Below are 44,510 nucleotides of genomic sequence, written 5' to 3'. Positions count from 1 at the left end.
ACATAATAATATTGGGTACCAACCACCGTAGTCACTGGTGTATAGCTAGCTGAAGTTGCTCCAGAAATAGCCGTGCCACCGGTTGTGCTGTTTGTTGTATTGCTATACCACTGGTAGGTCAATGTACCTGTGCCATCTGCCACAACCGCTAAAGCTGTAGCTGGAACATCTTTACAGTAGATTGCGCCAACAGGTGAAGTCGTAATCGTTGTTAGTTTGTTTACCATGATCGCTGCAACAGCTGAAGTGGCCGCTGTACCACAGCTTCCTGTTACCACAACATAATAATATTGGGTACCAACCACCGTAGTAACTGGTGTATAGCTAGCTGAAGTTGCTCCAGAAATAGCCGTGCCACCGGTTGTGCTGTTTGTTGTATTGCTATACCACTGGTAGGTCAATGTACCCGTGCCATCTGCCACAACCGCTAAAGCTGTAGCTGGAACATCTTTACAGTAGATTGCGCCAACAGGTGAAGTCGTAATCGTTGTTAGTTTGTTTACCATGATCGCTGCAACAGCTGAAGTGGCCGCTGTACCACAGCTTCCTGTTACCACAACATAATAATATTGGGTACCAACCACCGTAGTCACTGGTGTATAGCTAGCTGAAGTTGCTCCAGAAATAGCCGTGCCACCTGTTGTGCTATTGCTTGTATTGCTATACCACTGGTAGGTCAATGTACCCGTGCCATCTGCCACAACAGCTAAAGCTGTAGCTGGAACATCTTTACAGTAGATTGCGCCAACAGGTGAAGTTGTAATCGTTGTTAGTTTGTTTACCGTGATCGTTGCAACAGCTGAAGTAACGGAACATTTCCCGTTGGATATGATAACACGAACTTTGGCTCCGTTTAATGTTAATGGAGCATTTGTAATGTTTAGCGTAGCACCATTAGCTGTAAAAGCAGCATTATTCAGGGCTATCCAATTACCCCCACTTTCAATTTGCCATACATAAGTGGCCGTAGGAATAGCTGTTACCAACGAAACACTCAGTGTGCCATTCGTTTGTGCACATAAAGTCAGGTTTTGCAGATTAGTCGAAATAACAGGGTATGGCAATACCTGAACCGTTATTGCGGAAGGTGCACTCTGACATAAAGCGGTACCCTGTGTTACATAATAAGTGATGGTTCCAGCTGTACTTGTATTCGGGGAAATGGTAGTAGATGCATTACCTACTGGTTTTCCTTGTCCATCAATTGCTGTATAGTAAAAAAGAGAATAACTTGGATCTGTAGCAACAGCAGTCAATGGAACAGCCTCTTCATTAACACAATAAACAACAGGCTGCGCCGCCACTGTAGGCTTGTTCTGAATACTCGTTATTTTAATTTTAAACTCATAGAAACAGCCTGTTGCACCAGGAGGCAATGCGTAAAATACTTTATCTGGAGTATTTGTTGGAAACGGTCGTCCTTCATAATACTCCGTATTTTGTCCTGTTCCAGTATTATTATCATAAAAACGCGTTCCTGCAGGAAATTTATCTCTTACTTGAGCAAGTATTGTTGCATTATTTACTGCGTCACAAAATACAATATCCAATACCTTATACGTATAATCTTGACAATGACCAGCAGTATTAATGACCAAACTAATAGGAGCTCGTAAAGGTTGCCCCACACAATTGCCGGCACCTGTGAATCCTGAAATAAATTCACCACTAGTACCCACAGTAGCTTTTGTTGTTTGGCCAATCCCAGTAACTAATCCGTTTACAGCAACAACCGGCGTACAATTAGGATTTGTTAAAAGAAAACAATCATCCGTTACTTTAAGTCTATATGTTAACGTTGCTAATACAGTCTCTGGATTCGCAGGCAAAGGCAAAGTGCCTATATCCCAAACAATTGAACCTAAAGCCCCATTTAAAGGGTCATACCGAGGCGTTGTATTTCCCGTAACTCCAGGTCCTACTACACCAGTCAAACCAGCGCTTACAAAAGATGCTGTATATGGAATTGGAATAACGAGCTTTGTGTTATCAATTGCTTCAGTACCTTTATTCTTTACTTGAACTTTATACTCTAAAATATCTCCAGGTTTCACTACCGGTGTTCCTGTAACTGGAGTTCCATTCACACTAACCAGCCCATTTACAGGCTCTACCTCTGGAACATAAGCATCAACACCAAATACCAAACTAAAAATTATATACGTATCCTGTGTACTTCCATATTGTAGAATCGTGCTCGTTGCTTTGTTTGCAATAATACTCTTATCGGTATTCGGAATATCGAACATAGCGATATCCATACCTGTATTATTTTTTAATGATGGATTCCTCGTATTTCCTCCCGTTACGATAGAAGAATTAAAGAAATTGGTGGTCGTATTTCCGGAATGACTCAAATCAAACCAGCTGGTTGTATTTCCTACCTTTCTTTGAATTTTCAAATAATCACCCGTAATCCCCACATCACCTTCACCAGCCATAACGCCAAGCTTCACTTTCACATCACCTTCTTGCGTAGCCTGAAAACCAGAAATTGGAAGCTCATTTGAACCAATACCACCTACAACATAAGCATAACCGTCAAACACGGCTATGTCACGCCATTTCATCTTGTCATTTTTATATACAACGACAATTCCCCAACCGCCATAGTAGCCTGTTGTGCTACCATCACCTTCTAACGACGCCACATTTCCAACAAAATAAGTACCCGTTTTTCCAGCTTTAACATAGTTGGTCACGTCCGCATAGGCGGCGTACATATCATTGTCTCCTGGGAAGTTTATATCACCCGCTTTAGCAACAATATCTACATAGTTTGCCATTCCTGGCGCCTTAAACTTAACTTTAGTCTTATCTAATGACGTCGTAGAGGCAATTGTTTGAGGATATTCTCCCGTTAATTCAACATTTGCATAATTCAATGCTACTGTTGTATAATCACTATTCGTTCCTGAGGTAGATGTATTTCTTCTTAAACTAACAACCTTAATTGTACTGTTACCAATCACGTAGGATTCTGGGCTTGCTAATACAAACTCGCCTGTTCCTGTGTTATAATTACCCGCTAGCGGCTGATAACCTATTCCATTAACATCAATTTCAGCGCGACTAGTCGTACTATTTGTTAGCCTTATTTTTAAGTTCCATGCCCCTACCGTGAACGTGTAAACTGGACTTCTATTAAAACTACCACCTTCTCTAACAATCGATAGATTTGCATTTGTATAAGGCACAGCAGCATTAGTCCATCTTTCAGCTTTATTATTTAAATTATTGACAATTAGTTGACTAGTATTAACATTAAACGGACTATCTCCCTTCCCGTCAACCCTACCCGTCCAATACAAACCAGCATAAACAATCTCTGTACAACTAGCATCTGCCCCATTTTCTGTCGAAAAGACTAAATCTGCGGAAGAAGAGTTTGCCGTTGAACCATCTCGATCCACATCGACATATATCATGCTGTTACTGCTGTTGTCCCTATTATCCAGATAGTCTTTTAAAGTCAAGTTGGTGTTACCAAGCATGGTAAAATCGCCCTTAATATTATAAAGCGTCTTATTACCAGCATCTACTGAAAGCCGTGGCGTAAAACTCTTCCGCACTTGTCCATACAAACTATTGGAAAAAGCAAAAAGAAGTAACATGAAAAAGGGAAATAACTTACTAAAGTCAAATCTTCCCCTCGGGTTGAATATATTTATTTCCATAATAATCAGGTGCTATAAGGTTTGGCTTACTTATCCTTATCAATTGGTTTCAACAGTATTATCTTATCCTCAAGATCTTCCCCACTGAATTTACGTTGAACTTGTTCTTTCGTAATAGGCGTCGTGCCAGTCCTAAATTCTACAACTAAGTAGTTTAAGGAAGGCAGCGTTTCAAAAAGATTGGAAGGCAATTGGTTTATATCTCTGGCTCCTTTAACGATTACTAAAGCAACGGCACTTAATTTCAAAGCGTGATTTTGAATAAGCCCCTGTTGATTCCCGTTTACATAAAGCACCTTGGAAACATAATTTGGTAAATCATCCTTAAAGCCCCCATTACCATCTATCCTTGCTAAGGCTTTAGTTTGTTGAAACAGGCCTAATAAATTTTTAACCTTATCGTCTTGACTGTTTTTAACAAACTCATCATAGTTTCCTATAACTTGAGCTTTCACCTGCCCGTGTATTAAAAGCAGTAGAAACAATAAACCAAGAATTGCTTTTGATAGCCTTAAGTGAACTTTTGATTTCTGGTGATGACCAGCAGCGGCAAGAATATTCATATTTCCCCCTTTCATTAATTAGCATAAATAATAACTACCTAAATGGTTCTATTTAGCTATATACTTGTCAAAGAAGTATTCGCTAAACAGTTAAACTACTGGCAGTATGTTGGTTAATAGACGTCCAAACATCACGTTTGAATGTACATGTCAAAGTTTGGAAATCATTTTTCGTGAAAGTGCAGGGTAGTAGGAGACAAAATAATGGACAAGTTGGGTGGACACATACACCCTATAAAGTTGTAACGAAATAGATATTAAATAAAAGACTGAAAATCAACTATTTAAATTAGTTAAAAAAATAAACTATATAGAAATAACATTAAACTAAAGAATTAAAACCCATTAAGGAGTGAATTTGAAGTTTAATAAAAGTTGTTTTGGGGGAACAGTCCCTACCCAAAAGGGGACAGAATAAAGACGGAAATAATAACGATAAACTGTAAACTACGTAAATATCTTTATTAAACTTATTATTAAATAATAGCGCAATAGTATATTCTTAAAAGCATAGAATAAAACGCTATACGTGGAGCAAGTAATTTATAGATAATCACTTGTCATGATAGTTATTCAGAAAAGCAATTTATAATCAAAAATTACAATTATGAATACTACAGATATATTATGATAAAAACAATGACAGCAATCTTAATTACTGTCATTGTTTTTATTATTTATTAATTAACAATAATTATTAAATAATTATTCAACTTCAAATATTGTCATAAGCTCGACCGGAGAATTACCAGGTATTGAAGATGCGCCTAACGTAGATCGTGCATGCTTCCCTTTATCGCCGAACAATTCAACCACTAGATCAGATGCAGCATTCATTAAAAGAGCATGGTTCGTATATTTATCAGGCGCATTAAATACACCCATCATATTAACACAACGCTTAACACGGTTTAAATCGCCATCGAGTGCATCACTTAAAACAGCAAGAACATTCAGCATCGTCACGCGTGTTGCTTCCTTTACCTCCTCTTCCGTCACATCAACTAATACTTTCCCAGGATGCACTATACCGGACTTGCCCATTGCATACTGATTGATATAAATTAAGTTACCCGTACGCACATAAGGCCTATAATTACCTGCTGGTTTAGGTATCGTTGGAAGTGTTATATTCTTATCCTGCATCACTTTGTAGATATCCCACTCCATTTTCCTTTCTGCAGCAACAACTTTTCGCTTAGGTACACTTTGCAATGCTAGTGCTATTTGCGCAAAATTCTGCCCTTGTAGCCTTGCTAAATTACGTTCCCCTTCCGATGGTCGTGGCACATTTTTTAAAGAGGCTAAACTTGTTGTTCCCAGCACCGTATTTCCTTGCGGTATGGTTTTATCCAAATCCTCATAGCCACGGATACCGTTAGCAACGAGCACCATCCCATGTACGGCTAAACTATTCCAAAAAGACTGCATCGCCAGCTCTCGTCCTGCTCCACTTCCTGAAGACATAAAGACGGTAGCAGGCATACCTTCCAAACCATGCTGTGACCATATACCCGTTGTTTTCGCCAAGAATTCACTCATAGCAGTGCTGATATTTCCAAAATAAACTGGCGATCCAAATGCAATACCGGCGTAGGAGCTCAACTCATCGACCGTAGCGAGGGGTACATCTTTAAACTTAGGATTATTTGTTTCCTTAACTTTCTTAATTACAGCTGTGGCTACGCCCTCGCTTTCAATGCCTTTTGCAACCTCTTTCGCCATCTCATAGGTCCCTCCTTCATCCGAATGGAAAAGAACAAGCACCTGTACTTTATGACTTTGCGCAAGAACTAAATTACTGGAAAGAAGAAGTGAGAATAAAGCGATAAGGTGATACTTTTTTATATTTTTCATACCTACATGTTTTGTCTAATGCAAAGTTATCTTATCATTTTTTATTAATTTAGCCAAAAAGTATATGCAAAACGCCATGGTGAAATGCGGACTAACAGAAAGCAACAAAGGTAATTATACGGATGACAGCCCTATTGATGCATTCGTTTGGTATGAGCAAAACTGGAAACACGATGATTACAATCATGTACACGCGCGTGCACAACTGAGTTTTGTAGCCGAAGGTTATCAATATTTTCACATTGATAATCGGATTTATTTAGTTCCCCAAAACCATGTAATATGGATACCATCCAATCTCCTGCACAAAACAAGCACTGAAGCTCCTGTTGTAGATTTAATGATCATACTTTTTAAAGAAGTGCCTACGGCTGATTTTTTTGAAAAGGTACATATTTTCGCGGCCCCAACGGTACTTAAAGAGATGCTCTGGCATGCTTCGAAATGGAGTCAAAATACCATGGAGAATGAAGAGCAGTCCAATTTTCTACGCGCTATCTTAACGAGCCTCCCCTCCTTCTGTTCTGATAATACAAGTTTACAAATACCCGTTCCAGCAGATGAACGACTTTTACCCTTATGTGCCTACATCAATACGAACTATAAATACACACTCGATATAGAAGTAATGGCCGATAAGGTAAATATGTCAAAGCGCCACCTCCAACGTACCTTTAAGCAGGAAACAGGCATCACTCTTCAGAAATATATACAACTGATTCGTATTTTGAAAAGTATGGAATTTATAGGTATGGGAAGATATACGTTAACAGAAATAGCTTTTATGGTGGGTTACAATAGTTTGTCAGCCTTTACCAATTCGTATAAAGCCATTACGAAGACAAAAGCAAATGTGGCAAGACGCCATATATTAGGTTAAAGAATCATTTAAAACCGCAATAGCTAGAAGACACTCCTTGAAGTTCCTATAAAAAAGAGTGCTTTGCAGCACCGACTGGCATCAGTTTCTGCAAAGCACCTAAAAATTAATTGTCGAACTATTGCTGGTAGATACTTTCATAATACAATAGATCAATGGGGGTAGATCTTATGAAGGGTAAGTCATGCCTTCTGTATTTCCAAAATATTCAATAGCCACATACAAATATTCTACAAATGCTTCAGCTAAAAGACCAAAAAAAGACAAAATAAACTAAAATTAAGACCAAATGACTCCGAGAGGAGTTATTTCACAATAAATGGGACATAAAAAAAGTCCAACCTTTCGGATGGACTTTCTTTATCTTGATAAGAATTATACAGTTTCCTGATTTAATCCTTGTTTGTAAATCGCCTTTTTAACTTGGGTACGACGAGTAATTGATTTCTTCTCGTATGCTTGACGTGAACGTAGTTCGCGCAACACACCAGTTTTTTCAAATTTCTTTTTGAAACGTTTTAACGCTCTGTCTAAGGATTCTCCTTCTTTGATATTTACGATAATCATGCTATTATATACCTCCTTTCGTGCCCTTTTAGTTTTGTGAATGCAAATATATGAAAATAACCCATTAAAAGATTATTTTATTTGATTTATTTACTGCTTAAATAAGATTATTTTGTTTCTCATGCACCTTAGCAAGTACAAATGCTAATTGTTCCTCTTGACAAAGCTCAGAGTTATCAAGTACAATAGCATCTTCAGCCTGACGTAGTGGGCTTTCTTCACGTGTACTATCGATATGATCGCGATGTGCAAGGTTTGCTTTAACGTCTTCTATAGATACGCGGTCTCCGTTGGCGGTAAGCTCAGCGTAACGGCGTGTAGCACGAACTTCTGGACTAGCCGTCATAAAAATCTTCAAATCAGCATCCGGAAAAACTGTCGTACCAATATCACGACCATCCATCACGATATTTTTCACCTTACCTAACTGCTGCTGCTGAGCAACCATCGCTGTACGAACAGCTTTAATGGCGCTGACCTCACTTACATTATCAGAGATATACATCTGACGGATTTCATCCGATACATCTTCTCCGTTAAGCAAAATTTGTGTCTTCTCTGTATTAGGGACAAAGTCGATATGAATATTCGCTAAGGCTGTTTCAACCTGCTCATTATTCGTTAGATCTATTTCATGGCGTAAAAAATAAACAGTCACGGCACGATACATCGCACCGCTATCCACGAAAACAAAGTTTAAATTCTTAGCTAATGCTTTAGCTACGGTACTCTTACCACAAGAAGAAAAACCATCAATGGCAATTATAAAATTCTGATGCGCCATTACTTACTACCTCCTATCACGATTCCTGGTTTATCGACCATGGGTACTTTAATCAAATTTTCGTCTACAATACTTTCCGGTAGAAAGATATATTTCTTATCGTAAATTGTTTTATCGATATAATAGCTCAACCAATATTCATTGGTTAGGCCAAATACCTGCTGGTCTATTGCTTCGACCTTCACACTGCTGCGTGGTGCTACATCACCCAAAAAATGACGCAAAGTAGTAGTCTTTACTTCTTTGCCATCCTTCTTGCCATAACCTTTAGAAGTTACGAACACATTTGTTAAAGGCAGTTTCTTTTCATTTACGAGATAGACATTCCAAACCATCTCAGAGGGCGTTTCGCTCTCCAATACCACAGCAATGGAAATATCCTCTACTATATTTTCTGGTAAATCCTTCTTCATTTATTTCTTTTTCGCTGCTGCTTTCTTAGCAGGCGCTTTTTTTGCTGTTGTTTTCTTCGCAGCAGGAGCTTTCTTCGCTGCTGTAGTTTTGCTTTTTGCTTTTGGATCTGCCTCAGCCCATTTTAAGACGTCCTCATAGGTAATGCTCTCCACCTCTATTCCTTTAGGAATCTTCAGGTTTTGCTTACCAAAACGTACAAACGGTCCCCAGCGTCCATTTTCAATCTGCGCCTCAGCATTCTCCTCGAATACACGAATCACTTTCTCAATATCCTTCTGTCTCTTCTCCTTAATGATTTGAACAGCTTCTTCTTCTGTCACATCCATCGGATCCAACCCTTTAGGCAACGAATAGAAAGCACTAGCGTGACGAATGTATGGTCCAAAACGGCCGATAGCAACAGTCATTTCTTTTTCTTCAAACTCTCCTACTTTTTTCGGCAATTTGAATAAATCCATCGCCTCCTCAAAGGTTATGGTTTCAATCATCTGCCCTTTACGTAAGGACGCAAAGCGTGGCTTCTCCTCATCATCAGCAGCACCAATCTGCACTAAGGGTCCGAAACGGCCCACACGTACACTAACAGGCTTTCCAGTTTCTGGATCGACACCAAGCTCACGCTCATGTGTTGCACGTTCAGCATTTTCCAAGGTATCTTGAATGCCTTCATGGAAAGGTCCATAGAAGCTTTTCAACATATCGGTCCACTCCTTCTCTCCTTGGGCAATCTCGTCAAACTCCTTCTCTACTTTCGCTGTAAAGTGGTAATCAACGATACCGTTAAAATGCTCTACTAAAAAGTCATTTACCAATACACCAATATCTGTAGGGAACATTTTTGAACGTTCCGCACCTGTTATCTCACTCTTTAATACTTCAGCGACAGCATCACCATCGATACTTAATGTTGTATAATGACGCTCTCTACCATCGCGATCTTCTTTAACGACATAACCACGGTTTTGAATAGTAGATATCGTCGGTGCATACGTAGATGGACGACCGATACCCAACTCTTCTAATTTCTTAACTAAGGAAGCCTCTGTATAACGTGCTGGTGGACGAGAGAAACGCTCTGTAGCCTGCATAGACTTTAAGCCTAAGTCTTGACCTTTTTCTAAAGGAGGTAATAAGCTGTTGTCGCCTTCATCATCGATGTTAGCTTCTGCTTCCTCATCCGTAGACTCCATATATACCTTCAAGAATCCATCAAAGCGCATTACCTCACCTGTAGCAACAAACTCCTCAGCGCGTGTTGACACGGTAATCTTAGCGGTTGTTTTCTCGAACTCTGCTTCACTCATCTGCGAAGCAATAGCGCGTTTCCAGATTAACTCGTATAAACGACGTTCTGCATTGTCGCCATCAATGGTATGCGTAGAAAAATACGTCGGACGGATAGCCTCGTGCGCCTCTTGTGCTCCTGATGACTTCGTCTTATAGCGTCTTTCTTTATGATATTTTTCGCCGTAAGCGCCTACAATCTCTTCTTGTGCAGCTTGAATTGCCGTATCACTTAAGTTCACGGAGTCGGTACGCATATAAGTGATGCGTCCAGCTTCATATAAACGTTGTGCCACTTGCATGGTACGTGCCACCGAGAATCCCAACTTTCTACTAGCTTCCTGTTGTAAGGTAGACGTCGTGAAAGGTGCTGCAGGGCTACGTTTAGCAGGCTTCTTCTCTAGGCTGTTTACTTGATAAGCGGCCTGAATACAAGCTTGCAAAAACTCTTGTGCTTCTTCTTTCTTTTCGAAACGCTTCGGCAACTCTGCTTTTAGTTGCTCCTTACCTTTACCAGTAGTAAAAATAGCAACAACTTTAAAAGAAGCCTCCGCAGTATGGCGGTTTACTTCACGCTCTCTTTCTACAATCAAACGAACAGCCACAGACTGTACACGTCCAGCAGAAAGGGATGGTTTTACTTTCTTCCATAATACTGGAGAAAGTTCAAAACCCACCAAACGGTCCAAAACACGGCGTGCTTGCTGCGCATAAACCAAGTTAGTATCAATTTTACGAGGCTGATCTATAGCTTTCAAAATCGCCGGTTTGGTGATTTCATGAAAGACGATACGCTTCGTTTTATCTTCTTTAAGATCTAATGTTTCAAATAAATGCCAAGAAATAGCCTCTCCCTCCCGGTCCTCATCGGACGCTAGCCAGACCATTTCCGCGGACTTGGCTAACTTCTTCAACTCACTGACTACCGCCTTTTTATCAGAAGGCACCTCATACTTTTGTTTAAAATCATTCTCCGTATCGATAGCGTCGTCGGTTTTCACTAAATAACGAATATGTCCGTAACTCGACTTCACCATGAAGTCCTTCCCTAAATACCCCTCTATCGTTTTTGCTTTCGCCGGAGACTCTACAATCAGTAAATTTTTTGCCATTTATTTTTGAATGATTTCTGCAAATAAAAGTATTTATAAATGGAATGGCAATACTTTTATCACATACTTTAAAAAAAACTCAATTTATTAACGTTGCCTTTAGACCAAAAAAAGGATGTCTAAAAGATAAAATGCAGCAAAGATAACGGATGCTATTCCGTTGGTTGTCATAAAAGCACGATCCACTTTGCTGAGGTCTGTAGGGCTCACAATGCGATGCTGATACACCAACAAAGAGCCATAAAATAAAAGACCTAAATAATAAAACCAACTAACGGGCATATAAAACATCGGTAAGCACACGAATATAAAAGAACATACGTGCAACAACTCCGAAATATGCAAAGCCCCTTTCGTCCCAAAAAGAACAGGAATAGAATTTAAACCGTGCTTACGATCGAACTCTTCATCCTGAAGGGCATATATAATATCAAAACCTCCAGCCCAACACATTACTGCCAATCCGTAAAAAATAGGAATGATATTAAAAGCATTCGTCACCACAAGATAAGCACCAATAGGCGCTAAACCTAATCCTACACCAAGTACAAGATGGCACAACGCCGTAATACGCTTCGTATAGCTATAAAATAGAACGACAAATAGCGCTATAGGTGATAAATAAAAACATAGGCTATTTATAAAATACGTGGAAAGCATAAACAACGCACAATTTACCAAGGTAAATACCAAAGCTTTCTTCGCTGAAATCCTTCCTGCAGGAATATCGCGAACCACCGTACGTGGATTTAACGCATCAATATCACGGTCTAAATACCTATTGAAAGCCATAGCCGCGTTGCGTGCTGTAACCATACACACCAGCATTAGACCCAATTTTTGCCATTCAAAAGGAGCACCTGTTGTCTGTAAGGCTAAGAAAAAACCAATAAGCGCAAAAGGTAAGGCAAACACACTGTGTGCGAAAAGCACCAATGACATGTATTTCTTCATTTTTTATTCTTCGACAGCAGGTAGTTCAAAACGTGTATTAATTTCAGCGATAGCTTTAAGAATCTCGTCTGTCCCAGTTTTAGTTTCTGCTGATGTCAAAAAACTTGGTGGAACTTCCTCAAACCATTTTAACAAGGCGCGACGAAACAAGGCCATATTCTGATCAGACTTCACATTAGACTGCTTGTCGGCTTTTGTAAAAACCAACATAAAAGGCAAGCCGTTCTCACCCAACCAACAACAAAAGTCAAGATCTATTTTTTGTGGTTCATGTCTACTATCAATTAATACAAATACACACTGTAAACTATCACGTTTCGTTAAATAACGACGTATAAATTTTTCCCAATCGGCACGATTTTTCTTCGAAGTCTGCGCAAAACCATAACCTGGCAAATCGACAAGATACCAATCTTTATTAATAATAAAATGATTTATCAGCTGCGTTTTACCGGGCCTTTGCGATGTTTTGGCCAAGCCTTTCTTAAGCGTCATCGCATTGATTAAGGATGATTTACCGACGTTCGAACGACCGATAAATGCGTACTCCGGCAATGTAGGAGCAGGAAGTTGATCCACTCTTGTATTGCTACAAACAAATTCTGCAGTTTTTATAAGCATGCTGCAAAGTTAAATAATTCTTGCCGCTTATTGCTAGGAACAATTTATTTATAGTATTTCATTCCATTTTTTCCGTTTTTTTTTGTTATTTTAAATCAAACTAATCAAATCCATGTTAACAGTAAAAAATATTGTAAAACAGTACAGTCATCATCGTGCCCTTGATGACGTATCTTTAGTCGTTCCGAAAGGAAGCATCTTTGGCCTACTAGGTCCCAATGGGGCCGGAAAAACCTCTCTTATACGTATTATCAATCAAATTACAGCGCCTGATAGTGGCGAAATATACTTCGATGGAGAACCGCTACAACCCAAGCATATCGCGCGCATAGGATACCTGCCTGAAGAAAGAGGTCTCTATAAAAAGATGAAAATTGGCGAACAGTTACTATATCTATCCCAACTTAAGGGACTTAGTAAACAAGAAGCTATCACCCGCATTCGTTATTGGTTTGAAAAACTAAGCATGGAATCGTGGTGGGACAAAAAGGTAGAAGACTTAAGTAAAGGTATGCAGCAGAAGGTACAGTTTGTGGCTACCGTTGTTCATGAGCCTGAACTAATCATCTTGGATGAGCCTTTCTCTGGTTTCGACCCTGTCAATGCACAAATTATTCAGGATGAAATTTTAGCCCTAAATAAAAAAGGTGCTACCATCATCTACTCTACCCACCGTATGGAATCGGTAGAAGAGCTATGTGACAATATAGCCTTAATTAATAAGTCTAAAAAGATATTGGACGGTTCTGTAGCAGCCATCAAGCGCTCTTACCAAAATCAAACGTACATCGTTGAGTATCAAAAAAAGGATAGCATTGAAAGCTTGTTATTGCCTAGTGATTTCAAAATTATTGACGAAAAAACGGAAAAGGAAAATAACGAAATTACGATACAGATAACAGAAGGAAATAGTTTAAACGGGCTTTTAACCAACCTTATTGGGCAGGTAGAAATCAAGCAAGTTCATGAAGTTATTCCTTCGATGAATGATATCTTTATCGCACAAGTTACGAATCCAATAGTTCCTCAATCGCTTTAATCATGAACAAAACCTTACTCATTATACAACGCGAATATACAAGCCGCGTAAAGAAAAAATCTTTCTTACTAACGACCTTCCTCGTGCCTTTATTTTTTATCGGCATGTATGTGCTCATGTTCTATTTAACAAAAAAGAGCTTCGAAGAGTCAAATACAACCGTTTATGTCATAGACCAAGAAGGAAGTATTGCCAAAGAGCTAAAAGACAACAAAAACATAACCTACAAGATAGCGACAGAATCATTGGAGGCATCTATCAAAGGCCTTAAAAAGGATGATGAGAATCGCAGCTTATTAATAATCCCGAAAGACTTTTACCAAAGTCAAAGTATTGAATTATTATCTGCGGGTAAATCAAATATTGGCACCCAGAGTGAAATAAAAAATAAGCTAAGTGAGATTGTCCGCAACCATCAGTATGCTAAGTTGGGCATTAACATTTCAACAATTGAAAGCATCAACGACAAGATAACGGTATCTGCCAAAGAGATAACAGACACAGGCGATGCTAAAGAAAGTCACACGGAAATAGCGATGGGTATTAGTATGGCGCTTTCAGTCTTGATCTACCTTTCATTGTTTCTGTATGGCGCACAAGTTATGCGTGGTGTTATTGAAGAAAAAACAAGCCGTATTGTAGAGGTTATCATCTCTTCTGTAAAACCATTTCAGCTGATGATGGGTAAGATTTTTGGTATCGGCCTTGTTGGTATCACGCAATTTGCCTTATGGATAACTTTGACGGCAGCTTTAACAGGTGTAGCAACCGCCGTTATTTTTGATGATACGGCCGCCAATATTAGCGGTATTGCAAACGATGTAAACCAAGAGGTTATGGCACAGGCAAAAAGTGGCTTCGACATCAGTAGTGCTTTAGCATCGATAGACTTCCCTCTTTTGATATCGTGTTTCTTTATCTTCTTCCTTGGTGGTTATTTTCTATACAGCGCCCTATTTGCGGCTGTAGGATCTGCCGTTGACAGCGAAACGGAGGCGACACAGTTTACAATGCCTATCACGATGCCGCTCCTACTTACCTACATCCTATCCTTTGGCGTCCTCGTCAATGATCCGCATGGCACAGTAGCAACCTGGTTAAGCTTTATCCCTTTCACATCACCTATTGCAATGCTTGTCCGTATTCCTTTTGGTGTACCGATTTGGCAAATTGCAGTATCCGTAGCCATCCTTATTGTAAGCTTCGTGGCTACGACCATGTTTGCAGCACGAATCTACCGTGTAGGTATTTTGATGTACGGAAAAAAAGCGAGCTTCAAGGAGCTTTTGAAGTGGTTCCGCTACAAAAACTAAATAAATCTTTCCCTGCGTATTTCTCAGGGAAAGATTTACTTGATAAATTTCATTCTTTACCAAAAAGGTAATATCTTTAAGACAAGAACCTTAGGCAATGGAAACAGGAAACAACACAACAGGTAATTTCAAGAAAGGATTTCGTAAATTTTTAGGTTGGGCTTTAGTCTTGCTTCTTCTCTTCGGTGGTGGTTTTTTCTATTACAAATACTATTTTGTACTTGGAGAAGGCGTAAAATCTGGCTATCTAAACTATGCAGTTAAGAAAGGCTATCTTTTCAAAACCTATGAAGGCAAGCTTATACAAGAAGGCTTCGGCAGCGCTAGAGTGGGCCCCGGAATATCCAGTAATGAGTTTGGTTTTTCGGTAGAAAACGATAGTATTTTCAAAATATTGGAACTTAACTCGGGTAAATTTTTCGACTTACACTACAAAGAGTATAACGGCTCCCTTCCTTGGCGCGGAAACACAAGATATATTGTTGATCAAGTAATCAATATCAAATAACCTACAAAAAACAGCTTCCTTACCACAAATAAGGAAGCTGTTTTTTGTATAATTAACCTTCCACCCTCCTTTTTCCGGAAATCGAACCATCTATTTCATCAAAAAAAATAGAAAAAAACTCCTGTCCCTAAAATTTTACAAAAGCTAAATCATTTTATTTATGTGCTTTTATCTATTTTAGCTTGATAAACTATTAACTTAATACATGCGCAAGTTACTTTCTTTTTTATTTTTAGGCTTAAGCCTAGGTAGCGCTATGGCCCAAACGCCAGAAGCAACCAAGGTAAAAGCGAATTACAGTTTGGCGGCTAAGTTTTCGCCAAATCGTTTACGTACGATGATTTTTACTACGGAAGTAAAACCTAATTGGATTAATTACACGGATCGTTTTTGGTATGAATACCAAACATCAACTGGCAAAAAATGGTATGTGGTAGACCCTTTAGCGAAGAGCAAGCAACAGCTATTCGACCAAGCTGATATGGCGGCACAAATCACGCGAATCGTCAAAAACCCATTCGACGCACAGCACCTTGCTATCGAGAACTTAAAATTTACGGACGATGAAAAAAATATCCGTTTTGAAGTGCGTAGCACCAAAGACACCGTAAAAAGTAAAGATGAGTTGGCGAAACTAAAGAACAAAGCCGATAGCATCAAAAAGAAAACCTATTTCTTAGAGTACAACCTAGCAACCAAACAACTAAAAGAAATATCCGACAACCTAAAGGAAAAAGACAAACCATTTTGGGCATCCTTCGCTCCTGATACAAGCCGTGTTTTCTTCGCGAAAAACTACAACTTATATTGGATGGATCGCGAAAACTTAGAAAAAGCGATTAAAGACGATAAGGATAGCACCATTGTTGAGCACCAATTCACCAAAGATGGTATTCAATACTATGCTTGGGGAGGTGATCAATACAGCACAACAACAGGGAGCGACAAAGAAGATGATGACCTTAAAAAGAGACAACCTGTACGCCTTAGCTGGTCGCCAGATGGCAAAAACTTTGTCCTTACACGTAAAGATAACCGTCATTTAAATCCTTTGTGGGTCATCAACAATGTAGGACAGAAAAGACCAACGCTAGAAACGTATAAATACCTGGTTCCTGGTGAGACGGACTCTACGGAAGTTGAGCTTTACTTATTTAATGCAGCAACGTTGACACCAAAACAAATCACGGTAGCATCGTTTAAAAACCAAACAATCGGCGTCTATGGTAAAGACAGAGATAAATCGAGCTATAAAGGGAAATACTTTATAAGCTACTGGCTTGGGGATAACGAAACGTTCTACATCAACCGTTCTAGCCGTGATTTAAAGCGTATAGACCTGGTTGCTGTAAACATTAATGGTTCAACAAACACGTTAATTGAAGAACGTTCCAATGTATATCAAGATATTAAAAGCCCTTATTTCGTAAATAAGAATAGTCAATTCATTCACTGGTCACAGCGTGATGGCTGGGGTCACTTCTACCTCTATAATAAAGATGGTAAATTGGTTCGTCAGTTGACCAGCGGTGAGTACAATACAGAAAGTATCACAGGCTATGATGCGGCAACCCAACAGTTCACGTTTACAGCAAATGGCAAAGAGGCGAATGAAGACCCTTACTACTTACACCACTATGCTTTATCTACGCAAGGAGGACAGCCAAAATTATTGAACAAAGGCGACTTTGACCATCAAGTAGAAGTTAGCGAAAGTGGTAAATTTTTCATCAATAACTACTCACGCGTAAACACAACGCCTAAATCTGATTTGTATAACGCATCGGGGCAATTAATCATGAAGCTTGAAGAAGCTGATCTTTCTCAATTGTTTGCCGCAGGCTATAAATTCCCGCAACCTTTTAAGGTAAAAGCTGGAGATGGCATCACCGACTTATACGGTGTGATGTACAAGCCTTTTGATTTTGACTCGACGCGTACCTACCCTATTGTAGAATATGTATACCCAGGGCCACAAACGGAAGCTGTAAACAAATCCTTTGGCCGTAGCATGGACCGTATTGACCGCTTGGCACAGATGGGCCTTGTTGTCATTACTGTTGGTAACCGCGGTGGTCACCCTGCTCGCTCGAAATGGTACCACACCTATGGTTATGGTAACTTAAGAGATTACGGATTGGAAGATAAAAAAGTAGCAGCAGAGCAGTTGGCAAATAAATACCCATATCTAGACATCAACCGTGTGGGGATTACGGGTCACTCTGGTGGTGGCTTTATGTCTACTGCAGCTATGTTGGTTTACCCTGACTTCTTCAAAGTAGCTGTATCTGGTGCTGGTAACCATGAAAACAATATCTACAACCGTTGGTGGAGTGAGCGTCACCATGGTGTGGCAGAGAAAGTAAGTGCTAAAGGTGATACTACTTTTGCCTACCAAATAGACAAAAATTCAGAGTTGGCGAAAAACTTAAAAGGCAAACTTTTAATTGCTACAGGTGATATCGATAACAATGTACACCCAGCAAACTCTATCCGTATGGTAGATGCTTTAATCAAAGCTAATAAACGTTTTGATTTCTTATTACTTCCAGGACAACGCCATGCTTTTGGTAACATGACAGAATACTTCTTCTGGAAAATGGCAGACTACTTCTCGGAACACTTAATCGGTGATTCTAAGATGCAAGAGGTAGACATGACGGAAATCAACCGTGATATACCTCAAAAACGTTAATAAAGAAAAGGATGTCTTTGGACATCCTTTTTTTACAGCTTGTTAGCCTAATTCTACTAAAATAAAAAAGGATCGATTGTAAATCGATCCTTTTTTATTACTTATTACGACTCCTCGGTATTATAATCCCAGGTTTGCAATTTATCTTGTAAGATGCGGGATATACGCTTGAAATAACGTTTTTGCTTATAGCCCATCACCCACTGTACACCTTGTACAGCATTGGTACAGAAAATCTCGTCTGCTTCCTTCATGATGTCAGGATGTATTTGCGCCTCCACAACAGGAATCCCTTCGTCTTTGGCCATATCCATCACGACACGACGCATTACCCCTTCAACGCAACCTTCGGTCAACGCTGGTGTATACAAGGTCTTCTCATAGTATACAAAGATGTTTGCGTATAATGCTTCGCACAAGAAGCCTTCCTGATTCAGTAAGAACACTTCATCGTAAGCAAACTTCTTCTTATAAATACCGGCCATCACATAGACCAGTGCATTATTCGATTTCAAGTGAGAAAGCTCACTGTAGGGCTTCTTGAAGGTCGAATAAACATCGACAATCAGTCCCAATTTTTTATCGCGCAAAGAGGTCGGAATACGCGTTACCTGCAACGTATAGATTGGACGATTGGATTCTGGCGCATACACACCACCTCCACTACGGTAAACAATCATACGAACACGCACCTGCTGTCCAACCATATTATTTTTACGCACCAATTCTTCTACTTTAGAGCGTAGAAAAAAAGTATCAAATTTGGTAAACTCTTCAAACTGTAGAAGCTGTAAGCTTTTCTGCAAGCGCTCAAGATGGAAATCTATAAAACGGATATCGCCATCTTTCCACAGCATGGTTTCAAACACACCGTCGCCATAACGCAAGGCACGATTCTCAATATTTGCTATATTTTCATGTTCGGCAACAAGCTGCCCATTAAAGTTTAAATATACAACTGACATAAAAATATAACATTAGGAATCCGTACGCATAATCGTAGCATAAGAGCGCCATTTTTCTAAAGCTAGCTGAAAATCAGCAGGCAATTGGGCCTCAAAATAAACTTCTTCTTTTGTTTTAGGGTGTAAGAAACCAAGTGACTTTGCGTGTAGTGCCTGTCTAGGTAAAAGCTCAAAACAGTTATTTACAAACTGCTTATACTTTGTAAAAACAGTACCTTTCAAGATTTTATCTCCTCCGTAAGCAGCATCCGCAAATAATGGGTGGCCTATAGATTTCAAGTGTGTACGAATCTGATGCGTACGTCCTGTTTCTAATTCACACTCAATCAATGTCACGTAGCCTAAGCGTTCTAAAACCTTATAGTGGGTCACCGACCAACGTCCTTGTTCTTCGTTATCATACATCTCCATCACACGACGATCTTTCATATTACGGCCAATATAACCTGTAATAGTACCATCTTCTGCGATATCACCCCATACCAAAGCGATATATTTACGCTTGATGCTATGCTCAAAAAATTGCTTAGCAAGGTAAGTCATAGCCCACTCATTTTTAGCAATAACCAAAAGGCCTGACGTATCTTTATCAATACGGTGCACTAAGCCTGGTCGACCCGTGTTGCCCGGCATCGTTGGTAATTGGTTTAAGTGGAAAGTCAAGGCATTTACCAATGTCCCTGTATAATTATTAAAGCCCGGATGCACAACCATGCCCGGTTTTTTATTTACGATAAGTACATCGTCATCTTCGTAAGGAATGTTCAACGGAATATCTTCTGGATACACCTCGGTGTCACGTGGTGGATCTGGAAGAACCATAGTAACCACATCCAAAGGCTTCACCTTATAGCTAGCCTTTACCAATTTGCCATTGACAAATACACTCTCTGCATCTATTGCATTCTGAATACGATTTCTAGAGGTGTTTTCCACCCTGTTCATCAAGAACTTATCTAGGCGCAGCAATGCCTGCCCTTTATCTGCCTCAATTCGTAAATGTTCGAATAACTCTTGTTCGTCTTGTTCTTGGAAATCTAAATCTTCTGCCATCGTTACAAAAGTATTGAAATCCTTTAAAATCTACTAACTTTGGGACAAGTATATGTTAGCATTTTCATTTTATAGCCCTGAAGAAGAAATTAAGTCTTCTTTATTTAGAGAAAAAAAAGTACGTGTCTTTGTAAAAAGAGATGACCTCATACACCCCTATATTTCAGGAAACAAGTGGCGCAAGCTTAAATATCCACTTAAAGAGGCTAGAAAGCAAGGAAAAAATAAACTGGTTACTTTTGGTGGCGCATGGTCCAACCATCTGCTAGCCACTGCTGCTGCTGCCGCCAAATTTGGGTTCCAGAGTTATGCTTTTGTACGTGGTGAAGAAATCAGCAATCCGGTGCTAACGCTATGCAAAGTATTTGGCATGCACCTTCATTTTGTGTCACGCAGTGACTATCAAGAGAAAACTGTCCTTTTTGAGCGATACTTTACAGATGATCAAGAAGCATTCTTTATCAACGAAGGAGGTTACGGCACGATGGCTGCACAAGGAGTTGCCGAGCTCGTAAGTGAATTTCAAGAAGACTATACCGATATTATATGTGCCTGCGGAACAGGCGCCACCGTTGCTGGCTTAATTCAGGGACAGGCAGCAGGGAGCCAAACACGAATTCATGGCATCCCGGTTCTCAAAGGAGGGGATTTCATTCGGGAAGAGGTAGCAGCATTAGGTCAAGATAGTACTTCCCTCCTTTTACATAACGACTATCACTTTGGTGGCTATGCAAAAACAAAACCCGAGCTGATCCAGTTTGTTAAAGACTTTAGCCAAGAAACAGGCATCCTCATTGAACCTACCTATACGGGCAAAGCCTTCTACGGCCTATATGATTTAATAAAGCAAAATTACTTTCCGCCGGAGGCGAAAATAGTTATCATTCACACCGGAGGATTAACAGGGTTCCTAGGGATGATTGATAAATTTTAACGCTAGCCTTTAACTTATACAAACTGGATTTCACCAAAGAATTCAGGCTTATGAAAATTAGGCTTCGGAAAATGAATAGGCTGCCAAGAGATAAAATGAGGCTCTGGCAACATGTCTCCACACTTATAGAAATTAGCGTGCGCTTTTACCCCAGCTAAGTCCTTCCCTTCTAGCTGGAAGGTAGCCAAAGGAATAAGCATCACCATATTCCATCTTTTCTTTCCATCAACCTGAACAACGGAGCTTGCTGTACTCACCTGTTCAATTTGTTCAGCTTTCAAGCGATTACGTTGCGTTTTATCCGCGGGTCCATAACCAATTAAGCCGGTCCCCAAAACGTTAAACTCAATATTATAGTAGGTATTTTTCTGATCAAATGAAATAAAGAACTCGACGCAGCTATCTTCAAAAACAGCCTCATTAGGGCGTACATATTGTGCTTTGACGAAATTCTCTTCTACAGCGAAATGTAAAACAACTTCATCAGCGGTATAGCCTATCTGGAAGGCAACACCAGGCTTGTAGGGGTAGCTATCAGGCCAATTGACATGATCAATAATATGCCATTCCAAACTTTGGAGCTGTTGTTTTAAACTAGCGTAATCAAAAGATTGTCTATCAATTGACAATTTCTTCACTTGTAATATAGCCATTATCCCTTTGTAATTTCTTAGTTAGTATTTTGCGAGGATTTGAATCAGTTCAGATTCATGCTTCTCTAATTCCTCGACTAATTTAAGCTGCGTTTTTGTTCTTACCAAATTATGATCCGCATATTCTACTTTATAATAGGTATCACCATTGATATAATCGGTCAAAAAACGAACCGCTTGCATGTAAGGCAAGAGTAAAACACCGTGAATAAGCGACTCCCGCTCCTTAACGGTCAAAAAAGAAGACGCTTCTTGGAGATAACCTTGCGCATAAGCCTCAAACAAGTGAATATTTAATACAATCGCGTCAAGATCAATGGCATCTTCTGCAGCGGGATTGATAATTGTTCGTATAGCGTCGCCAAAGTCATACGCAATATAACCAGGCATCACCGTATCGAGATCAATCACACATTGTACCTCATCGTATACATCAAGCAATACATTATTAAATTTAGTATCGTTATGCGTTATACGCAGTGGAATCTCATTTGCATTCCCCATGAGTAATACTTTACGCATACGCTCTTCTCGTATAAATAATTCTTGCAGCAGAGTTGCCACATCATCAACACGGCCTACAGCATCATTTATGATAGCGGTTCTCAGATTTGCTAAGCGGAAATCAATATTATGAAAGTTCGGCAAAATGGCGACCAACCGATTAGGATCAAGGTCAGCGAGGTTTTTCTGAAAAGCACCAAATGCTTGTCCGCCAGAAAAAGCTTGCTTTGTCGTCTCCACGATGTCGTAGCTTTTGGTATCCTTAAGAAGCACAAACATTCGCCAATAACCTCCTTCTTCGTCTTGATAAAACAAGGCACCAGACTTCGTTGGAATTAATGTCAAGCTACGTTTCTCCACCTCTTCTTCCCCCAAATGAGCGAGCTTCTCTTTAAGATGGTTAAGCACATTATTGATGTTGTTCATCAATCCTTCCACATCAGGAAATATCGTATGATTGACCCGCTGTAGCAGATAATCGCGCGCTAAACCGCCCGTCGTTTTAACCCTAAATGTATCATTAATATGTCCGGATCCAAATTGTTCGATAGCGACAATTTCTCCATTGATGTCAAAATAATCAGCTGAAATCAGCCGCTGGTGATCTTTAAATTCAAACATTAGAAACTAACAAAAAAATAACATAAATACGTTTACCGCTCACTAATATCAAAAAATATAATGGAAAACAAAAAGAGAAAACTAAGTCAAACGATTGCATGCAAATAATAACTTCTCAATCCTATAAAATAAGGGGCTACGTCGACAAAAAACAGTGGAAATAAAGGGCTGAAATCGGGTAAAATTAGGCCTTACAAAAAGCATATGTACGAATACCACAAAAAAAATGTATATTTAATGGACAAAAATATAAATGATATATGCTCACAGAGATTATTATAATCCTTGTTTTAATTCTTTTAAATGGAATACTTTCCGCATCTGAAATTGCCATTGTATCGAGCCGCAAAGCACGTTTACAAGTTGCAGCAACGGATAAAAAAAATAAAGCCGCAATTGCGGCACTAAAATTAAAAAACAACCCTAATCTATTCCTATCTACGGTACAAATCGGAATTACCCTTATTGGTATCTTGACAGGTTTCTTTAGTGGTGGTACAATCTCCACCTACTTTGCCGAGTATCTAGCGCAGATAGAGTTCATCGCTCCCTATAGCCAGCAGATAGCAGTAGTTCTTGTCATCTTGGTTATTACCTACTTATCACTTGTTGTCGGTGAGTTAGTGCCAAAACGTATAGGCATGGCTATTCCAGAAACGTATAGCATCTTGATTGCTCCCGTTATGCAGTTCTTAAGTAAGGTTATGCGCCCTTTTGTATGGCTATTAAGCAGTTCAACGGAGGCTTTTGTGAAGCTCTTCAACTTAAATGTCTCAAAAAATATGGTCACAGAAGAGGAAATAAAAGCACTGGTTGATGAAGGGGTTGACAGTGGTGTTATTGAGAACTTCGAGCATGACATTATGGACCGTTTGTTGCTCCTTGGCGACAAAAGAGCACGTAATTTAATGGTACACCGTTCGGATATTGAGTGCCTCGACTTACAAGACACCTTAGCCGAGAATAAAGAAATTATTAGAAAAGCACAGCATACGGAGTTTCCAGTTGTAGACGGCAGTTTTGACCAAGTAAGAGGTATTATACATGTCAAAGCATTCGTTAAGAATTTGATTGATGAGGAACCTATAGAACTCGAAAAGCTTATTGAGCCAATACCTTTCGTCAATGAGAATAGCTATGCGAGTAGTATTCTTGAAGTATTCAAAAACACGAAGTCTCAATTAGCCATCGTGATTGATGAATATGGAATCCCACAGGGTATTGTATCGATAAAAGATATCGTACGCTCGCTATTTGGAGACCTAGATTCAGATCAAGCTTTACAAAATGTGCATCTTACAAAACGCGAAGATGGAAGCTTCTTAGTGGATGGACGTATGCAATTGACGGACTTCTTTAACCACTTCAACATCATTCTTGATGAGGAAGAAGATGAAGAATATACGACCATTTCTACCGTTGGCGGTTTAGTGTTTCTTACCCTAGACCATGTACCATTGGAAGGTGAATTTGTCTTCTTTAAAGGCTACCGCATTGAGGTTATCGACCTTGATGGCCATCGTATAGATAAAGTATTAGTAGAGTCAATAAAAGGACTCAATAGTATTATCTCCGAAAATACCGATTAGGACACATAAAAAAAGAGACTTCTAGAAGTCTCTTTTTTTATGTATGTATCTATCAGCTAAAAACATATAGACTGATTTATTCCAAATTTATACAAGCTTATCCTTCTGTCAAAACTAAAGCACGCTCTTCTTTTTTCACTTTACGCATCTTAATATATAATACTATAGCGGCTAGCACAAAGCAAACAAAGGCAATAATAGCCAAAGCTTTAACGGCATGATAGCTATGCATTTTATCGCCATGCTGGATAAATAATAACCTAAAAATGCGTAAATAATGCGTAGATGGTATACCGTCCGCTATGGCTTGAACCCAAACAGGCATCAAGCTTGAAGGCCAAGTAAAACCACTTAAGATAAAGGCTGGCGTAGCAATAACCATCAACACCTCTGTGGCTTTCAATTGTGAAGGTAATACTGCGCTGACTAAAATCCCTAAGAAACATACGGCCAAAATAAACAGGAATGTACAAAGGGCAAACCACCAGAACTCCGTATACAAAGGCATTTGATAAAACTTACCAAATCCCCAATATAGGAATAGAATACCTACCGACATGAGCATGTACGGTAATATTTTCACCAAAATCAACCCAAACACATTAGGCATACGCTTCACCAAATCTGGGAATGTATTATTTTCAAATTCAGACGAAAACGTTAAGGCTAAAGCCAAAAGCAGCACTTGCTGCAACACCGTAATCAAAACTCCAGGAAGCATGAAGTAAAGGTAGTTTCCTGTACGTATATTCTGCTTCACAATCGTTGTCTTAAACGGCTCATACTGCTGAGTAGCGATATATTCAGGTACGCCACGTTTCATTTGAGACTGAATCTGAATACCTGCTTTCATAGTCATTGCACATACATTAACAGCCATCATCGCTGTATTTGAAGTCAACGTATTTGCACCATCCACAAAGATGGTTAACTCAGGAAGTCGATTTTGCTGAATGCCGCTCGTAAAGCCTTTCGGAATATGAACGACTGTCGTTGCCTCATGGCTTAGCGCGACGTCTTTAGATGAGAACAAGTTGGGTAGCACTGCCGCAATTTTAACGCTTTCATTATCCCCCAACATATCGATAAAGGTCTGGCTCATCGGTCCATTATCCTCATTCACGACGACGATGGGCATGCGCACCACTTTTCCCTTTTGGTATACTTGCCCTATCAATACTCCGTACAAGACGGGAGCCCCTAGAAATAAGACTAAGAGTACCTTGTTCTTAAAGAATAAACTGAATTCACGTTGTAATAAGCCTAAGAATCTCCTCACAGCAATTTATTTTATATGGAGTTTCACCATTGTTTTCGTCAATAATTTACTTGCTTCGACAGCATCTTGTGGCTGCACCTTAACTTCAAAAAGAGCGAGCTGATTGTCAAAATCAGGATAGGCTGTAGCAATATTCGCGTAGGCATTCAATGCTTTAACTGCTACCACCTGCCCTTTGATTGTTTTGTTATCTAAGTAAGGAACCGATAGCTCAACGCTACTACCCTTCTGTACTTTAGCAACCTTATCTTCAGGAATGCTAAATCTAAAATAGGTGGAATTTTCTAAGAAGCCACCGATAATAGGATAACCAGGTAAGGCCAGCTCGCCTACTTTGAGGTTGATAGACTCGATGCTCATGGCTTGTGGCGCCAGCACGTACTTCTCTCGTTCGGCAACCTTAACTTCGGCTACTGCACCTTTAGCACGCTCCTTTTGCCCTAAAGCCATTACCTGCTGCTCATAACGTGCACCACGGCTAGCCTCCTCTAACTCGGCCTGAGCGGCCAAATATTGATTTTTAGCGCCTTGGAATTTAGCATAGGTTTCATCATACTTTTGTTGCGGAATCAAACTATCGCGCAACAGATTGTCTAAGCGCGCAATAGATTTACGTGCAAAATCGTACTGCTCTTTCAAGCCATCGACTTTAGCACGCAACTGCACCAATTGGCCACTCGTAGCCCCTTTCACAGCCATATTATATTGCGCATCGGCAGATTGCAATGCTCCTTCCGCTTGTTCCGCTTTAGCATCTACCTCCGGAATATCCAATAAGGCTAATGTATCTCCTGCTTGCACAAAATCACCCTCAGCGACTAATATTTTATGGATCTTACCGGCCACCTTGGTGACAACGGTGATCTGATCACGCTCAACTTTACCTTCAAACATCACATCTGCCGCAGGCTTCTGTTTACAAGAAACGCCGAACAGTAATAAGGCTAGCAAGTAGCTATTTTTCATCTTATTCATATATGGTTTGTAATAATTTACCGGCACTATGCAAAAGCTCCAACGCAGCAGCACGTTGCTCAATGACGGTGCTATAATATCCTAAATTAACGCGATACCAATCGTTCTCGCTCGCCAAAAAGTCGGTTACCGCGATTAAACCTGCTTGGTACTGTTTGGAGGCCATCACTAAGCTGTTTTCCGCAACTTTTAACTGTTGTTGTCCAACATTTAACTTCTGATTGGCATTTTGGTAGCTCACTTTATTTTTTTCGAGTAGTAAGTTCAATTTTTCTTCCGTATCGCGCAGCTTCACCTGGTTTATCTCTTGATCGAGCTGACGCTGACGAATTTTACTCTTATGCTCTCCGCCACTGAAAATCTCCCATTTGGCGCCAACGCCCACCATCAAATTGGGACGTCCTTGTAAGGAATTGGCCTTCAAGTCGACATTTCCCAGAAGTGGTACAGACTTTAAATTTAAATGGGTATCGAAAATATTCAAATAACTCGCCGAACCAAAAGCGAAAAACATAGGCAAAGCGCCTCCCTTTTCCTTCTTATATAAGAAATCGTAAGCCTTCCCTGAAGCCGTCAACGCTTGTAATTCGGAGCGCTGTTGTGCATCCAGAGGCATTTCAGCTATGGGCATGGCGTCAAGCTGATATTGAATATGCAGAATTTCTTCTTCCGAAAGGCCAGTTTCCTGACGTAGCTTTTTCACCAATAGGTTGCGAGCCCCCGCTAGCTCCACTTTCTTACTTTCCAGCTCTAAAAGAGCTAATTTTAACTTATCACGGTCATACGGAATTGCTAAGCCATTGGCGATAGCTTGGTTAACTTTAACCTGCTCCTTCTTTAATCGTTTTTCTGAATCGACAATCAGCTTATCGACTTCATGCAGTAGCATCACTTGATCAAAAGTCGTCAATATATCTTTAGCCATCGTTTCCCGACTAGCCTGCACAAGATATGTCTGTGCCTCCGCTTTTGCGGCAATAGCTTTTTCACCATTCGGAATCTGCGTACCAGAAAATAAAATTTGCTTGACAGAAACACCAGCGTAGGCTGCCTGCGTACGTGTGGAAAAATTTGAAGCCCCTTCAAACAAGCCAAGACCAGTGCCTGGGATAGTCCAGGTAGGTAAGTCCAAGCTACCATTACTATACAAAAAGCCATACAAGCCTGTAGCCTCTACATGAGGGAGTTTCTTTCCTTTTACCTCCGCAGCTTCCATTTCTGTTTTATCCAACTCCAAAGACTTTATTTGAAGCTCTTTACTGTTTTGAAATGATTTTTGAATGGCTTCTTTTACTTGCGAATCTATTCCTTGCTGTGCCAAGGCTACTTGAGCCCCGCCCCCAACAGAAAGCAAGTACAAAAACCAAATCCAAGATTTTCTCATCGTTTATTGTTTTATAAGTAACAACGGTCAATCAACTATAGTTTTACTTTTTAGCTATCCTATAAAAATAAAAACTATACGTTAAAAACAAATATAGGAAAATCAAAAGGCTAAAACAGGATAAATGCCGTGTAAATAGCCATTTTACTACAAAAAAGTAACTATAGAAAGAAAACATAGCCATTCTTAAAATAAATCATTATCTTAAATTAAATAATTGTTATGAAAGCACTTGTCATCGGCGCTACTGGAGCTACGGGTAAGCCTTTAGTCCAGGCCCTACTACTTGACCCGACGGTAACGGAGGTTCATATTTTCATTCGTAAAGATGCCTTTCTATCGCACCCCAAACTGGTGCGGCATATGGTTGACTTTGATAATATGCAGAGCTGGCAAGATCTCATACAAGGAGACGTAGTTTTTTCCTGCCTAGGCACCACTATTAAGGCGGCAAAAACAAAGACCAATCAATGGAAAATAGATTATCAATATCAATATGACTTTGCACGTTATGCTAGGCAAAATGGTAGCCGTACCCTTGCCTTGGTGTCTGCCGTAGGCGCATCGGCTAAAAGCCCCTTCTTTTACACAAAAATGAAAGGACAGCTGGAAGAGTCTATTATCGCTTTAAATTATAAAACATGTATCATCTTTCAGCCCGGGATTTTACTTCGTAAGGACTCAGACCGTGTGATGGAAAAACTATCGGGACACCTGTTGCGATTTTTCAATACACTAGGCCTTTTCAAAAAATATAAACCTTTAGCTACGGAAGATTTAGCCTTAGCTATGCTTCATGCGGCAAAGCAGGCGACACCAGGCTTACATTATTACACTTTACACGAAATTAAGCAACCTTAACAAGGCTAATGCCAAGTATCTTCAATCGTTAAATAATGATAAATAGGCTTTTTTATGCCTTAAATCAACTTTTACTATCATTTTTAATAATTAACTTAGCATAAAATTCAAAAAATAGATTCATAAAAGATGAGTAAGCAAAAGCTATACAAAATTAACGCTCCACTCCTTATTATTGCTTTGATAGCACTGCAAAGCTTTGCAACCGTAAATCTTTGCAAAGCACAGAAAGATTATAGTAAAGATGGTTATATCGTCTTTATGCAAGGAGACACTCTACGTGGCAAAATACTAAGTGTAAAGAAAAATCAGGTGGCCATAGACGATGGCAAACAAGTACAAGAATTTTTGTCAGATCAGGTATATCGCGTTAATAACCTTAAAAAAGGAAAAATGTATGCGCCTACTTTCTTGGCTAAAAGCAGTGAGCCTACTGGCGGCGCTAGACCTGGTTTCTACCGTGTTAAAACAGAGAAATTAAAGGCTCCAACCTTTGCTGAATTAGTTGTAGATGGCGAAATAGCCGTTTATTATTTCGCTAACACCAATTTCTCTTTGGGTGGTGGTGCATCCATCTACGGCGGTAGTTTTGGCGGCGGTATCATCCCTTCCCTAGCGATTGGTGTGGCTAAAAGCAAATTTTGGCTCGCTATCAAGAAGAGTACCGATGAAATCATCGTCTTGAAAAGCTCTAACGACGGTCTTTTCTTTAGCGATAAAGACAAAGCACTTAACTTAATTGACCTCATGGAAGAGACACCCACGCTACAAGATGCATTAGCTAATGAACGCAAAGTAAACTACAATATTTTCATTAATTATATCAAGCAGTATAACGAATTGGTGCCTTCACCAAACAAGGATGAACGATTGATTTTTTAGTCAAAATAATGAATAAACAAAAAAAGGAGGTTCAAATGAACCTCCTTTTTTATGTAAAATTGATTAATTATTTATTAGGTCTAATACTTACAAAGACAGACTGAATCTTTTTGCCATCTTCATCTGACCAAATTACGACATCGTCATTCTGAAACGTAAAGCCCTTCGCCCCTACACGTCCCCAATCTGAAATTTGAGAATTAACAATAGCCTCAATTCGCTTCTTGCTAAAAATTCCTTTAAAATTCTTCTTGAAGGAAGCCTTATTAGTTATTTTAATAGGCTTATTATTTACAAGTATTGTATTGAAGTCATAGCGAATTAAAGACGCTACTTTATCAGCATCATTAGCTTTAAGACCTTTAATTAGCGTTTGTATAGTCTTCTTATCCTGCTTGGTTAAATCTTGCTGTGCATAGGATAAGCCCGTGGCAATACATAATAAAAAAAGAACAATAAACTTTTTCATAAAAACATTTTAAGTTATAAAACAATAGCTACTTTACCTTTTTGACTTTTTTAAAAGTAATTCTAGATTCATAGCTGTCATTACCATCCTTTGTGGTGCTACTAAAGTACAAAAACTTTTTATCAGCATCGATCTTAAAGTTCCATGATGTAGGCTCTAGCTCAATGCCATATTCATCTTCACTGCTTTTAATTTTTCTAAGATGCATAGGTTCCATAGTGAAGATTATTTTATCACCCTTAATCACATATGTATGAGGGTGTTTCACATCACTATAGCCTGTCGTAATATAACACACCTTATCCGAAACAAAATTATAAAGACGCTCTCCTTCATAGTTATATTCCTCTACGTTTTTTTTGCCGTTAATCACGTTAGATTCACGAATTCTGCTTGTTTCCCATTTCCCTAGCAAAGCATTCGTTGCTGTTTGAGCTTGACAGGATAGACCAAAAACGAGGCATACCAGAACTGTTAATAGTTGTTTCATATTTTTTATTTGTTTCTTTCGTATAATTCCACGTAATAGTAATCGCCGTCCCCAGGTCTTAGTAATTCCATCTTATCCCCCGTAGCATCGAGTTTTACGCGTGCATCATAGCGGTAATCTTCCTCATCCTCTTTGTAGAAAATAAGGCGTTTACCAATAATGATATATTTCATTTCAGTAGATAAAGAATCAAACTCTCCATTTTCCGAATAATGAGAACAGTTATTTTCATCGTCAAATTTATAAGTTTCCCACTCATCCTTTGTTGAGGCAACGAGCTCTCCCTTTTTTACACCATTTGCATGGTAATATTGAATACCTACGCTACGCCATTCACCCAAAATTCCCTTGTCGATACCTTTTGCATGTGTAAAAAACACCGTAAACAACAGGAAAAAACTTACTACTACTTGTTTCATTTTTTATATTTACTGATTCTGTTTATTGAAATAGCTTGTCAACTATCTTTTTTAAATTGTTGTCGGCCTTCAACTCATACATTTTGGATGCCTCTACTGATAGGTCCTCCATACGTGGACAGTACTCCATATCAAAAAGAAGTAGTAAGGTATCGTTAGCAGTCAAAGCATATACAGGCTCAAATGGGCACCGCTTAACGACATCATCTTGCTCTTTAGCCTTTTCTAATGCATCTCTTAGCATTTTAACATCCGAATCCTGAAGCGCTCTAGTCTTCATAACTTTATAACCACCGACTAGGGTACTATCTGATACGCCATCGGTCGATTCGACTTTATCACCAAGGTAATGTAAATGATAACTATTCGTTGTAACAGGGCGTTTTACGCCTGTGCAGGAAGAACCTATACAAATCGATAAAACAAATGCAAACAATACTTTCATTGTGTTTAATTTAAAATTTTCAAAACGTCACCAAATACAATATTCTTATTATCAGTTTTTGAACAAAAAAAAGGATAAACTGTTGTATGTATTTATGTTATTTAACTCAACCTTATTCATCAGCAATAGCTATTTCAGCTTAGTTGTATGTCACATTACCACCGTAAAATCCATTTTGCCCCTTCGTTCCCGTTTTGTTAACGATATTTCTTGTTCTATAAAGAGCATCTTGATAGCTCCTCGTTAGTACAGCATCCCAGGTTATAGCTAAACTACTTTGGTTGACTACTGTGGCATTCATCGCACCAACAAATGCCTCCGTAAAAACACCATTATTCCCCATCGAATAGGAATACTCATCATATTTAGAAGAGGTCGATATAAGTTTACCCTTTGCATTAATTAGCAGCTTAGCAACACGTGCGGGGTCATATTGTGGAGCCGCAGATCGTGTGAATGCCTGTGCTGCAACAGGTGAAGTTGCTCGCGACACACTATTACATAAATCCCCTATAACGATCGAAAGCCTAGGCTTATGACTATCCGCTAAACTGCTAAGATCTTCTAATCGATAGGAGCTTTTAATTAAGGCTGCCGTCGGAAATTTGCTGTTACTATTCAGCGGATTGGTGCCGTGACCAGAGTAATAAACGATAACAACGTCATTAGCTCCTACCGACAAAGATTTAACGGTATTCTGAACTTCAAGAGCCGTAAGCTTATCCCCGGAGATCTCCTTAATGTTAAACCTAATATTTTTATTTACACCCATGGTGTTTTGAAACAAAGATCTCATATTGTTCAAATCATTTTTCACAGACGCTCCAATACTTATATCTTTAGTATCTCCTAGAAGCACAAGATGTACTGTAACAGGGCCGCTAGGTTGAGTATTTATATTCGACGTAGGCGTGTTGTTTATTGCTGGCGTTGTCGCCGGTGCAGTAGCACTCACACTGGTTGAAGGTTTTGAAAACAATTTGAAATAAGCCTCATCTTTCAAAAAATAGGCCGCCGGATTGATACTATTTTGTGCATCGGCCAAGCGCGAATAGGTATACACATTCACATCCGGAAGATTAGCCATATACTTACGCTTATCAATCTTGGTAGCTAGTGCCACATACGACCTACCAGAAGCCTTTGCTTTTACGGGGTCATAATCATCTTGATAAACTTTGAACGACGGAAAACGACCTGTCTTGTTCCCATCTTTGGAATAGATGACTTTTGCCATACTAATATCCAACACTAGAGACTTCGGTGCATAAGGGGGACGGACTTTTAGTTTAGCTTTTGCATCAGCCAACTTAAGGACACCATTTTGCATTGAGTTTATCCGCACAACAACATTATCACTATCGATAAGATAAGCGAACCCAAAATAACTGATATTTTCTTCCGTCCAGCTAAACTTCATATACTGTTGTGCTGAACTAATCTTACACATCAATAGTGAAAGAAAGACGAAAATCGCGATTCTGTATTTATACATTACTCTTTTGTTTTTTTATACCGACTTACTATTAACAAAACAACCTTACCAAATTTCTTAACCCATCAACAAGTAGCAACAAGCCCATCCTTTTTCACAAGGATAACGACAGGCAAAACCTAGGCATAATGAATAGAAATAAAGGATTACAATTGTTAAGCAAAACTAGCAGATTTCATACTATAAAAGACTTTATTACGAGTAGTTGTATACCCATAATAGAGTAGTATAAATGCCTACCCGCGGGTAGGGAAAAGGGACAACAAAACCTAATTCACTCAGGTATAGTTAATTAAAAAAAACAAGACACAAAGCCCGCTCAGTTATCAAAATACCTTAATGCGGGAAGGACAATATAATCTCTATAGGAATTAACCATGCCTTCTGAGACAAATTGCTTTAGCTTTCGCAAGCTTATAAGCTTGCTTTCCTCAACAGCAGCTATCACTCCGCTGATAGCTGTAGCTTATTTAAGTTATTATAAAAGCCCACATATATAGTGGACATTTACAGCACACACATACATCAACCTAAGACTTATGAGAAATTTTTCAGTAACCTTATTAAGCGTAATAATCATGCTCTTCACAACGACTGCCCATGCACAACAAACAGACTTCAGCGCAAATAGATTAGCGAGAATTGATAGTCTAATTCAAAAACATATTAAAGCACAGCATATCCCTGGCGCCACTGTTCTCCTTATAAAAAAAGGTAAAATAGTATACAATAAAGCTTTCGGCTATGCCGATATCGAAGCGAAAAAAGCTATGCAAACGGATCATATTTTTAGAATTGCATCCCAATCAAAAGCCATCACAAGCCTTGCCGTTATGATGCTCTGGGAGCAATGTAAATTTTTATTAGACGATCCCGTTTCTATGTATATCCCTGCTTTTAAAAATCCGAAAGTACTGGATCATTACAATACTAATGATGGGACCTACACAACCAAGGATGCGACGCGAGAAATTACCGTGCGCGACCTATTAAGGCATACATCAGGCATAGCCTATTCAGCTTTGTTTAGCGACCCAACGATGTGGCATATCTACGAGAAGGCTGACATCCCCTCTGGAATTGGCACTTCGAAATCTACGATTAAAGAAAAAATGGAGCTGTTAGCGACAATGCCCTTGCAACACCATCCTGGCGAACAATTCACTTACGGATTAAACATCGATTTATTAGGCTATTTGATAGAGATATGGAGTGGAAGTCCGTTAGATGTATTCTTACAAGAAAATGTCTTAACGCCACTGGCCATGCATGATACTCATTTCTATATCCCGGAGAAAAAACAACCGCGACTCGTTGGCCTCTATGAGATAAATGCGGCCGATAAACTGGTTAAGGTAGACCACCCTATTTACGAAGGCGTAGATGCTAACTTTCCTAAAATAAAAGGAACCTATCACGCAGGAGGGGCCGGATTGAGCGCCACGACCGCAGATATGGCAAATTTCTACTCCCTATTTCTCAACAATGGGATCTTTAATGGAAAGAGACTACTTGCAGGAAAGACCGTTGAATTGATGCTCAGAAACCAATTGGGCGATCAAGTTACGATAGCGCCCAATCCGCCATTAGCAGAGAATCTACAGTTTTCGTTAGCGGGTTTCTCGGTGGTTACCCCGAAAAATGCCTACCTATCACCACAAAGCATAGGCTCCTTTGGTTGGGGTGGAGCGTTCAATACCCACGGCTGGGCTGATCCACAAGAGGGTGTCATCGCATTGTTATTCACGCAAGAATACCTATCTCCGTGGTTCACCATTGGTGAAGAATTTCAAACCGCAGTTTATCAAGCACTCGATGATTTGTAAATCGACAGCTAATGAAAACCCTTTTCTAGCTAAATAATCTTATTTTTGTGCTACAAAAAGCAAAACTATGGCATATGAAATTCCAGCGCCTGCCGATACCGCAGGTGGAGCATTCGAACGTTTAGTAGGCATTATAGACACCCTTCGGGTAGCATGTCCCTGGGACATGAAGCAAACCATGGAGTCCCTTCGTCTATTGAGTATTGAGGAGCTTTATGAGCTTACAGATGCTATCCTAGATAAGGACTACCAGGAAGTGAAGAAAGAATTGGGCGATGTAATGGTGCATTTGGTATTTTATGCGAAGATAGCAACCGAAGAAAAGCAATTCACTCTTGTAGAAAGCCTAAATGCTGTTTGTGAGAAATTAATCAGCAGACACCCACATATCTATGGCGATACCCAAGCGGAAACCGAAGAAATTGTAAAAAGCAACTGGGAACAGCTGAAACTTAAAGAAGGTAACCGCTCTGTACTGTCGGGCGTACCCAAAGGATTACCTGCCCTAGTAAAAGCATACCGTATTCAAGACAAAGTGCGTGGTGTAGGTTTCGACTGGGAAGATAAAGCAGAAGTGTGGGCCAAGGTAGAAGAAGAGCTGGACGAGTTTAAGCAAGAATTCAATATCAGCGAAGCTGAGAAGATAGATATGGATAAAGCAGAGGCTGAATTTGGTGACTTGCTATTCTCTTTGATAAACTATGGGCGTCACTTAGGTATCAACCCAGAAAATGCATTAGAACGCACCAATAAAAAGTTTATTTTCCGCTTCAATCATCTAGAGAAAAGAGCTGCCGAAGCGGGTAAGCAACTTAAAGATATGACACTTGCAGAAATGGATGTATATTGGAATGAAGCGAAGAAGCTATAAGCCCTTCGCTCCTATTTCAGTTATAAAGCCTTTAATCACGGCTCATCGCAGTCGCTATCTATTTTAGAAAAGAGCTGCATAAATTTCTTGAATTGCGTTCCATCATAATCGATATGGTGGACCAATTCATTCGCATTATTCCACCATCCATATACGAGTACTTCCTTAAAAGCAAGATCCTGCTTATTTGCCTGACGGATATTATTTTGATATTCGCGCCATAGGTTCTCTGGCTTGGCATTGTTTTTCATCTTCTCCTTCACCAACGTCTCGTACGCCGTCATTAAAGCATCTCCTCCTTTATTTAATGCCACAGCATACATATGCGCCTTTGTTCCCGGCTTTACCGCTGTTACCAGCTTCTCGGGCGACGTTCTTGCCGTCTTCTCGACCTGCTTCAACGCGTATGTTTCCTCTAAATAGCGCACCGTAGCAGCTTGCAATTCCTTAAAATAAGGCGTAGGCACCGGCTGCAGCGCTTTAATTTCCTGAATAGCGGCTGTGTAACGAGCACGCACCTCCGCTAAGGTGCCGTCGTCAGGCACATAGTGCGAATCACTAAAAAGAGCATAGGTATCAAGCAGTTGCTTCTTTGTATATTTTTTGCTATCGTAGTAACCTTTATAGCTACATAACGCATCCTCAAATTCCAAGACCTTTGTTTGTGCCTGCGTCGGCCCTACCAAGGCCAATAGTAAGCACAGGCTTCCAAAAACTAACTTTAACTTCATACGGTAAAAATACAAAACTAATGCCAGAAGCCTCAAAAATTCACAATTTAATCCTTAGCTTTGCCTTATGAAAGAAACTGTGGTAAGCGGTATTCGGAGTACCGGAAAATTACATTTAGGAAACTACTACGGAGCATTGGGAAATTTTGTTAAAATGCAAGATGAGTACAACTGCTTCTTTTTTATAGCGGATTTACACTCTTTAACAACACACCCGACACCGGGAGACTTAAGTCGCACGGTAAAGCAGGTGGTGATTGAATATTTAGCAGCTGGTATCGACCCAGAGAAATCGACCATTTACGTGCAGTCGGATGTGCCAGAGGTAACGGAGTTATACCTATACATGAATATGAACGCCTACTTAGGCGAGTTGGAACGTGCTACAGCCTTTAAGGATAAAGTACGTGATAACCCTGACAATGTGAATTCAGGATTATTAACCTACCCTGTATTGATGGCTTCTGATATTCTTTTACACCACGCTACGAAAGTGCCTGTTGGTAAAGATCAAGAGCAACACCTAGAAATGACCCGCACATTCGGGAACCGTTTCAACCGTTTGTACAATGTAGATTATTTTAAAGAGGCCTTTGCCTTCTCTTACAGCGACAAATTGGTGAAAATCCCGGGATTGGATGGTAATGGTAAAATGGGTAAATCTAATGGCGATGCAAGCTGTGTATACCTAACCGATTCGGCCGATGTGATTCGTAAAAAGGTAATGCGTGCGGTATCTGACTCAGGTCCTACCGAGCTTAACCAACCGAAGCCAGAAGCTATTCAAAACCTTTTCGACTTAATGCGTGTCGTTTCTACAGCAGACACCTTAGCGCATTTCGAAGATCTATATGCGAATTGTAACATCCGCTACGGAGACTTCAAAAAACAATTGGCTGAGGATATGGTTTTAGCTACAGAGCCGGTACGTTCCCGCATTGAGGATATCACCAATGATGAAGAATACATCAAAAAGGTTATTCAAATGGGTGCTGAGAAAGCTAGTGAAAGTGCGCGCAAAACCGTACGCGAGGTACGTGAAATTATAGGAATTAAAAAGCTTTATTAAGCAAATTGGCATCCCTTTGAAAAGGATATGCCCTAGAGATAAAACTGATTATTGTATATTTATTTTTTGAATAAAGCATATGCACATAGCCATCGTTGGTAATATAGGCGCCGGAAAAACAACGTTAACAGAGATGTTAGCGCGCCACTTAAATTTTGAGCCTCAATATGAAGCGGTTGATAACAACCCTTACTTAGAGGACTTTTATAGTGACATGAAAAGATGGGCATTCAACTTGCAGATTTTCTTCTTGAATAGCCGCTTTAAACATATCGTTGACTTGCAACAGCAAGGTATCAACATGATTCAAGATCGTACTATCTATGAAGATGCCTACATCTTCGCTGAAAACTTGTACGACATGGGCTTGATGAGTGCGCGTGATTTTGAAAATTATAGCAATGTATTTCAAACCATCATCAACTACATCAAACCACCAGATTTATTAATCTACCTGAAAGCGTCAGTGCCTACATTGGTTAACAATATTCAGAAGCGAGGTCGCGATTATGAGTCGGCCATCCGCCTAGATTACTTATCCAAGTTGAACGATAAGTATGACAAATGGATCGGCAATTACAAGGAAGGTAAGCTTTTAGTCCTTGATAAAGACAACCTAGATTTCACCAACAATCCGGAAGATTTAGGAAAAATCATACAAAAAATAGAAGCCGAGATGTTCGGTTTATTTTAAAACAAGAAAAGCGAATGTATCCCATTCGCTTTTTTCATGATTATTGTTCATTTTATTTGGTTTAACTCTGTACATTTGTTTCAAAATTCAAAGCCATGAGAAGTTCTTTACGTTGGGGATCTTTCCTTGTCGCGGCCTTGCTCCTTACCTCCTGTAAGACGCAGCTACAGCCCACAGTAAGCAAGGATCGTTTCTACGAAATCGACGCCAGCTACCGTACCGATAGCGCCATTGTCAACTACTATTTACCCTATAAGCATCAACTGGAAGCAGAAATGAACCGGATTATTGGTTTTTCTGACTTGCACCTCACGAAAACTCGTGATGCAGAAAGCTTAGCCGGTAATTTCTTTTCGGATGCCCTACTTTGGAAGGGTAAACAACTAGACCCGGAGGTACAAATTAGTTTTGGTACCAAAGGTGGTATCCGTAACGACCTCAAAGCAGGCGACATCACCATAGGTAATATCTTCGAGATTATGCCTTTTGAAAATGCCGTAACGATTCTTAGCCTTAGCGGAACAGATATCCTGCGCTGGGCAGATTATATGGCACAGAGTGGCGGACAGCCATGCAGCGGCGTTACCTTAGTTATCGAAAACAAGAAAGTAAAAGAATTCTTGGTTCAAGGCAAACCGGTAGACCCGAAAGCGACTTATAAATTAGTAACCTACGATTACCTCGCTAATGGAGGTGATTATGTAGATTGTTTCGACAAGGTAGTAAACCGTGTGGATTATCCGCAACGCGTGCGCGAGTCCCTTATTGACTATGTAGAAACACAAACAAAACAAGGTAAACACATTCAAGCGAAATTAGATGGAAGAGTTCGTATTGTTGAATAGAAGAGGATTTCTAAAGAAAACCATGTTGCTAGGTGCAGCATCGGCAGCAAGCAGTTTACCTTTATGGGCGCAAGCCGGTAAACAAGAAACACGCTTGACCATTTTACATACCAATGACGTGCACAGCCGCATAGAGCCTTTCCCAATGGATGGTTCCAAATATGCTGGACTTGGTGGCGTAGCGCGCCGCAGTGCCCTAATACAGCAGGTACGCAGTGAAGAGAAAAATGTTTTGCTTCTCGATAGTGGCGATATGTTTCAAGGAACACCATACTTTAACCTATTTGGTGGTAAAGTAGAGCTAGAGCTAATGTCCAAATTGGGCTATGAAGCAGGTACTTTTGGAAACCACGAGTTTGACAATGGTATCGCAGGTCTTGTTAAATATCTGGACAAAGCAAACTTCCCGTTCTTAACAGCCAACTACGCATTCAAAGGAACGCTCCTAGAAGGTAGAACGCAAGACTATACCATTATCAATAAAAATGGACTACGCATCGGTATTACTGGTGTCGGTGTCGATATTGAAGGTTTGGTAGACCCAACAAACTACGTAGGTATGAAATACCTAGACCCAATTCCGGTGGTCAACCGTATTGCTAAAATGCTTAAGGAAGAGAAGAAATGTGACTTGGTCATCTGTCTATCTCACTTAGGCTATGACTATAAGGATGAGCCTAATAAGGTGTCTGACCTAAAGTTAGCCGCTGGTACACGCCACCTCGACTTAATTTTAGGTGGACATACCCATACCTTCTTAGACAAGCCAACGGTGGTTAAAAACCTCGATGGACAAGAGGTATATGTAAACCAAGTAGGTTTTGCAGGCATTCGCTTGGGCCGACTAGATATCGTGTTCAACAAGAAAACAGGCAAGAAACAAGTGATGGCGAGCCAATATACGGTAGACCAACGCTTTGACAAAACAGTAAACGCATAAATAGCACATATTTTTAAGCATAGCCCCATTTGAAAAAAATCGTCCAACTCTATATTAATTCCTATAAAGGACTATCCAAAGAAGCCTGGCTCTTAGCTTTGGTGATGCTCATTAACCGTACAGGTTCGATGGTTATCCCGTTCCTAAGTATGTACATGGCTTCAGAGCTGCAGTTCAGTAAGACGCAGGTGGGTTTGGTTCTAGGATGCTTTGGACTCGGGTCCGTCTGCGGATCCTGGCTTGGTGGCTGGCTTACCGACAAGTTGGGCAACTTTAAAGTACAAGCCGTCAGCCTCGTGTTGACGGTTCCTTTATTTTTAGTGCTGCCTCACTTCCGCACCTTCGAAGGATTGGCGGTTATGATTTTCGTTCTTACGCTGATTGCCGACACCTTCCGTCCGGCCAACTCTGTAGCTGTAGCACGCTATGCGAAACCCGAAAATCTAACTAAAGCATACTCCTTAAACCGTATGGCTGTAAACCTAGGCTTCTCCATCGGTCCTGCTTTAGGTGGTTTCTTAGCAGCTATTTCTTACGACTGGATTTTCTATGGTAATGCCATCGCAGCCTTTGCTGCGGCCATTGTATTCGTCTATTTCTTCAAAAATAGAATACCACGAAACAAACTAAAAACACGTCAATCAACGGATGTCATCGCCGATGCTAAGCCCGATCGTAATGCCTACCTCGATCTGCCGTTTATCATCTTTAATATCTTCTGTTGCCTCTTCTCGATGGCTTTTTTCCAGCTTTTGAGTACCCTTCCTTTGTTCTACAAAGAGAGTCAAGGAATGAGTGAGGCGGCTATTGGTTTACTATTAGGATTCAGCGGTTTCTGTATCGTTGTCTTCGAAATGATACTCGTGCACGGTGTCGAGAAAAGATTCACTCCGCGTCAAGTGATGATTTACGGAACAGCCATAGCTGGTGTTGCCTACTTTATGCTTACGGGCTCCTATGGCATACCCTGGCTCTACCTATCCATGTTTATCTTAAGCATTGGTGAGATGTTGACGCTACCGTTTACGGCGACAATCTCTGCCTCCCGTGCAAGCCTCAATACGCAAGGTGCTTATATGGGTTTTAACTCCCTAGCCTTTGCTGCGGCCAATATCTTCTCTCCCTACTTAGGTACTTACGTAGCCGAGCATCATGGCTACCAGATACTCTGGTTTGGTACAGCCACTGTATTGTTCTTAACGAGTATTGGATTCTCGTGGATATTAAAGAAATTATAACGTATACATCATTTTTCCGCTTCGCGGGATGCCTAAAGGCTCATAAAAAAGGCATAAATCAGTTTTGATTTATGCCTTTTTCGTTTGGTAAAAGTCTTATCTATCCCTGTTGTATACCATCACGTGCGTACGGAACACGCGTCGCAATAGATCTTCCCAAGGTCACTTCATCTACATATTCCAATTCGCCACCAAAAGCAATACCACGAGCAATGGTCGATATCTCTATAGAAAACTCTTTAAGCTTCCGATAGAGGTAGAAAATGGTCGTATCTCCCTCCATCGTAGCACTCAGGGCTAAGATCACTTCTTTAACCTCTGTATTACGCAGGCGATCTACTAAAGCTTCGATTTTTAAATCGGCAGGACCAACGCCATCCATAGGCGAAATAAGTCCACCCAACACATGGTATACCCCTTGGTACTGATTTGTATTCTCAATAGCCATCACATCGCGTGTATCTTCCACCACACATATCGTATGCTGATCACGCTTGGCACTGGCACAAATCTCGCAACATTCCTGATCAGAAATATTAAAACAAAATTTACAGTATTTAATCTGCTCTTTCAGTTGGGTCAGTGCTCCCGTAAAGCGATTCACTTCCGCATCCGGCTGTTTAAGCAAATGAAGCACTAAGCGTAGGGCAGTTTTCTTTCCTACCCCGGGCAATCGACCAAATTCATCTACTGCCTGTTCTAATAGTCGTGAAGAGAAGTTCATAGCTGCAAAATTACAAAGTAAAGCCTATTATTTTTAATAATGAAAAGATAATATTTTGTAAAAAGATAAACCACCCGCCGTGAACACTGGAGAAGGAGAATCTATAGCCTACTGATTTTCTGCGTACAAGAAGAAAATCACGGATTTCCTGTAGCCATATCATAATCATGAAAGTCTAAAAAATAGCCCTATCAAATGGCATTAGGAGGTAAAAAAAAGACCTCAAGAGTTGAAAATCCGCCTAAAATGTATATCTTGCTTACCCTCCTATTTAAAACGGCTCTACAAATATTGTGGAGAGAGAAAAATAAAGAGGAAGTAAACACTTAATTTATACTATGGCTAAAGAGGATAAAATCAGAAATTCATTTGCCAATAAAACTTGGCAAGAAATAAAAGTAAAAGACTCTTGGCAGATCTTTAAGATCATGTCTGAGTTTGTTGATGGGTTCGAGAAATTGGCGAAAATAGGTCCCTGTGTATCTATCTTCGGGTCTGCTCGTACCCCTTCAGATCATAAATATTATACACTTACCGTAGAAATAGCCCGTCTATTGGCGGAAAAAGGATATGGTGTCATCTCCGGTGGTGGTCCTGGTATCATGGAAGCCGCTAATAAAGGTGCATATGAAGCTGGTGGTAAGTCTGTAGGCTTAAACATTGAGCTTCCTTTTGAGCAGTTTCACAATCGCTACATCGACCGTGATAAACTACTCGAATTCAACTACTTCTTCGTAAGAAAAGTAATGTTCATGAAATATTCGCAAGGATATATCGTGATGCCGGGTGGATTTGGCACGATGGACGAAATGTTTGAAGCGATTACGCTTATCCAAACGGGTAAAATTGCGCGCTTCCCAATTGTCTTAGTTGGTACTGAATACTGGAAAGGTCTATTAGACTGGGTACAAAACACGATGCTTGACCATGCGTATATCGCTGAAGAAGACTTAAAACTCTTCCGTTTGGTTGATACGGCTGAAGAAGCTACTGAACATATCTTTAGATTCTACGATAAGTATCTATTGAAACCGAACTTTTAATAACACAAAGGCTACCTCATCAGGTAGCCTTTTTTTGTATCTACATCCCTCCCAAATCGTTATACTGATCCTTCGACAAGCTCAGGATGACATGCTGAAGCATCGTTTTGGAAATATACCGTGAAATCACTGTTTATACGACCCCGCTGGGGTCGGTTTTGTAAACCATCTATTTTCTATAAAGATGTTACCCCTCTGGGGTAATGATTTACATGTGTTGATTGTTATTTAGGTAAGGCTTTTTAAGCTATTCAATCCAGAGGATTGACATATTTATAGCCAAATCAAACCGAAAAACGACGACCCCGGCGGGGTCGAATATTATTATCGTCCTCGTTTGCAACAAGGATGCTTGTGGATAGCGTTTACAACGCTGATTAAAGTCTTTTTGTTAAGGGAGTGCGTGTCCTTAGCCAGGACTTGGCTTCAAACTTTTCCTTGATGAAAAGTTTTGCAAAAATCAAGGCTGGCATAGGCTGCTATCTTCTCTTGAAAATTCCGGAACAAAACTAAACTCGCTACGCTCAGACAGAGTTTTCTTCTTGCTGAATTTACTACGCTACGATTTACGCAGCAAATGCCTAGGCCTTCTTCTTAGCAAAGCAAATCTTTTTGTTGTGTAGCTACCTATCCAAACTGTCATGCTGAGCCTGTCGAAGCATCATTATGAAAGTTTGATCTGCACTATTATCGTCCTCGTTTGCAACGAGGATGCTTGTGGATAGCGTTTACAACGCTAATTGGAGTCTTTTTGTTAAGGGAGCTCGTGTCCTTAGCCAGGACTTGGCTTCAAACTTTTTCTTGATAAAAAGTTTGGCAAAAATCAAGGCTGGCATAGGCTGCTATCTTCTCTTGAAAATTCCGGAACAAAACTAACTCGCTGCGCTCAGACAGAGTTTTCTTCTTGCGGAATTTACTACGCTACGATTTACGCAGCAAATGCCTAGGCCTTCTTCTTAGCAAAGCAAATCTTTTTGTTGTGTAGCTACCTATCCAAACTGTCATGCTGAGCCTGTCGAAGCATCATTATGAAAGTTTGATCTGCACTATTATCGTGTTTGTACGCGGCTGCTGGGTCGGTTTTATAAATTATCTTTTTTCTATAAAGATGTTACCCCTCTGGGGTAATGATTTAAATGTGTTGATTGTTATTTAGGTAAGGCTTTTTAAGGAATTCAATCCGGAGGATTGACATATGTATAGCCTAGCAAAATCGAAAAAAAGACGCCCCCGATGGGGTCGA

General features: G+C 40.0%; 40 protein-coding genes. 17 read left to right on the top strand and 23 right to left on the bottom strand.

Annotation, left to right across the window (positions count from 1 at the left end):
* The 3 genes from WH223_RS09625 to WH223_RS09615 form a co-directional block, all read right to left on the bottom strand.
* Nucleotides 1-3,614: hypothetical protein (locus WH223_RS09625; RefSeq protein ID WP_445265607.1), on the bottom strand; the 3,614-nt coding region annotated here is incomplete at its 3' end.
* An 89-nt stretch (nt 3,615-3,703) separates the two neighbouring features.
* Nucleotides 3,704-4,255, bottom strand: a complete 552-nt coding sequence (locus WH223_RS09620) for a hypothetical protein (protein WP_340047400.1) — start codon at nt 4,253-4,255, stop codon at nt 3,704-3,706.
* Between the two features lie 690 nt (nt 4,256-4,945).
* Entirely contained in the window at nt 4,946-6,097 is a 1,152-nt protein-coding gene (locus WH223_RS09615) for an Atu1372/SO_1960 family protein (RefSeq protein ID WP_340047398.1), read from the bottom strand.
* 64 nt (nt 6,098-6,161) lie between these two features.
* Here WH223_RS09615 and WH223_RS09610 point away from each other — a divergent pair, with 64 nt between their 5' ends.
* Entirely contained in the window at nt 6,162-6,977 is an 816-nt protein-coding gene (locus WH223_RS09610) for a helix-turn-helix domain-containing protein (protein ID WP_340047397.1), read from the top strand.
* A 375-nt stretch (nt 6,978-7,352) separates the two neighbouring features.
* Here the strand turns inward: WH223_RS09610 and rpsU are convergent, their stop codons facing one another.
* The 6 genes from rpsU to yihA all read right to left on the bottom strand — a co-directional run bounded on the left by rpsU (nt 7,353) and on the right by yihA (nt 12,713).
* Nucleotides 7,353-7,544 carry a 30S ribosomal protein S21 gene (gene rpsU / locus WH223_RS09605; protein WP_340047396.1) on the bottom strand — a complete coding sequence of 64 codons (192 nt, stop codon included), beginning with the start codon at nt 7,542-7,544 and terminating at the stop codon, nt 7,353-7,355.
* A 97-nt stretch (nt 7,545-7,641) separates the two neighbouring features.
* Entirely contained in the window at nt 7,642-8,328 is a 687-nt protein-coding gene (cmk, locus tag WH223_RS09600) for a (d)CMP kinase (protein WP_340047394.1), read from the bottom strand.
* Nucleotides 8,328-8,741 carry a hypothetical protein gene (locus WH223_RS09595; protein WP_340047393.1) on the bottom strand — a complete coding sequence of 138 codons (414 nt, stop codon included), beginning with the start codon at nt 8,739-8,741 and terminating at the stop codon, nt 8,328-8,330. Before WH223_RS09595 ends, cmk begins: the two co-directional genes overlap by 1 nt.
* Nucleotides 8,742-11,138, bottom strand: a complete 2,397-nt coding sequence (topA, locus tag WH223_RS09590) for a type I DNA topoisomerase (RefSeq protein ID WP_340047392.1) — start codon at nt 11,136-11,138, stop codon at nt 8,742-8,744. It abuts the gene before it with no gap.
* Between the two features lie 99 nt (nt 11,139-11,237).
* Entirely contained in the window at nt 11,238-12,092 is an 855-nt protein-coding gene (locus tag WH223_RS09585) for a 4-hydroxybenzoate octaprenyltransferase (RefSeq protein ID WP_340047391.1), read from the bottom strand.
* A 3-nt stretch (nt 12,093-12,095) separates the two neighbouring features.
* Nucleotides 12,096-12,713, bottom strand: a complete 618-nt coding sequence (yihA, locus tag WH223_RS09580) for a ribosome biogenesis GTP-binding protein YihA/YsxC (RefSeq protein ID WP_340047390.1) — start codon at nt 12,711-12,713, stop codon at nt 12,096-12,098.
* 112 nt (nt 12,714-12,825) lie between these two features.
* Between yihA and WH223_RS09575 the strand changes: the two genes are divergently transcribed.
* From WH223_RS09575 to WH223_RS09560, 4 genes are all read left to right on the top strand, one after another.
* Nucleotides 12,826-13,752 carry an ABC transporter ATP-binding protein gene (locus WH223_RS09575; protein ID WP_340047389.1) on the top strand — a complete coding sequence of 309 codons (927 nt, stop codon included), beginning with the start codon at nt 12,826-12,828 and terminating at the stop codon, nt 13,750-13,752.
* A 2-nt stretch (nt 13,753-13,754) separates the two neighbouring features.
* Nucleotides 13,755-15,065 carry an ABC transporter permease gene (locus WH223_RS09570; RefSeq protein WP_340047387.1) on the top strand — a complete coding sequence of 437 codons (1,311 nt, stop codon included), beginning with the start codon at nt 13,755-13,757 and terminating at the stop codon, nt 15,063-15,065.
* Nucleotides 15,066-15,162: 97 nt separating this feature from the next.
* Entirely contained in the window at nt 15,163-15,573 is a 411-nt protein-coding gene (locus WH223_RS09565; RefSeq protein ID WP_340047386.1) for a hypothetical protein, read from the top strand.
* 205 nt (nt 15,574-15,778) lie between these two features.
* Nucleotides 15,779-18,268 carry a S9 family peptidase gene (locus WH223_RS09560; protein ID WP_340047384.1) on the top strand — a complete coding sequence of 830 codons (2,490 nt, stop codon included), beginning with the start codon at nt 15,779-15,781 and terminating at the stop codon, nt 18,266-18,268.
* Between the two features lie 104 nt (nt 18,269-18,372).
* On the opposite strand, the gene WH223_RS09555 is transcribed toward WH223_RS09560, so the two are convergent.
* Both WH223_RS09555 and WH223_RS09550 read right to left on the bottom strand, forming a co-directional pair.
* Nucleotides 18,373-19,233 (bottom strand): aminotransferase class IV, encoded by an 861-nt coding sequence (locus WH223_RS09555; protein WP_340047382.1) that lies wholly within the window; start codon nt 19,231-19,233, stop codon nt 18,373-18,375.
* Nucleotides 19,234-19,245: 12 nt separating this feature from the next.
* Complete coding sequence (locus tag WH223_RS09550) at nt 19,246-20,286, bottom strand: RluA family pseudouridine synthase (RefSeq protein ID WP_340047381.1); 1,041 nt, start codon at nt 20,284-20,286, stop codon at nt 19,246-19,248.
* Between the two features lie 52 nt (nt 20,287-20,338).
* On the opposite strand from WH223_RS09550, the gene WH223_RS09545 reads away from it, so the two are divergent.
* Entirely contained in the window at nt 20,339-21,220 is an 882-nt protein-coding gene (locus tag WH223_RS09545) for a 1-aminocyclopropane-1-carboxylate deaminase/D-cysteine desulfhydrase (RefSeq protein WP_340047380.1), read from the top strand.
* Between the two features lie 14 nt (nt 21,221-21,234).
* On the opposite strand, the gene WH223_RS09540 is transcribed toward WH223_RS09545, so the two are convergent.
* Complete coding sequence (locus WH223_RS09540) at nt 21,235-21,873, bottom strand: carbohydrate-binding family 9-like protein (protein ID WP_340047379.1); 639 nt, start codon at nt 21,871-21,873, stop codon at nt 21,235-21,237.
* Between the two features lie 21 nt (nt 21,874-21,894).
* The gene (locus WH223_RS09535) at nt 21,895-22,998 is read right to left on the bottom strand and encodes a phosphotransferase enzyme family protein (RefSeq protein ID WP_340047378.1); all 1,104 of its coding nucleotides are present in this window, start codon (nt 22,996-22,998) and stop codon (nt 21,895-21,897) included.
* 260 nt (nt 22,999-23,258) lie between these two features.
* On the opposite strand from WH223_RS09535, the gene WH223_RS09530 reads away from it, so the two are divergent.
* Nucleotides 23,259-24,587: a hemolysin family protein gene (locus WH223_RS09530; protein WP_340047377.1), complete on the top strand. Its 1,329-nt coding sequence runs from the start codon at nt 23,259-23,261 to the stop codon at nt 24,585-24,587.
* Nucleotides 24,588-24,684: 97 nt separating this feature from the next.
* On the opposite strand, the gene WH223_RS09525 is transcribed toward WH223_RS09530, so the two are convergent.
* The 3 genes from WH223_RS09525 to WH223_RS09515 are packed head-to-tail and all read right to left on the bottom strand — an operon-like array spanning nt 24,685 to nt 28,225.
* Entirely contained in the window at nt 24,685-25,866 is a 1,182-nt protein-coding gene (locus tag WH223_RS09525) for an ABC transporter permease (protein ID WP_340047376.1), read from the bottom strand.
* Nucleotides 25,867-25,872: 6 nt separating this feature from the next.
* On the bottom strand, nt 25,873-26,841 hold the full coding sequence (locus WH223_RS09520) for an HlyD family secretion protein (protein ID WP_340047375.1): 969 nt from the start codon (nt 26,839-26,841) through the stop codon (nt 25,873-25,875).
* Nucleotides 26,834-28,225, bottom strand: coding sequence for a TolC family protein (locus tag WH223_RS09515; RefSeq protein WP_340047373.1), 1,392 nt, complete (start codon nt 28,223-28,225; stop codon nt 26,834-26,836). The genes WH223_RS09520 and WH223_RS09515 overlap by 8 nt, the downstream gene beginning before the upstream one ends.
* A gap of 222 nt (nt 28,226-28,447) precedes the next feature.
* On the opposite strand from WH223_RS09515, the gene WH223_RS09510 reads away from it, so the two are divergent.
* Both WH223_RS09510 and WH223_RS09505 read left to right on the top strand, forming a co-directional pair.
* On the top strand, nt 28,448-29,086 hold the full coding sequence (locus WH223_RS09510; protein WP_340047372.1) for an NAD(P)H-binding protein: 639 nt from the start codon (nt 28,448-28,450) through the stop codon (nt 29,084-29,086).
* A 129-nt stretch (nt 29,087-29,215) separates the two neighbouring features.
* Nucleotides 29,216-29,968 carry a hypothetical protein gene (locus WH223_RS09505; RefSeq protein ID WP_340047371.1) on the top strand — a complete coding sequence of 251 codons (753 nt, stop codon included), beginning with the start codon at nt 29,216-29,218 and terminating at the stop codon, nt 29,966-29,968.
* A 67-nt stretch (nt 29,969-30,035) separates the two neighbouring features.
* On the opposite strand, the gene WH223_RS09500 is transcribed toward WH223_RS09505, so the two are convergent.
* The 5 genes from WH223_RS09500 to WH223_RS09480 all read right to left on the bottom strand — a co-directional run bounded on the left by WH223_RS09500 (nt 30,036) and on the right by WH223_RS09480 (nt 33,286).
* Complete coding sequence (locus tag WH223_RS09500) at nt 30,036-30,437, bottom strand: hypothetical protein (protein ID WP_340047370.1); 402 nt, start codon at nt 30,435-30,437, stop codon at nt 30,036-30,038.
* A 28-nt stretch (nt 30,438-30,465) separates the two neighbouring features.
* Nucleotides 30,466-30,927, bottom strand: coding sequence for a hypothetical protein (locus tag WH223_RS09495; protein WP_340047369.1), 462 nt, complete (start codon nt 30,925-30,927; stop codon nt 30,466-30,468).
* Nucleotides 30,928-30,932: 5 nt separating this feature from the next.
* Nucleotides 30,933-31,346: a hypothetical protein gene (locus WH223_RS09490; protein WP_340047367.1), complete on the bottom strand. Its 414-nt coding sequence runs from the start codon at nt 31,344-31,346 to the stop codon at nt 30,933-30,935.
* 22 nt (nt 31,347-31,368) lie between these two features.
* Nucleotides 31,369-31,791 (bottom strand): hypothetical protein, encoded by a 423-nt coding sequence (locus tag WH223_RS09485; protein ID WP_340047365.1) that lies wholly within the window; start codon nt 31,789-31,791, stop codon nt 31,369-31,371.
* Nucleotides 31,792-31,930: 139 nt separating this feature from the next.
* On the bottom strand, nt 31,931-33,286 hold the full coding sequence (locus WH223_RS09480; protein ID WP_340047363.1) for a caspase family protein: 1,356 nt from the start codon (nt 33,284-33,286) through the stop codon (nt 31,931-31,933).
* Between the two features lie 539 nt (nt 33,287-33,825).
* Between WH223_RS09480 and WH223_RS09475 the strand changes: the two genes are divergently transcribed.
* Together WH223_RS09475 and mazG are read left to right on the top strand one after the other, a co-directional pair.
* The gene (locus WH223_RS09475) at nt 33,826-35,112 is read left to right on the top strand and encodes a serine hydrolase domain-containing protein (protein ID WP_340047362.1); all 1,287 of its coding nucleotides are present in this window, start codon (nt 33,826-33,828) and stop codon (nt 35,110-35,112) included.
* 67 nt (nt 35,113-35,179) lie between these two features.
* Nucleotides 35,180-35,983 (top strand): nucleoside triphosphate pyrophosphohydrolase, encoded by an 804-nt coding sequence (mazG, locus tag WH223_RS09470; RefSeq protein ID WP_340047360.1) that lies wholly within the window; start codon nt 35,180-35,182, stop codon nt 35,981-35,983.
* 35 nt (nt 35,984-36,018) lie between these two features.
* Here mazG and WH223_RS09465 read toward each other — a convergent pair whose 3' ends face one another.
* Nucleotides 36,019-36,714, bottom strand: coding sequence for a hypothetical protein (locus tag WH223_RS09465; protein WP_340047358.1), 696 nt, complete (start codon nt 36,712-36,714; stop codon nt 36,019-36,021).
* A gap of 67 nt (nt 36,715-36,781) precedes the next feature.
* Here WH223_RS09465 and trpS point away from each other — a divergent pair, with 67 nt between their 5' ends.
* The 5 genes from trpS to WH223_RS09440 all read left to right on the top strand — a co-directional run bounded on the left by trpS (nt 36,782) and on the right by WH223_RS09440 (nt 41,500).
* Nucleotides 36,782-37,783 carry a tryptophan--tRNA ligase gene (trpS, locus tag WH223_RS09460; RefSeq protein WP_340047356.1) on the top strand — a complete coding sequence of 334 codons (1,002 nt, stop codon included), beginning with the start codon at nt 36,782-36,784 and terminating at the stop codon, nt 37,781-37,783.
* A 79-nt stretch (nt 37,784-37,862) separates the two neighbouring features.
* Nucleotides 37,863-38,477 (top strand): deoxynucleoside kinase, encoded by a 615-nt coding sequence (locus WH223_RS09455; RefSeq protein WP_340047355.1) that lies wholly within the window; start codon nt 37,863-37,865, stop codon nt 38,475-38,477.
* 95 nt (nt 38,478-38,572) lie between these two features.
* The gene (locus tag WH223_RS09450; RefSeq protein ID WP_340047354.1) at nt 38,573-39,322 is read left to right on the top strand and encodes a 5'-nucleotidase C-terminal domain-containing protein; all 750 of its coding nucleotides are present in this window, start codon (nt 38,573-38,575) and stop codon (nt 39,320-39,322) included.
* Complete coding sequence (locus WH223_RS09445) at nt 39,297-40,262, top strand: bifunctional metallophosphatase/5'-nucleotidase (RefSeq protein ID WP_340047352.1); 966 nt, start codon at nt 39,297-39,299, stop codon at nt 40,260-40,262. The genes WH223_RS09450 and WH223_RS09445 overlap by 26 nt, the downstream gene beginning before the upstream one ends.
* Before the next feature lie 29 nt (nt 40,263-40,291).
* Nucleotides 40,292-41,500: an MDR family MFS transporter gene (locus tag WH223_RS09440; protein WP_340047351.1), complete on the top strand. Its 1,209-nt coding sequence runs from the start codon at nt 40,292-40,294 to the stop codon at nt 41,498-41,500.
* Between the two features lie 100 nt (nt 41,501-41,600).
* Here WH223_RS09440 and recR read toward each other — a convergent pair whose 3' ends face one another.
* Nucleotides 41,601-42,224 (bottom strand): recombination mediator RecR, encoded by a 624-nt coding sequence (recR, locus tag WH223_RS09435; RefSeq protein WP_340047350.1) that lies wholly within the window; start codon nt 42,222-42,224, stop codon nt 41,601-41,603.
* Nucleotides 42,225-42,562: 338 nt separating this feature from the next.
* On the opposite strand from recR, the gene WH223_RS09430 reads away from it, so the two are divergent.
* Nucleotides 42,563-43,267: an LOG family protein gene (locus WH223_RS09430; RefSeq protein ID WP_340047349.1), complete on the top strand. Its 705-nt coding sequence runs from the start codon at nt 42,563-42,565 to the stop codon at nt 43,265-43,267.
* Nucleotides 43,268-44,510: the final 1,243 nt, after the last annotated feature.

The organism is Sphingobacterium sp. MYb382 (assembly GCF_037572665.1).
Taxonomy (GTDB): Bacteria; Bacteroidota; Bacteroidia; order Sphingobacteriales; family Sphingobacteriaceae; genus Sphingobacterium.
This window is presented reverse-complemented; position numbering and strand designations above follow the sequence as displayed.

Bases quoted from the DNA above. Each gene is read 5' to 3' on its own strand.
- WH223_RS09585 (WP_340047391.1), bottom strand. From the start codon at position 12,092: ATGAAGAAATACATGTCATTGGTGCTTTTCGCACACAGTGTGTTTGCC.
- WH223_RS09430 (WP_340047349.1), top strand. From the start codon at position 42,563: ATGGCTAAAGAGGATAAAATCAGAAATTCATTTGCCAATAAAACTTGG.
- rpsU (WP_340047396.1), bottom strand. From the start codon at position 7,544: ATGATTATCGTAAATATCAAAGAAGGAGAATCCTTAGACAGAGCGTTA.
- WH223_RS09485 (WP_340047365.1), bottom strand. From the start codon at position 31,791: ATGAAAGTATTGTTTGCATTTGTTTTATCGATTTGTATAGGTTCTTCC.
- WH223_RS09495 (WP_340047369.1), bottom strand. From the start codon at position 30,927: ATGAAACAACTATTAACAGTTCTGGTATGCCTCGTTTTTGGTCTATCC.
- WH223_RS09595 (WP_340047393.1), bottom strand. From the start codon at position 8,741: ATGAAGAAGGATTTACCAGAAAATATAGTAGAGGATATTTCCATTGCT.
- WH223_RS09570 (WP_340047387.1), top strand. From the start codon at position 13,755: ATGAACAAAACCTTACTCATTATACAACGCGAATATACAAGCCGCGTA.
- WH223_RS09510 (WP_340047372.1), top strand. From the start codon at position 28,448: ATGAAAGCACTTGTCATCGGCGCTACTGGAGCTACGGGTAAGCCTTTA.
- WH223_RS09500 (WP_340047370.1), bottom strand. From the start codon at position 30,437: ATGAAAAAGTTTATTGTTCTTTTTTTATTATGTATTGCCACGGGCTTA.
- WH223_RS09620 (WP_340047400.1), bottom strand. From the start codon at position 4,255: ATGAAAGGGGGAAATATGAATATTCTTGCCGCTGCTGGTCATCACCAG.
- WH223_RS09545 (WP_340047380.1), top strand. From the start codon at position 20,339: ATGTTAGCATTTTCATTTTATAGCCCTGAAGAAGAAATTAAGTCTTCT.
- WH223_RS09565 (WP_340047386.1), top strand. From the start codon at position 15,163: ATGGAAACAGGAAACAACACAACAGGTAATTTCAAGAAAGGATTTCGT.
- WH223_RS09535 (WP_340047378.1), bottom strand. From the start codon at position 22,998: ATGTTTGAATTTAAAGATCACCAGCGGCTGATTTCAGCTGATTATTTT.
- mazG (WP_340047360.1), top strand. From the start codon at position 35,180: ATGGCATATGAAATTCCAGCGCCTGCCGATACCGCAGGTGGAGCATTC.
- WH223_RS09445 (WP_340047352.1), top strand. From the start codon at position 39,297: ATGGAAGAGTTCGTATTGTTGAATAGAAGAGGATTTCTAAAGAAAACC.
- trpS (WP_340047356.1), top strand. From the start codon at position 36,782: ATGAAAGAAACTGTGGTAAGCGGTATTCGGAGTACCGGAAAATTACAT.
- WH223_RS09530 (WP_340047377.1), top strand. From the start codon at position 23,259: ATGCTCACAGAGATTATTATAATCCTTGTTTTAATTCTTTTAAATGGA.
- WH223_RS09480 (WP_340047363.1), bottom strand. From the start codon at position 33,286: ATGTATAAATACAGAATCGCGATTTTCGTCTTTCTTTCACTATTGATG.
- yihA (WP_340047390.1), bottom strand. From the start codon at position 12,713: ATGCTTATAAAAACTGCAGAATTTGTTTGTAGCAATACAAGAGTGGAT.
- WH223_RS09520 (WP_340047375.1), bottom strand. From the start codon at position 26,841: ATGAATAAGATGAAAAATAGCTACTTGCTAGCCTTATTACTGTTCGGC.
- WH223_RS09490 (WP_340047367.1), bottom strand. From the start codon at position 31,346: ATGAAACAAGTAGTAGTAAGTTTTTTCCTGTTGTTTACGGTGTTTTTT.
- topA (WP_340047392.1), bottom strand. From the start codon at position 11,138: ATGGCAAAAAATTTACTGATTGTAGAGTCTCCGGCGAAAGCAAAAACG.
- recR (WP_340047350.1), bottom strand. From the start codon at position 42,224: ATGAACTTCTCTTCACGACTATTAGAACAGGCAGTAGATGAATTTGGT.
- WH223_RS09555 (WP_340047382.1), bottom strand. From the start codon at position 19,233: ATGTCAGTTGTATATTTAAACTTTAATGGGCAGCTTGTTGCCGAACAT.
- WH223_RS09515 (WP_340047373.1), bottom strand. From the start codon at position 28,225: ATGAGAAAATCTTGGATTTGGTTTTTGTACTTGCTTTCTGTTGGGGGC.
- WH223_RS09475 (WP_340047362.1), top strand. From the start codon at position 33,826: ATGAGAAATTTTTCAGTAACCTTATTAAGCGTAATAATCATGCTCTTC.
- WH223_RS09575 (WP_340047389.1), top strand. From the start codon at position 12,826: ATGTTAACAGTAAAAAATATTGTAAAACAGTACAGTCATCATCGTGCC.
- WH223_RS09465 (WP_340047358.1), bottom strand. From the start codon at position 36,714: ATGAAGTTAAAGTTAGTTTTTGGAAGCCTGTGCTTACTATTGGCCTTG.
- WH223_RS09540 (WP_340047379.1), bottom strand. From the start codon at position 21,873: ATGGCTATATTACAAGTGAAGAAATTGTCAATTGATAGACAATCTTTT.
- WH223_RS09550 (WP_340047381.1), bottom strand. From the start codon at position 20,286: ATGGCAGAAGATTTAGATTTCCAAGAACAAGACGAACAAGAGTTATTC.
- cmk (WP_340047394.1), bottom strand. From the start codon at position 8,328: ATGGCGCATCAGAATTTTATAATTGCCATTGATGGTTTTTCTTCTTGT.
- WH223_RS09450 (WP_340047354.1), top strand. From the start codon at position 38,573: ATGAGAAGTTCTTTACGTTGGGGATCTTTCCTTGTCGCGGCCTTGCTC.
- WH223_RS09505 (WP_340047371.1), top strand. From the start codon at position 29,216: ATGAGTAAGCAAAAGCTATACAAAATTAACGCTCCACTCCTTATTATT.
- WH223_RS09455 (WP_340047355.1), top strand. From the start codon at position 37,863: ATGCACATAGCCATCGTTGGTAATATAGGCGCCGGAAAAACAACGTTA.
- WH223_RS09610 (WP_340047397.1), top strand. From the start codon at position 6,162: ATGCAAAACGCCATGGTGAAATGCGGACTAACAGAAAGCAACAAAGGT.
- WH223_RS09560 (WP_340047384.1), top strand. From the start codon at position 15,779: ATGCGCAAGTTACTTTCTTTTTTATTTTTAGGCTTAAGCCTAGGTAGC.
- WH223_RS09615 (WP_340047398.1), bottom strand. From the start codon at position 6,097: ATGAAAAATATAAAAAAGTATCACCTTATCGCTTTATTCTCACTTCTT.